Source organism: Nocardia carnea (assembly GCF_029868325.1).
Lineage (GTDB): Bacteria > Actinomycetota > Actinomycetes > Mycobacteriales > Mycobacteriaceae > Nocardia > Nocardia carnea_C.
The window spans coordinates 1-56,086 of record NZ_JARWNW010000290.1 but is presented as its reverse complement, the minus strand read 5'-3'; the positions used below and the strand labels follow the sequence as shown (position 1 = coordinate 56,086).

The following is a 56,086-nucleotide window of genomic DNA, read 5'->3' as shown; positions in this document are numbered from 1 at the left end:
CGACGACCCGCTGCTCACACCGAAGATCGCGCAGGGTTTCACCACCGAACTGATCTGCCCCGACGGCCTCGGCCCCGCGCCGATCACCGACGCGACCCTCACGAGCCGCCGCAGCTACCTGCGAGGCCTGGAGCCCAGCACCTCCGCTCCGTGGACCTGGCGGAGCATGGGCGAATACCTGGACACCCTGCAACAGGCCCGGCCCGCCGCCAATATGGTGGCCTGCGTTCCGCACAGCGCGGTCCGCGAAGCGGTGATGGGCAATGCCGACCGCCGGCCCGACGCCCGCGAGATGGCGGCGATGAAAGACCTCGTCGAGGAATCGCTGGCCGCAGGCTGCCGCGCGGTCTCGTTCGGCATGATCTACGCGCCCGGCCTGTACGCCGATACCGCGGAACTCATCGGTATCGCCGAAGCCGCCGCCCGATTCGACGTTCCGCTGGTACCGCATGTCCGCAACGAGGCCGCGGGTGTGCTCGATTCGATCGCCGAGTTCGTCCGGGTCTGCGAACACACCGGCGCACCGCTGCACGTCTCGCACGTGAAGCTCGTCGGCGTCCCCGAACTGCTCTCCGACCTCATCGACCTGCTGAGTTCGGCGCAGGACCGGATCCGGCTCACCTTCGACCAATACCCCTACGGTGCCGGTAGCACCCTGTTGAGCGCACTTCTGCCGCCGTACGCCTTCGACGGTGGTCCGGTCGTGACGCTCGAACGGGTCCGCGACCCCGCGGAACGGGAGCGGATGTGCCGGGATATGCACCGCGGGCTGCCCGGATGGGAGAACCTGTTCGGCGCCTGCGGGCCGGAGAACATCGTGGTCACCCAGGCCGGCGCGCCCCGCGAGGCGGCGGTGAGCAAAACGGTCGCCCGGATCGCCGGAGAGACCGGAACCGATCCGGCTTTCGCGGTGCTGGACCTGCTCGCCGATACCGCCTTGGACGCGGCCATGATCGACCACTACTCCGCCGAGGAGGTCGTGCGCGAAATCTTCGTCCGCTCGGGCGCGCTGGTCGGATCCGACGGCGTTTTCAACCCACATCCGCACCCGCGGCTCTACGGAACCGCACCGAAAGTGCTGGGTCGTTTCGCCTTGCGGGACAAGCTGATCACGCTGCCCGAAGCGGTGAACCGGCTGGCGGCCGGACCGGCCCGGCTCCTCGGGCTCGACGACCGGGGTGCGGTCGCCGAGGGCCGGCGCGCAGATCTGGTGCTGATCGACCCGCGGCGATACGTGGACACCGCGACCTACGCCGAGCCGCACAACACCCCGCCGGGCGTCGAACTGGTGACGGTCGGCGGTGAAACGGTCTGGCGGTCCGGCGAACACACCGGCCGGCGGCCCGGAACCGTCACCGGCGGCACCGTGCAGGGAGACGACTGAGATGCGCGGCGAGGTGGCGAACCAGCGAATCGACCGAGACAGGCTGCGGGACTTCTTGTTACGCCTTGTTGCGGCACGCAGTCCGGCGACAGCGGAACAACCCGCGGTCCGGGTGCTGTCGGAGGAACTGACCGCGCTGGGCTTCGATGTCACCACCGACGACTGGGGCAATGTGCTCGGCACGCTGCGTTTCGGTGCGGGTCCGGTGGTGCTGGTGGACTGCCACCTGGACACGGTGGAGGTGACCGACCCGGACCGGTGGTCGCACAGTCCCTGGGGTGAGGTGGCCGACGGGGTGGTCTACGGCCGCGGCACGGTCGATATGAAAGGCGCGCTGGCGGCGGCCGTGTACGGTGCGGCGGCGTTGCCGGCCGGTTTGCGCGGCACGATCGTCGTCGCGGGAACTGTCTGCGAGGAGCTGGTCGAAGGTCCCGCGCTGAGCCGGGTGCTGGAGCAGGTGCGGCCGGATGTGGTCGTGATCGGCGAACCGTCCGCGAATCGGCTGATGCTCGGCCAGCGCGGCCGGGCCGAGGTGAAGATCGAGGTGATCGGGCGGTCGAGTCATTCGGCCTACCCGGAGGCGGGGGTGAACGCCGCCGAAGTGATGGCCGATGTGATCACCGCCGTCCGCGACCTGGAGTTCCCGCAGCACCCGGACCTCGGACCGGCCATGATCGCCCTGACCAATCTCAAATCCGCACCGTATCCGAATGTTTCGGTCGTCCCCGACCGGTGCGTCGCGACCTACGACCGGCGCACGGTACTCGGCGAATCCGCGGCCGATGTGCTCGAGCCGATACGTGCGCTGGGGGAGCGGATAGCCCGGACCGCCGGGGCCCGGGTGGCTGTCGAACTCGCCCGCAGCAGTTTCACCACCTGGACCGGAGTCGATGTGTGCACCGAATCTTTCGCTCCGGCGTGGTGTGTACGGGCGACGGAATGGCCTGCTGCGCAGGTTATCCGGGAATTCGAGGCGGCCGGCTTGGCGGCTCGGCCCGGCTACTACCAGTTCTGCACCAACGGGTCGGCCAGCGCGGGCCGGCACGGAATTCCCACGCTCGGTTTCGGGCCCGGCGACCCCGGCCGGGCCCACACCACCGACGAATGCCTCGCCCTCGACGACCTGTACCTGGGTGCCCACGGCTACGCCGTGCTGCTGCAGGCCTTGCTCGCCGCGGAAATCGGACAGTCTGCGCCCGAGCAGCTCTGAATATCGAAGGAACGACACATGAACGCGACCGTTATCACCATCATGGTGGTCTATCTGGCCATCATGATCGGTATCGGCCTGTACGCCCGGACCCGGATCAAGGACAGTACCGACTATCACCTCGCCGGGCGCCGGCTGGGCGTGTTCATGATGGCCGGAACCCTGGCCGCCACCGAGATCGGCGGCGGTAGTTCGGTCGGTGTGGCCAGCAAGGCCTACGGTGATTGGGGGCTTTCGGCCGGGTGGTATGTGGTCGCGGCCGGTATCGGCATTCTGCTGGTGTCGTTCGTGGCTCCGGCAATGCGCCGGACCATGGCGGTCACCGTTCCCGAGGTGATCGGCCGGCGTTACGGACCTGCCGCACAGACGATGTCGGCGGTGCTCGGCAGTGTCGCACTGGTGGCGCTGACGGCGGTGCAGATCACCGCGACGGCGACCATCGTCTCCACCCTGGGCGGTATCAGCCTGACCTGGTCGATCGCGTTCACCGGGGTCGCGGTCATCTTCTACACCTGGATCGGCGGGATGTGGAGCGTCACGCTCACCGATTTCGTGCAGTTCTTCCTGATTGTCGGCGGATTCGCGGTGGCCATTCCGTTCGCCCTGCACAACGCGGGCGGCTGGGACAATGTCGTGGACAACCTTCCCGAGGGTCAGCTCGGATTCACCAAGATCGGGTGGCCGACCATCATCGGCCTGGTCGTGCTCTACTTCATGACCTTCTCCACCGGCCAGGAGGCCGTGCAGCGCTACTACTCCGCCCGAACACCCCGCACCGCGGTACTCGGTTCGCTGCTGTGCGGCACATTGATGTCGCTGTACGCGTTCATTCCGGCGGTGCTGGGGCTGATCGCGCTGGCGGTCTACCCCGATATCGACCCGAACAATGCGCTGGCCACGGTGTCGGTGGGATTGCTGCCCTCGCTGATCGCCGGTCTGCTGCTGAGTGCCGTGGTTTCGGCGACGCTGTCCAGCGCCAGCGGCAATATGCTCGGCTCCTCGACCATCTTCATCAAGGATCTGCTACCCAAGCTCGGCGGCAAGGTCACCGACGACAACGAGCTGACGTACAGCCGGATCGGGGTGCTTGTCGTGGGAGTGCTCGCCACGCTGATCTCGCTGTGGAGCCAGGCCATCATCCCGCTGCTGGTGTTCGCGTTCACGATGCGGTCGGCGGGCCCCTTCTCCGCCTTCATGTTCGCGCTGCTGCTGAAGAAGACCAGCCGGCTCGCCGGTGTCGTCTCCATCATCGTCGGCACCGTCTGCGGGTTCGTATGGGAACTGTCCGGTGAACCGTTCGCCGTCGCGGCCATCATCTTCGGCAGCCTGTGCGGTCTCGCGTCGTTCCTGCTGATCCATATGATCGACGCGCGCCGCGGGAAGCTGGTGCCGGACGCGTACGGACCGGAGGCCGATAAGCAGCCGGTTCCCGTGGCTCCCTAGCGGAATCGCCCCGCCGCCCGGCCGGGTGGCGGGGCGCGCCGTCAGCTTTCGCGGCGGCGCCGCAACTGGAAACGGAACGTCTCGGGCGACAGCCAGGCCTCGCTGCGGTTGACAACCGCACCCAACGAATCGCGGGTCAGTTCGCTGAGTTGCAGCAGCGGGCTGGCGTCCTCACAATCCAGCCGGTCGCGCAGTTCGCCGGTGGCCACCACCGGGATCAGGGTGCAGTCGGAGTATTCCGCCAGCCCGTCGGCCAGCAGCAGATCCAGGACCGAACCGTCGAATCGGCGCCGCATCGTATCCAGCGGTAGCACCGATTCCGGGACGTAGTCGACAATCAGCGCGACCTTACGCGCATCGATGGTTTTGGTGCGGCTCACCACGGTGATCGGCCCCGGTTCGAAAATATCGGCCAGCGGATCGTCGTCCCGGTCGATCCGGGTGAATTCCAGGTCGGCGGTGCGGATTTCCTTACCGGACTGCTGGGCGAAGGTATCGAAGGACGAAAGCCGGTCGATACCCGAGCTGATCGATTCGGGTCGCGGCAGCACGATCGAACCCGACCCGCGCACGATCCGGATATAGCCCTGGTCCTTGAGGCTCTGCAGGGCGGCGCGGATCGTCACCCGGGACGCGCCGAACAGCCGGGACAGTTCGCTTTCCGAGGGCAGCCGGGCGCCTGCCGACAGCTTCCCGGACAGGATGAACTCGTTGAGGATGGCTTCCCGGATCTCCGCGTGCAGCTGGCGCCGGGAACGGATCCGGGAGATGTCGTCGCCGAGGCCCGCCGATTCGGCGGGGGCGCTGGTGGCCATCGCGGGAGCCCTTTCACTGTGCTGCGGTCGGACGGACGTGCGGGGACGCCTGCGCAGCTTAGCAGGGCGATTTGGCTTAAGTCACTTGACAGTTGTCATACAAATTTCTATTCTGAACCCGTCATTCGCAGCCCGGGAGGAACGTGATGTCAGAACCGCGACTGGTGCGGAACCCATTGGTAGCCAAGGACACCGTGCGTCCACTCGTCGACGGTAGCCGGGATTTCCACCGGTCGATGCCCGGCTACCGCCCCACTCCGCTCGCCGCGCTCCCCGCGGCCGCCGCCCGCCTCGGCGCCGGCTCGGTGCACGCGAAGGACGAATCCGCCCGGATGGGTATGCCGTCGTTCAAAATCCTCGGCGCCTCCTGGGCCACCTACCGGACCCTGCTCGCACATCTCGGCCACCCCGCCGACAGTGGCCTCGGGCTCACCGAGCTGAAAACCGAACTCGCCGCGAAGGCGCCGGGTTTGCGGCTGGTCTCGGCCACCGACGGCAACCACGGGCGTGCCGTCGCCCGGATGGCCGCGCTGCTCGGACTCTCGGCCCATATCCTGGTGCCCGAAGATATGGTGCAGGAACGGATCGACGCCATCGCGGGCGAAGGCGCCCGAGTGGAAGTAGTGCCCGGTGGTTACGACGACGCCATCCGCCGCAGTGCCGAACTCGCCGATACCGATTCGCTCGTCGTCTCCGACACCTCATGGGAGGGATACGTCGACCCGCCGTCCTGGGTGATCGACGGATACTCCACGATGATCGGCGAAATCCTGGACGAGATCGCCGCCGGCGGCATCCCCCGGCCGACCGTGGTGGTCGCGCAGATCGGAGTGGGCGCCTTCGGTGCCGCGGTCGCGCGCGGATTCCGCGAGAGCGCGGGCACCCGGCTACTCGGCGTGGAACCCCTCGACGCCGACTGTGTCACCGCCAGTATCGAGGCCGGCGGTATCACCACCATTCCCGGCCCGCAGCGGTCGATCATGGCCGGACTCAACTGCGGCACACCGTCGGTGATCGCCTGGCCGGATGTCTCCGGCGGTTACGACATTTTCGCCACGGTCACCGACGCTGCCGCCGAAGACGCCATGCGGCTGATGTATGCCGACGGCGTCGTATCGGGTGAGAGCGGGGCCGCCGGGCTGGCCGGATTGCTCACCCACGCAGGCGAACTGGGGCTGGGACCCGACGATCACATTCTGATCTTCTCCACCGAGGGCGCCACCGATCTCGCCAACTTCAACCGTGTCACCGGCGCCGCGCTCGCCGGCGCGTGAGTGGAGGAGCACATGACTACATCCGATATCCGGGTCGACGCCGACCGGCTGTGGCGATCACTCGGCGAATTGGGTGACGTAGGAGCATATTCCGACGAGGACACCGGCCTGCGCGGTGTGCGCCGGCTGGCCCTGACAGATGCCGATCTGGCCGGGCGGGACCTGGTCACCGGCTGGATGCGCGCGGCCGGGCTCACGGTGATCATCGATCGGATCGGCAATATCTACGCCCGCCGTGACGGCCGCGACAACACCCTGCCGCCGGTGATGGTCGGATCGCATATCGACACCGTCGCCACAGCGGGCCGGTTCGACGGATGCCTCGGTGTCCTCGGCGGACTCGAGGTGGTCCGCACCCTGAACGACCACGGTATCGCCACCGAACGGCCGATCGAGGTCGCCGTGTTCACCGAGGAAGAAGGGGTGCGGTTCGGCACCGATATGCTCGGCAGCGCGGTCGCCGCCGGCCGGATCGAACTGGACGACGCACGGCAGCGGACCGATCCCGATGGTGTGAGTGTCGGCGCCGAGATCGACCGGCACGCGCTGGCCGGTGAGGTCGCGGTACCGATCCGGGCGCCGTTCGCCTACCTGGAATGTCATATCGAACAGGGACCGATACTGGCGGCGGGGGATACCCGGATCGGCGTAGTACAGGGAGTCCAGGCGATCACCTGGCTCGAACTCCAGATCACCGGGCGAGCCGCGCACGCCGGCGCCACACCGCATCATCTGCGCCGCAATGCCGGCCTTGCCGCCGCACTGATCACGGTGCGGCTCAACGAGATGGTCGAATCCGGTGAATACGGCGCGATGCTGGCCACGGTGGGGCGGCAGGTCAACTATCCGAACCTGATCAATATCGTGCCCGAGAAATCGCTGATCACCGTCGATCTGCGCAATCCCGACGGCGCGGCCATGGAACGCGCGCAAGCCGATCTCGCGGCCTATATCGCCGAAGTGGAGAAGCTCGCGGGGGTCACGATCACCTCCCGCACCACGGCCGCGACCCCGCCCGTGGTGTTCGCGGAACAGATGCGGGACCTGGTCGAAAAACATGCCGCGAACCTCGGGATGAGTAGTGCCCCGATTACTTCCGGCGCCGGACACGATGCGGGCGAGATCGCCGCACTGTGCCCCGCCGGAATGATCTTCGTTCCCGGCCTCTACGACGGAATCAGCCACAACCCGCGGGAATACTCCACCCCGGAAGCCTGCGCGGACGGTATCGATGTACTGCTGCATGCGGTGCTCGACCTCGCAGGAGTCGCCCCACGCTGAATGCCTGCGCGTCGGGCGGTCGCTGGGGCCCGTTCCCGGTCGCATGATCTCCGCCTGACCCCGGCCTGCCCTGGGGTCGGCCCCGGTCCAGCTCGGCTCGGCTCAGCCCGGTTCGGTTCGGTTCGGCCAGCTTGGATCGGTTCGGCTCGGACCCAGCCGGCCCGGCTCGGACCCGGCCAGCTCGGACCAGCCTGGCTCGGCCTGGTTCGGTTCAGCCCGCTCGGTTCGGCTCCGGAGGCCCGGGCCGACTCCGCAGTACGCCTCAGTGGCGGTTCAGTTCCCTGCGGTGCGATTCGGGCTGAATCGGCCGGGACAGGTAGTCGCCGCGGGGCTTCTGTTATTCGGTTGACCGGGACCTCCCGGGCACCGAGGATGCTGCCATGCGCGTGGGTGTCGTGGGTTTGGGGATGGGGTTGTATCTGGCCACCTGGTGCCGCCGGCTCGGGATCGAAGTGGTGGCCGCATGCGACCGCGACCCCGGCCGGCGGGCCGAAGCACAGGAGCAGCTGCCGGTCGTGCGGCTGGTCGACGAATGGCCCGCCCTGCTGGAGGAGCGGCTCGATGCGGTGGTGCTCGCCAACGATTTCGACGAGCACGCGCCCCTGGCCATCGCATTTCTCGACGCGGGCGTCCACGTGCTTTCCGAATCCGCGGCATGTGCCGACGAACAGCAGGCGCGGGCGCTGCTTGCGGCGGAGCGGCGTTCTGCGGCCACCTATTCGTTCGCCGAGAACTACGTGTTCCATCCGCACATCCAGCTGGTGCGCACCATTGTGGAAGCGGGAGAGATCGGGCGGGTGAACCTGATCGAGGCGGACTACCTGCACGGGATGGCGCCGGAGGCGGTTGCGTCGCTGATCGGCGATCCGGCGCACTGGCGTGGCCGGATCGCACCGACAGCGTATTGCACCCACACGCTCTCACCCGTCCTCGCTCTCACCGGGGCGCTGCCCACCGAGGTGGCGGCCTTCCCGGTCGACAGCGCCGATCCGCGCCCCGCCGTGGTGATGCTGGTGCGACTCGACGACGGTGGGCTCGCGATCACCCGGCACGGTTTCCTGCAGGGCGAACCGGACAGTCATTGGAGCTGGTTCTCGGCGCGCGGGAGCGAGGGGCTCGCCGAATCGGTGCGGGCGCCCGGTGAGCGCGCGTGGTCGGTGCGCGTGCGCAAGGAATCGTGGACCGATCCCGGCGGAACCGTGCGCGACGAGGAACGCGAACCCGCACAGCTGTTCCTTCCCGACGGAACGCGCGTGGAGCCGAAGGCTGAAGGTACGGTGCGAATCCTCGAAGGATTTCGTGCGAGCGTCGAAGACGGCCGGCCGCCGCTCGTTCCCGCGTTGCCCGCGGTTGCCGCATCGCTGGTCGGTATCGCCGGTGCCCGCTCGCTGCGCGAGAATTCGCGCCCGATACCGCTGCCGGATTTCGTGGTCCGCGGTGCCGACCCGGCCCCGTGACCGCGCCCGGGATCAGTCGTCGGTCTTGATCTTCTTCATGATGAGGTGGGAATCCACCCGGGCCACGGCCCGCAATCCCATGAGCTTTCCCGTCAGGAACGTTTCGAAGACTTCCTGATCGGTGACCGCCACCCGGACGAAATAATCGGGCCGGCCGAACAGCCGGTGGAATTCCACCACCTCGTCGTAGGAGGCGATGGCGGTCTCGAATTCTTCCACCGTCTGCAGATCGTTGATGCTGATCTCGACCGCGACGATCACCTCGAACCCGCGAGCCAGCGCCGCCGGGTCGACCTGTGCGCGGTAACCGCTGATCACACCGGCTTCCTCGAGCCGTTTCACCCGGCGCAGGCACGGGGGTGGTGTCAGCCCCACCCGCTTGGCCAGCTCGACGTTCGTGAGACGGCCGTCCTTGCGGAGGTGAAACAAAATATCTCTGTCCACAGAATCGAGATGCATATATGTCCCACAGCGCTTGTTTCCGGTCAGATGAGGAAACCATATTACGCCGAAAGAAACATAAAATGACCTGGTGAACAGCACTTCGGCACCGACAGCGATATCCGGCACTCCGGCTCCGGTCACGCCGCGCTCGGACCTGCGGTCGGCGCTGGTGGACACCAGCTCGGTCGGTCTCGCGTTGTTTCCGCTCGGGCTCGCGCTCGGGGTCCTGGTGGTGCACAGCCACCTGGCCTGGTGGTGGGCCCCGGTGTTCGCCGGGATCGTCTACGCCGGATCGCTCGAATTCCTGCTGATCGGGCTGGTCACCGCCGCCACACCGTTGGCGCAGGTGGCGTTGGCCGCGTTCCTGGTCAATTTCCGCCACGTCTTCTACGCGCTGTCGTTCCCGCTGCACCGGATCCGTGGCCGGTGGGGCAAAGGGTATGCGACCTTCGCTCTCACCGATGAGGCCTACGCACTCACCACCGGCCCGGCCGCCCAACAGTGGAGCGGCCGCCGCATCCTGTGGCTACAAGTCCTGTGCCAGGGGTATTGGGTGGCCGGAGCGACCGTCGGTGCCGCGGGCGCGGCGCTGATACCGGTCCAGCTCGAGGGCCTCGATTTCGCCTTGACCGCGCTGTTCGTCGTCCTGGCCGTGGACGGCTACCGCGCCGATCGGGATGTACCGGTGCCGGTGCTCGCCCTGCTCTGCGCCCTGACCGCCCGGGTTCTGCTGCCCGGGCAGATGTTGCCGGTCGCGCTGGGGCTGTTCCTGGCGGCCCTGCTCGTCCGCCGGGCATTCACCGCGAAGGAGACCGCCGATGCCTGATACCGGCTATCTGATCGCCGCCACGGCACTGTGCTCGGTGATCACCTGGTCGCTGCGCGCCCTGCCGTTCGCGGTGCTCGCCCCGCTGCGCGCCAGCCGTATCGTCGACTATCTGGGTCGCCATATGCCGGTCGGTGTCATGGTCATCTTGGCCGCGTACACCCTGCGCGATAGCGCCCCCACCCAACTGTGGATCACCGGCCCCGCCCTCGCCGTCACCCTTGCCCTGCACCTGTGGCGCCACAACGCCGTCCTCAGCATCCTGACGGGTACCGCCGTCCACGTCGCACTGACCACCGCCCTGGCCTACACCTGACGTGTTCGTCGCGGCCACCTTCGACGTTCGGGTTGCCGCAGCGGTGACCCGGCACGGTCGAGTCCTGGGAGACCTTGCCGCAGCAGGAGCCCGGGCGGCTGTGGCATCGGAGGCGATCGGATTGCAGCGGGCTCAGCGGGCTCGGGTGCGGGCCAGGTTCCAGCTGTTCCAGGTGTCGTCGTCGAGCTGATCGTCGAGCCTATCGAGGAGATCGTTGCGCATCGGGACGGGCAGGCGGTCGAGGGCGGGGACGATATCGACCGACAGGCCGGCCAGGTAGCCGATATCGAGATCCTCGCCGCGCTCCCAGCGGTCGATGTTCTCGGTGGCGACCAGGCCCTCGGGATTAAGTGCGGCCAGCGCCAGCAGGGCGGCCGTCCCCGTCGCGATGGCACTGCGCGGCAGCCACGCGGTTTCCAGGCGCAGGACGGCAATGATCACCAGCACGTAGACGATGCCCAGCCAGAGTTCGCAGGTGCCGACCAGCAGCCGCAGCACGGTGAATCCGTACGCCTGCTGGTAGGTCCACATCCGTCCGAGCGCGGAGGCGATCATCACCAGAGTGAGCCCGCTGATCGCGCACAACAGGCCGCGCAACCACAGCCGGTCCACGGCGGTGTCGCGGGCGGCCCGGTGCAGGACGGGCAGGATGACGGCGAGCGTGAGCACGGTGACCGCGGAGAGCTGCCAGAAACCGCTCCGGGCATATTCGGCGTAGGTGAGGCCCGCGGTGCGCTGCACATAGTCGTCGCCACCGAACAGGGCCACCAGTTGTGCACCGAGGAACAGCGCGAACACGGCCGTCAGGGCACCGACCGGCAGACCCCACTCCAGCCGTGCCAGTGTCCGTTTCGCGGCCTTCGGCTGACCGTCGGCCGGGAGCGGGGGGCCGGCAAGCAGGTACAGGGCGCCCAGAGTTCCGATACCTGCCCAGACGAACACCAGGACCCAGCGAGTCAGGGTATCGCCGTCCATTCGCGGCACCAGACCGTCGACCAGCGCGGCGAACGTGGCGTCGGCGCCGGCCAGCAGCGGGACGAACACCGCAAGCAGCGCCACCGTGACCGCGGCGGACACACCGAGCCGGCGATTACGCGCACCCGCGCCGCCGGGCCGTTTACCCAGCGCGTTGTACACCCAGGCGACGGCCCCGATCGAGGCCAGCGGAACAGCCAGCGCATCCCGGAATATCCCGCGTTCCGACCGCCGGCCCACCACCGCGAGCGACCCGGCCACGGCCGCGGCCGCCACACACAGAACGAACAACCACCCCGCGGCCCGGAAAGTACCGACCGCCAGCAACGCCAGGGCCGCGATCGCCCACCACAGCCGTTCCCGGTTCGGCGCCTGTGCGTGCGCCGCTCCCGCGGTCCGGCGTGCCCGGTGATGGACCACACCGACTGCGGCCGCCGCCGTTGAACCCGTGAGCAGCCAGCCGATTCCGGGGCGATCGAGCGGAACGGTCGCCGCGGCGACCAAACCCGTGACGGCCGCCGCGGGCAGCACACCCGCCGGGTACGCGATCAAGTGGCGGCGTGCTGTGACTGCCGATGGCCTCGGGTATCCCGGTGCACCCAGTGCGCTGGGCGGTTGCAGTGGTGCCCGGTTGCCGGGACCTCGGACTGTGGGATCGGATGCCGGATCCGCGGCACATCCGTTTTCGGCGGGGTGTTTCGCAATATCGGCGACCGCAACCGGTGAACCGTATGCCGGCGCGGCCGGATTTCCTGCCCCGGCCGCGTGACGTCGAGCGCTGGCCGGGGCAGCGGTACCGGCCGCTTCTTCGGCTGCGGCACCTGATGTTTCGGTTGTCCCGGTCGTCACGAGCGTGTCGGCCGAACTGGCCGAATCCGCAGACACGGTCGACCCGGCCGATCCCAACGGGTTGCTTGTTGCTGCTGCCGGTATCGGTTTCGCGTTGTCGGTCGCTGCTGTCGAGTCGTCGGGTTTCACGGGGTCGGCCGTTGCTGGGAGTTCTGTTGGTGTGGCCGGGCCGGTTGACGCCGGGGTCTCGGTCGGTCTCGCGCGGTCGGTTGTTCCCGACGAGTCGTCGGGCTTGGGCGGGGCGGTGGTTGCCGGGGTCTCGGTCGGTTTCCCGCGGTCGGTCGTTCCTGTCGAGTCGTCGGGCTTGGGCGGGGCGGTGGTTGCTGGGGGTTCTGTTGATGTCGCCGTGTCGGTTGTTCCGGTCGCGTCGGCCGGCGTCAGCAGGTCGGCCGTTGCCGCGGGATCGGTGGGTAGCGACGGATCGGTTGTCCCCGCCGGCGCGGCTGATCTCGACGGGTCGGCCGGTTCGGCGGAAGCCGTCGAACCGATGTTCTCGGTCGTCCCCGCGATCCCGGGCATCGCTGAGTTCGCGGTTGCCGGCGTGTGTTCGGGCTCGGCCGGTTCCGCCGACGTCGCCGGGCTGGTCTGTTTCGGGTCGTTGTCGTTCGGTGTGGATCTTCTGGGCATGGAGTCCCTCCTGAAGGTGTGCGTTATCGCCCCGGGGCCGATCGGCGGCCGGGCTGTGCAGATGGATCGGTCAGTGGTCGGGTGGTTCGGTGGCCGGGAGGATCACGCGGATCCGGGAGCCGGGGCCGGTCACGGCGATGGAGCCGCGATGCAGATCGATCACCCAGCGGGCGATGGCGAGTCCGAGCCCGGTGCCACCGCCGTCGGTGCGGCCGCCGCGGGTGAAACGATCGAAGATCCGCTCGCGCTGGGCGGGTGGTATGCCGGGGCCGTCGTCTTCGATGTCGATGACGAGGTCACCGCCCGCGGTGTGGGCGCGCAGCCGGACCTCACCGCCGGCCGGACCGTGCCGGGCGGCGTTGTCCAGGAGGTTCAGCAGCACCTGGTGCAGGCGGGCGCGGTCGGCGTAGACGGTCGCGGCCTCCGGTTCGGCTGCGCTGCGGAAGCGGATTCCGCGACCCGATGCCGCCGTCATGACCTCCACCTCGGCCACCACCTCCGCGAAAAGCGGTGCGATGGCGAATACGCCGCGGTCGAGCGGGACGGCACCCGCTTCGATACTCGATATATCGAGCAGTTCGGAGACCAGCCGCCCGAGCCGCTCGGTCTGGGCGAGAGCCGTTTCGAGTGTTTTCGGATCGGGTTGCGATACCCCGTCCACGAGGTTCTCCAGGACGGCGCTCAGCGCGGTGATCGGGGTACGCAATTCGTGCGAGACATTCGCGATGAGGTCGCGGCGCTGCTGGTCGGCGGCGGCCAGATCGTCGGCCATCCGGTTGAACGCCGCGGCCAGCTGGCCCACTTCGTCGCGCGAAGAGGCGCGTACCCGGCTCGTGTAATCGCCGCGCGCCATCCGCTGCGCGGCCGCGGTCATCTCCCGTAGCGGCATGGTGATGCCGTGGGCCAGGAACTGGGAGGACACCAGCGCGATCACCATCGCCGCCAGCGTGGTCATCGGTGGCAGCCAGCCGATCTGCAGGCGGAAGTAGCCGAAGGCGAGTCCGCCCGCGAACAACATCAGGACGGCCAGTTTGAGTTTGATGGAGCGGATCCGGTCCAGCGGCCGCGGCAGCACCGCCGCTACCCGGTCCGAGGCCCGCCTCACCCCGCCCAGGACCCCGCCCCGGTCCGCGGAAGGGGTGCGCGTGGGTCCGCTCATCTGCTCTCCAGGGCGTAGCCGACACCGTGGACGGTGCGGATCAGGTCGGCGCCGAGTTTGCGGCGCAACGCCTTGATATGACTGTCGACCGCGCGGGTGCCCGCGGCATCGGCCCAATCCCAGACCTCCTCGAGGAGCCGTTCGCGGGCCAGCACCGCGCGGGGGCGTTGCGCCAGCCGGGCCAGCAGATCGAATTCCAGCGGCGTCAGCTGCGCTTCGACTCCGCCACGCCAGACCCGCCGCTGATCGGCGTCGATCCGCAGATCCCCGACCACGGTGATCGCGGCGTTCTGTCCCGCGGCGCGTTCGACCCGCCGCAGCAGGGCGTGTACCCGGGCGGTGAGTACCCGCAGGGAGAACGGTTTGGTGAGGTAGTCGTCGGCGCCGACGCCGAGACCGATGAGCTGGTCGGTTTCGTCGGTGCGTGCGGTGAGCATCAGCACCGGCACCGGCCGTTCGGCCTGGATCCGCCGGCAGACTTCCAATCCGTCGAAACCGGGCAGCATGATGTCGAGTACCACGAGATCGGGTTCGAATATGCGCGCCGCGGCGACCGCGGCGGGCCCGTCGTGGGCCAACTCCACCGTGAACCCTTCGGCCCGCAACCGCGCCGCCACGGATTCGGCGATGGTGAGCTCGTCGTCCACCACCAGAATCCGCCGCGCCGTCGCTCCCCCTGCCGGTGCCTTCTGTTCCATGATCGGGGAGCCTAGCCACCCCATGTGGAGAGAACAGGCGCCAATTGTGGAGATTCTGTGTGCCCCGCAGCTCGATCGCCGCGAACCGCCGGTGTCCGTTCCCAACCTGTGGAAACGGTGGCACAGTCTTCGGCAACGCCCGTACTGATCGAGCACGCACCGGTCGACACAGCAACGGCGTGTACCGCCCCGGGAAGGGCCGGTACACGCCGTGCTTCGGTACGGGCGGTGTCTCAGAGCGCGAGCACCGCGGGGATGGTCAGGACCGCCACGTAGTAACCCATGAACAACACTCCGGCGTGGATCTTGAAGAACCGGCACAGCAGCCCGCCGACCAGGCCGACCGTGAGTGTCACGGCGAGGCCGAGTATCCCGCCCTCCCAGACACTGATCACCACGACCAGTCCGGCGAACGCGGCGATGATGGCCTCGTGGCTCACGTAGCGCACGACGATACTGGCGGCCCGGTGGGCGAAGTTCATCGCGAACGGGTAGGCGATGAGCACCGCCACCGCGACGGCGGCGAGCCCGTAGAAGAGGAATTCGGTATTGGTGAGCGCGGTCGACAGATTGTCGATATTGCCGTTGCCGTCGTCGGTGGTGAAAACCGGTGGGGCGTTGAACAGCGGCGCGGCGGGTCCGGCGGCGACCGGGCTCAACGGCAGCCCGAAAGCGATGAGCGGGATGAGCGCTTCGGCGATATAGGTCGATTCGGTGGTGCCGTTGCGCGCGGCAATCACCGAGGTGAGCCGGCGGTACCCGTGTTTGACCCTGGTGGCGACCACTTCGCCCATCAGTACCGTCATGGCGACCGGACTGAATACGAACGTCGCGCTGGACACCGTGGCGGTGGCCGCGACATAGCCGGTCTGCCCGCGGTCGAGGATCCGGAACGGATTGGGGAAGTACCCCTTCCATGTCTTGACATCGGGAGCGAGCCATACTGTCGCCGGCTCCTTGCGCGCCATCTCGGCACGTCCCTGCGGGCCCAGTGACAAGAAGAGGTCGGCGATCAGCGGTCCGACGGCGATACCGAGGAAATAACTGATATTGAGTGCGACATCGTAGGACTCGGTGAGCTGTTTGAGACCCAGGATGAGGACGACGAACGGTACGAGCGCGAGCACGCCCGCCCATTTCCCGGGCGACGCATAGGCGATACCGATCGCGGCCAGCAGGAACAACCACGGCGCGGCGGACTGGACATGGTCGGCGACCGGGGCCAGCAGCGTGGCGAACAGGACCGCGGCCGGGACGGCGATCACGGCGGCGATCACGGCCGCGGAGATCGCTTTGCGGAGTGCGATATGCGGTACGCCCAGCGCGCGCAGCATCCGCGCTTCGCGCATGAGCGGAACCGCCATCGTGTCCCCGGGTATCCCGAGCAGCGTGGTCGGCGCCGCATGCGTCATATGTTTGGCCACGGCCCCGGCGAGGAAGAACGTGAACACCGCCGCGGGGGGCGCGCCGAGCAGGATGACCAGCAAGGTCAGCGGGGCGATGGTCGCGGTTTCGTCGGTCCCCGACACCATTCCGATCAGCGAGAAGACGATCGCGCCGATCACGGCGAGGATGACGGCCAGCGCGATATCGCTGGTGAGGATCGCACTCATGACGTGACCCCGGTGTTCTCGCGTTCGGCCGCGGCGAACCGCGGGCGCAGCCCGAGGTCGTCCAGTTCACGCCGGGTGTGGTCGGGCAGATCGTCCAGCGATCCCAGGCCCTGCCGTTCTTCCTGCAACGTGGCGATGACCTCGCCGACGGCCGCGTCTTCGGACGCGTCGGTGACCACGATCCGTTTCGGCCGGAACAGCCGCCCGCAGATCACCCCGGCCACCACACAGCCGGCGATACCCACCAGCAGGGCGTAGGCGTCGGCCAGCGATTCGTTCGCCACGAACGAGGAGAATGCCCAGTCGGACAGCAGAAGCGCGGCCAGGCTCACCCCGATGCCGATGACCACGGAGAAGGCCAGATGGCGACCGACGACGGTGTCACCCCACACCTCCAGGTACTGCGGGTGTTCGCCGCCCGGGGCCGCCGGTGCGGTGGCGGGTGGGTCGGCCGGTGCCGCCGGCACTGGCGGCGCGGGTTCGGTGGGCATGGGTACTCCGTCGGCGTCGAGGGGTCGGGCTGGTCAGGAAGTCGAGGCGGCGAGTGCGCGGACCACTCGCGAAGGGCTGGGGCGGCCGAGGACGGTGGACATCCAGCGGGAGGTCGCGACCAGCGCGTCCAGGTCGATACCGGTGGCGATACCTAGTCCGTGCAGCATCCACACCAGATCCTCGGTCGCGAGGTTTCCGGTGGCTCCGGCGGCATAGGGGCAGCGGCCCAGGCCGCCGGCCGCACTGTCGAACTCGGTGACGCCGGCGGTCAGGGCGGCGTAGACGTTCGCGAGCGCCTGGCCGTAGGTGTCGTGGAAATGCATCGCCAGGGTCTCGGGGTGGGTCCCGCGTGCGGACAGGGTCTCCAGGAGGTCGTGGACGTGTCCGGGTGTGGCGACACCGATGGTGTCGCCCAGCGAGATCGAGCCCACCCCCATATCGAAGAGGTGTTCGGCGATATCGGCGACGGCACACGTGTCGACGGCGCCCTCCCACGGATCTCCGAAGCACATCGAGATGTACGCGCGGGTGGCGAGCCCGTGCGCTGCGGCGCCGGACACGACGGGGCGTGCGGATTCGAGGGCGCCGCGGACCGTGGTGTTGAGGTTCTTCTCCGCGAAGGTCTCGGTCGCGCTGACGAATACGGCGAGTTCGGTGGCGCCGGCGGCCAGTGCCCGATCGAGCCCGCGGCGGTTCGGGGCCAGGACCACCTGGCGGATATCGCCGGGCAGATCGAGGCCGGCCAGCAGGTCTTCGGCATCGGAGAGCTGCGGAATCCAGCGCGGTGACACGAAACTCGTGAGCTCGACGGCCGAAACACCGGCGGCGACGAGACGCCGGCAGAATTCGGCCTTGTCCGCCGTCGGTACCACGGTGGCCTCGGCTTGGAGGCCGTCGCGGGGACCGACTTCGTAGACCCGGACCGCGGCCGGCATACCCGGCCGCGGGTGCGCGTGCGGCATCGGCCGCCGGACTGTTGTGAGATCCGAGCTCATCTCAGCTCCGGCCCCGCAGCTCCGCGAGCACCTTCTCGGCGTGCTCGACCCGGATGTTCTTGTCCCGGATGAGTTGCGTGACGACGACGTCGAGCTCCGCGGCCTCCGCGCCGGCGGTCACCGCGACGGTCCGGGCGTGCAGGCTCATATGCCCGCGCTGGATACCTTCGGCGGCCAGGGCACGGCAGGCGGCGAGGTTCTGGGCCAGCCCCACCGCGACCACGACCTCGGCGAGCTCGCCGGCCGTCGCCACCCCGAGTATTTTGATCGCTGCCTGCGCCACCGGATGCGCCTTGGTGGCGCCGCCCACCAGGCCGACCGCCATCGGCACTTCGAGGGTTCCGGACAGATGCCCGTCGGCGGTTTTCTCGAAACGCGACAGCGCCGTGTACCGGCCGTCGGGGCCGACGGCGTGGGAGTGGCAGCCCGCCTCGACGGCGCGGGTGTCGTTACCGGTGGCCAGCACCGCGGCGGTGATGCCGTTCATAATGCCTTTGTTGTGTGTGGCGGCCCGGTACGGGTCGGCCTCGGCGAGCGCCGAGGCGTGCACGATATCGTCGACGACCTGCGGCCCGCCCAGCAGATCGCGGTCGAACACTGCGCGGGCCCGCACGATCCGCCGATCGGCCATATTGGTGAGAATGCGGAGCAGCGGCCGGCCCCCGGCGATTTCCGCGAGCCGGGGTGCGACGGCTTCGGCCATGGTGTTGACCGCATTGGCCCCCATCGCATCGCGCACATCGACCACCAGATGCGCCACGACATGGGTGCCGGTCCGGGTCGGGACCAGACGTACGTGCAGATCCCGGGCGCCGCCGCCGAACCGGACCAGCGTCGGATCCTGTTCGTTCGCGAGGTCCACGACGGCCGGACGTTGTTCCAGGATGCGTAGCCGCGCGGCCTCGGGGTCGGGGAGGTCGAGCAACTGGATCTGCGCCTGCATCACCGGACCGGTATCCGAGGTGAAGAATCCGCCCAGGTCGCGAGCCATCCGCGCGGCATTGCTCGCCGCGGCGACGACCGACGGCTCCTCCGTCGCCATAGGGACCAGGTAGTCGCGGCCGTTGACCCGGAAGTTGGTGGCGATGCCGACCGGGACACCCAGCACACCGATCACGTTCTCGATCATGTGATCGGCATGTCCGGTGTCCAGGCCGCGGGCGGGGTCGAGGACGTCCAGGTCCGCGACAGCAACCCCGGTCCGTTCGGAAACCACCGAGCGGCGCTGCTCGACGGACAAGTCCTTGAAGCCGGGAATTCTGCTGTTGACGGTCACTGCGCCCTCCATATCGCGGGGATGCGGTATCCGCGGCCCCGGGGAAAATCTGCCGGATCCGACGCTACGACCACGCTGTAACCGGCGACATGTGGCAAGAGCACATGAAATCGCTTGTTCGGTGTGTTGACCGCCCATTCGGCCGTCATTGCCGGGATACCGAACGCAACTCGTCCAGCCGAGTGGCGAGCGAGATACGGAACAGATGTTCGTCCTGGCGCCAATCCGCACCGAGCAGGGCTTTGAGGCGGTCGAGACGCTGCAGGATGGTGTTGGGGTGATAGTTCAGCGCTCGTGCGGTTTTCGTCGGGCTCGCCTCGTGCCGGACGAAAGTACGCAGGGTGGCGAGCAGATCGGTGCCGTGCCGGGCGTCGTAGTCGACGACCGGGCCGATGGTGAGATCGAGAAACGAGTGCAGGGCCTCCGGGTTCGTACCGAACAGGACCGTGTACGGGGCGTAGGCGTCGGTGGCCACGGCGCCGTTGTCGACCCCCAGCCCCGCCAGCAGGCGCACGGTCTGCTGCGCGGTACGGAACAGGCGCGGCAGCTCGTCGGGTGTGGCGGCCCGCGGCGGGGTCACGAGGAGGACCGGAGCTCCGAGCGCGCCGATGAGATGGGTGCGGAGGTCGTTCGCGAAGGCTATCGGATCGGCGGCCGATCCGATCACGGCGACGGTGGCCGCATACTCGCCCACCAACCCGCTGTCGCCGAGAAATCCGGCGGCGGCGCGTTCGGCGCGAGCCCGCCGGTCCGGCGGCACCTCGACGATATGCAGCGTTCTCAGATCGGATGAGGTCAGGCGGTGGTTACGCATCCGCTTGTCCATATCGCGCCGCCTTTCCGGCGACGAATCCAGCAGATCGGCGATGAGTTCGCCGCGCTCACGGCGGTAGGCGTCGGTGACCGCCCGCTGTTGCAGGGCCAGCAGCGCCGCGACCTGGGCCGCCCGCTCGATCGTGCGCCGCTCCACCGGGCCCAGCTCCACACTGCCGGGCGTGAGCAGCAGCGCGCCGAAATACAGTTCACCGGCGGTGACGGCGGCCACCGCCTCGACCGACCTGTTGTTCTCGACCGTGCGGCAGTGCCCGCTCGACCGGCTCACCGAGATCGCGGCCCGCACATCCGGCGACAGACTCACCGCGACGTGCTCGTTGCCGGCAGCCGCGGAGGTGGCGATCGAAAAGGATTCGGCGTCGACGATGGTCACCCGCCGGTCCAGCGCCGCGGCCAAGGTACGGGCGACCTGCGTGAAACCGCCGCCGGACAGCACGGCGTGGACGAGTTCCTGGTGCACCGCGCTCGACCGGTCCCGGGCTTCCAGATGCGCGGTCAGCTTCTCCAGGGCACCGCGGGTGCGGTCTTGCGATTCCCGGAGTTGCGCGAGGATATTCGCGGTCTGCAGCACCACCGAGGCATGGTCGGCCAGCGCCGAGAGCAGCGCGATCTCTTCGGGAGTGAACCGGTGTTCCTGCCGAGTCGCGGCGAAGAGGACGCCGAGCACGGTGCCGTCGGACAGCATCGGCACACCGAGGATCGAAACGATCCCTTCGGCGAAGACGGCATCGTCGATGGTGTGCTCGTGGGGCCCCTCCACGTACTCGCTGTAGCGGGGTACCCACTGCGCCGACCGGGTATCGGCGATCCGGCTCGCCAGCCCCGTCCCGGCGGGGACGTGCAGGTCCCGGAACTGTGGGGTCACCGCGCCCATCGTCTTTCGGACGTGCAGGTCGCGGGTGGTGGGGTCGAATTCCGACAGGTAGGTCACATCGGTGCCCATCATCTCGTGGGCGCGCGCCACCAACCTGGCCAGCAGCGCATCGATATCGCGGACCTCGGCCAGGTCGCGGGCACTGGAGAACAGTGCGGTGAGCTCCTGTTCGCGGCGGCGCAGGCGCGCGACCTCGGCGCGGTCGCGGCGTACCCGGTCCACGATGTCGCCGCTCGCGCCGGCCTCCAGGCCGAGCTCGGTCAGCGAGCCCGCCAATGCGGTGACGTCCGGTTCACCGTGGGTGACGGTGCGAAGCACCTCCTGGACGAGACGCGCGACGTCACTGCTGTTCATGGGCTACATGATTGCCCCCGCGTCGTCGAGTCGAATCGTCCCCCCGGGCGGTTCACAGCCTGGTCGTCAACAACCAGGCCATGTACGCGAGGTAGGTCGCGACGAACGCCGCGCCCTCCCACCGGTTCAGTCTCCGGCCGGTGCGGAAAACCGGGAGGCATACGAGCGCCGCGGCCACCATGAGGACCAGGTCCAGCGCCAGCACATCGTCGGGTACCGGCACCGAGCCGGGCGCCACCAGGACAGTGGGCCCGAGGATCAGCGCGATATTGAACACGCTGGAGCCGAGCAGATTGCCCAGAGCGATATCCCGGTTGCCGCGCACAGTGGAGACCAGGGTGGTGACCAGTTCCGGTGCCGAGGTGCCGACGGCCACGATGGTCAGGCCGATCACGGCGTCGGTGACCCCGAGGTTGCGAGCTATCGTCACCGCACCGTCGACGAGGAATTCGGAACCGGCCACCACCACGGCGAGCCCGACGACGAGCAGCAGTGCCTCGCGCGCCACGGAACGTTCACCGGCGGGCGGGCCGGCGGGGCTTCCCGGACCGTCGGCAGCTCGGGAATCGCCGGCCGTGCTGCTCGTCCGCTGTGCATCGCTGCGGGCGAGCACCGTCATCAGCAGCAGATACGCGGCGCCGTAGAGGCATAACCACACCCCGTCGCGGGTGGTCAGGCCGCCGTCGCGGGCAAGCACGAACAGCAGTACCGCCGCCCCGATCATGGCGGGTAGGTCGATGCGCAGCGTCCGGTTCTCGAACGTGATCGGCCGGATGAGCGCGCTGAGACCGAGGATCAGCAGGATATTGACCACATTGGTCCCGACGATATTGCCCACGGCCAGACCGGCATTCCCGTGCCGGGCGGCGTTGAGGCCGACCGCCAGCTCGGGAAGGCTGGTGCCCAGGGACACGATCGTCATGCCCACCACGAGGGGGCTGATACCGAACCGGGCCGCGATGGCCGACCCCTCGCGCACCACGAGTTCGGCGCCCACCACCAGAGCCGCCAGCCCGAGCAGCAATGCGAGCACCGGATTCACGGCGTTCCCTCCCAGCACGAGGACGGGAAATACGCTACTCGAGCCGGGGATCGATGGTGGGACGACGCACCGAGCGGGGGTATGCCGGTGGGCGACCTATCCGGTCAGCCCGGATACCCGTTCCACCACCACGAGGGGGATTTCCCGCTCGGTCTGCTGCTGATGCGCGGCCATATGCGGGAATTGCTCCGAAAGCATGTCGAAGAGCCGCTCGCGTTCGGTCCCGCCGGCGGTGTGCGTGGTACCGGTGAACAGGTCGATCCCCGCGGAGGTGGGGCGTTCGACGATGACCTGCGGGTTGGCGGCCAGATTCCGATACCACGCCGGATGCTCGGCCGCGGCCATATTGGACGCCCACAGCACTACTCGGTCGTCACCGTCGGTCAGATAGGCGAGCGGCACGATATGTTGCCGCCCGCTGCGCCTGCCGACCGTGGTCAACAGGACGAGGTCGGCTCCTTTCAGCATTCCCTCCATCGTGATCTCCCCGCCGTTGGCGCGGAAATTGTCCACTACGGACCTGTTGAACGCGGGCATATCACTCGGCAACGACATCTGCTGGATGGTAGTCCCCGCCGGTGACGAACGGCCGTATCCGACGTTCGAACGGTATGGCTCAGAAGGTAATTGCTGATCACGCCCGGTGAGTTCGTCGAGGAACGTGTCGCCGCCCGACGACCCGCCCTGCTCGGCCGGTACGCCCGCGAACCTCCGTGGTAGACCGGGGTGGTCGTAGTCGCCTTCGCGCCGGGCTTATTTGTAGAAACCCTCGCGCAGGTTGATGCCGTGCTCGACCCAGACCTTGAGTGCGGCCAGCATGCCGGTCCACCCCTCGCAGTTGCCGAAGGCGTTCTTCGCGCCGGCTTCGGTCGGGCGCCACGACGATTCGGTAATGGTTACCAGGGTCCGGGTGTCGTTGTCGATCGGCTCGAATTCGAAGGTTGTGGTGGTGGCGCCGGCCTCGTCCGTGGTTGCCTCGCCGTCCCACTGGATGACGATCGTGCGCGGCGGGTCGGCCTTCAGCACCCGCACCGGAAATGCGCCCGGGAAATCGTGGAAATCCCAGGTCACCTCCGATCCCGGGGTGAGCCGGCCGCGGGCCCCTCCGGTGGTGAAGTACTTCGACAGCTGTTCGGGATCGGCGACCGCCTCGTAGACCTCGGCGCAGGACTTGGCCACGCGGCCGGACACGGTGAAGGAGAGTTCTTTCAGCTCAGACATGTGATAAATTTACAACATGTCTGCGGTTGATGACAAGGACCCCGATGATCTGGTGTTCAAAGCACTGGGGTCGGCGACCAGGCGGGCGATGCTCGACGCGCTCAAGGCAGCGCCGCGCACCACGGGTGGATTGTGCGAGCTCTTTCCTGAACTGGACCGCACGACGGTGCTGCAGCATCTGCGGGTGCTGGAGCGGGCCGGGCTGGTGACCGGCCGCAAGGTGGGGCGCGAACGTCACCTCGCTCTGGCGCCGATGCCGATCAAGCGCATCTACGATCGGTGGATCGGTGAATACGCGCGTGCCGCAGTCGAATTGCTCGATGATCTCGACGCCGAGTAGCCGTCACCGGCGAAGGTGGACCGGTCAGCGGCGGCGGCCGGCGCAGGGGGCCGTGCGCGCGGTCTTGGCCTGGTCGACCTCGTCGTCGGTGAGGGCGCGGACCGGTAATTCCTGGCGTGCGATGCTGTCGGCGCGAATACCGTTGAGCGTGATGGCCATATAGCGGCGCCAGATGTCGGAATTGATCGGTTTGGCGAATTCGGCGAGCCCGTCGACCATATGGATCATCGCGAAGAGATCCGACGGTTCGATATCGGGTTGCAGTGCGCCCGCGGCCCGTGCGCGTTCGACGATGGCGGCGACCGCCGGTTTGATCCGGTCGCGGATGCGGTGGAAGCGTTCGGTATCGAGGTCGAGTTCGAGGATCACCTCGCTGAACCCGCGGTTGATCGCGAGGTGGCGGCAGGCGTATTCGACGAACTGGACGAGGCCGAGCCAGGGGTCGGGGTGGTGCACGCTCGCCTCGGCGGCGTCGGCGAATTCGCCGAGGTGGTGTTCGAAGACCTCGGAGATGAGTTCGGTTTTGTTGGCGAATCGGCGGTAGACGGTGCCCACTCCCACGCCCGCACGTTCGGCGACATCGTCGAGGGTGATCTCGAGTCCGCGGTCGGCGAACAGTTCGCGGGCGGCCTCGACGATGCGTTGCTGATTGCGGACGGCATCGGCGCGCAGGCGCCGGGTGCGCAAGGTCGTGGCGGGTTTCACAGCCGCAGTCTATCAACGGCGGGATTAAGTGGAGGCGTGATCTCCGTTATTGTGTTAGCGTTCAGATAAGCGGAGACGCATCCTCCATTTAATCACTCTTTCTAGGGGCGAGATGACTACCACGTTCGAACGCGGGCCATCCGCGCAGGAAAAACCGTCCGGCAGGCGCGGATCGCACGCGCTGCGATGGTGGGTTCTCGCCGTTCTCGGCGTCGCCCAGCTCATGGTCGTGCTCGACGCGACCGTGGTGAACATCGCGCTGCCCGAGGCCCAGCGTGACCTCGGCTTCGACGATGCAAGCCGTCAATGGGTGATCACCGGCTACGCCCTGGCCTTCGGCAGCCTGCTACTGCTCGGCGGCCGGCTCAGCGACCTGTTCGGCCGGCGCAACACCTTCGTCATCGGGCTGATCGGGTTCTCGGTGGCCTCCGCCGTCGGCGGTGCGGCCGCCAACTTCGAGATGCTGGTCGCGGCACGCGTCGGCCAGGGTGTTTTCGGCGCACTGCTCGCGCCGGCGGCGCTGTCACTGCTCACCGTCACCTTCACCGAACCGTCCGAACGGGCGAAGGCCTTCGGTATCTTCGGCGCCGTCGCCGGAACCGGCGGAGCCATCGGGCTGCTGCTCGGTGGTGCGCTCACCGAATGGGCGTCGTGGCGGTGGGTGATGTTCGTGAACCTGATCTTCGCCGCGGTCGCACTGGTCGGCGCGGTACTGCTGCTGGCCCGGCACGCCGCCGGCACCCGGCCCAAACTCGATATCCCCGGCACGGTCGTCGTCACCGCGGCCCTGTTCGCGATCGTCTACGGCTTCTCCCACGCCGAGAGCGAAGGCTGGACCGATTCGGTGACGCTTGCGTTCCTCGTCGGCGGCGCGGCCCTGCTCGCACTGTTCGTCTGGCTCGAAATGCGGGTGGCGCATCCACTGCTGCCGCTGCGTATCGTGCTCGACCGCACTCGAGGCGGCGCCTATCTCGCGGTATTCGTCATGGGTATCGGCATGTTCGCGATCTTCCTGTTCCTGACCTACTACATGCAGCTCACGCTGGGGTATTCACCGATCATGACCGGTGTGGCATTCCTGCCGATGGTCGCCGGAATGATCGCCTCGTCCACCACGACACCGTCGCTGCTGCTGCCGAAGATCGGCCCGAAGGTGGCCGTCAGCGGTGGGTTCGCGATCGCCGCACTCGGAATGGCGTGGCTGACGCAGATCGGCCTCGATACCGGTTACGCCACCCATATCCTACCCAGCCTGGTGCTGCTCGGCCTCGGCCTCGGCGCCGCCATGTCGACGGCGTTCCAGAGCGCCACGGCCGGGGTGCAGCATGACGACGCCGGTGTCGCCTCCGCGATGATCAATACCAGCCAGCAGGTCGGTGGGTCGATCGGTACGGCGCTGCTGAGCACCATCGCGGCCTCGGCGGCCGGTGACTACCTCGCCGGGCGGACACCGAGCCAGATCACCGTCGCCCAGTCGGCCATCGAAAGCTACACCACCAGCTTCGCTTGGGCGGCAGGTGTTTTCGTGATCGGCGCGGTCGTGCTGGCAATGCTGCTACCGTCCACCCTGCCCGCTCCGGCCGAGGGGGAACCGGTGCTCGCGCACTGATCTGCGGTGCCTACGTGCCCGTCTTCGCGAGTTGCGGAGACGGGCACGATCCGTTTCGGCGACTGCCCGAATCGGTGAACGTGTGACCGCGACGCCGGTCCGCGCATCCGGCCGCCCCGTCCCGAATTCGAGAATGGTGGCGCCGGGAGGTGGAATGTGTTCGGCCGGTTCAGGATTCCGGCGGAAGAATCGGTGAGCTGAACACATCCTCGAGCGGTGTGGGCCCGGTGTAGCGGCGGCAATTGCATTTCACCCATTCACGCAGACCGTGGGTGCCGCGGCGGGAGGACTCGGCATGACAGGTCCCGTCGGCGCGGTCGTGCAGGGCCAGATCATGGCCGCAACCACAGCGGGCGGTGAGTGTGCGGGCCGATCCCGCCCGGCGCCGTGATCCGAACCGGCCGCCGGCCCAGCCGACTGCGAGAAGGCCGGCGCCGACGGCAAGGCTGAGAGGATCGAGCATGGACCCAGTATATGTATACGCATAGCTCGGCGGATCGGTTCGGCGGATCACCGCTGCGGCAGCATCGAACACTTCGAGGCGCCCGACGGCTCACCTGGGGCACACCGCAGCGTTTCCGCGGCACGGTCGGGAGACGACACCGCGGTCCGTGCCCGGTATGCGGAGGAGCGCGACCCCGGGCCGCGCCGGCGATGTTTCGCACCGGGGCCCCGGGTAACCGGGTCGTATGAAGCCGAGGCAAGTAACGCGGCGCCCATTCTGCGGAGGTATGCGGAGGCGGGTCGCATGCGCTGGGGGTGCCGGAAGACCGGACCGATGAAGGTCGTCGTCACGGGCGCCAGCGGCAGCGTGGGAACCGCGCTGCTGCGTTCACCCGGCATCGAGCACTGGGAGCTGACCGGTATCGCCCGACGCCGGCCGCCTGACCGGGAACCGTATACCGGGGTGCGGTGGATCGACTGCGATATCGGCGACCTCTCGGCCGTACCCGTGCTCACCGATGCGTTCGCCGGGGCGCGCGCCGTGGTCCATCTGGCCTGGGCGATCCAACCGCATCGCACCGACCCGCCGATGAACCGCACCAACGCGATCGGTACCGAACATGTGTTGCACGCGGCGGCAGCGGCCGGGGTCATGCAGGTGGTGTGCGCGTCCTCGGTGGCCGCGTACACCCCGGCGGAGCGTTGGACCCGGGTCGACGAAAGCCATCCGCGGACCGGCCTGGCCCGCAGCGCCTACAGCGTCGGAAAAGCCGCCCTGGAAACGCGACTCGACGAATTCGAACAGCAGCAGCCCGGCATCCGGGTCGCGCGGATCCGGCCGTGTGGCATCGTGCAGGGCGATTCGGCCGCCGAACTGGGGGATTGGCTGCTCAGCCCATGGCTGCCGCGGTCGGTGATCGGCCGCCGGATGCTACCGGTACCGCTGTGGAAGGACCTGCGGCTGCAACTGGTACACGCCACCGACGTGGCCTCGGCGATCCGGGCGATCCTCCGGGACCGCGCCGCGGGCGCCTACAACCTCGCCGCCGAACCCGTCCTCCCCGCCCCGGCCCTGGCCGCACTGTTCGGTGGGTTCCGCGCGCCGGTACCGCGGGCGATACTGACCACCGGAGCCGGCTGGAGCCGGCGAATGGGTCTGCAACCACTGCATCCGGCCTGGCTCGAACTGGCCGACCGCGCCTGCCTGGCCGACGCCCGCCGGGCCGCCCGCGAACTGGGCTGGCAGCCGGAAACCGACGCGGTCACGGCCTGTCGAGAGCTGGCGAGCAGAATGCGGACCGGCCCGCCCGGCCCCAGTGCCCCACTCGACCCTCGCCGCCCGAATTTCCGGCCCGGGCGACCGACCCACCAGGACCAGCGTCCGCAGCGCTCCAGCACTACCGGGGCCGGATAAATCATCCGCCGGTCCTCGTCGGCCCTCGCAGGTGCGAGTGCAGGGGGCCGACCGCGGCGCACGAGGTATTCAGTCGAAACCGGCGGATGAAGTCAACCGGGGCCGGTGGGGGAGCGACCGGCGGCCAGGGCCGCGAGACGCTGGAGCGATTCGCGATTGCGGGGGATCAGTGCCAGATCCTGGACCGCGCCGGGGAGCAGCCGTCCGGGCCCCTGCGAGACGCGTTCGGCCATCCTGACCTCGGTACTGTCGGGTCCGAGCGCGACGAGGTCGAGTGAGATATGGGCCGCTCCGGCCGGCCACAGCCGGGCCTCCAGCTCGAGATGATGCGGCGGATCCACCGCGCTCACCGTGGTGGTGTCGCTGCGCGCCAGCGGCCACCCGCCGACGCTGTGGTGGATCCGGGTGCCGACCGCCGGCCATCCGGTATCGACCTTCCGGATATGCGTGGCGCCGACAACCCACAGCGCATACAGCCAGCCGTCGGCAAGGACGGCGAACACGTCCTCGATCGGGATCGGGATACGCACACTCGGTTCGGCGGGCATCGCAGCTCCGATCGTCGGGAGAACCTGCTGCCGTGCGGACACTTCGCCGTACGGCAGTTACGTCGCCCGGCGAAGTACCCGGCCGCCGGCCCGCGAAACGCGCCGGGATCGAGGCGCGAGATCGGCCGGAGTTCCCGTCGGCGACCATCGGGCAGTCGTGCTGGACCGCGATCCGGTCGGCGAGCTGATCGGCCGGCCGGGCGTAGTTGGGCCCGATAAGCCGCACTCCCTCGAGCGTGCTGTTGTCGCTCGAGGGAGTGGCAGTCTGCCCGAGGAGTTCGGGCTGGGTGGATCAGCCGGCCGGGCGGGTGGCCCGGCGGGGACGGCGCGAGCCACGGGCCCGTGTCGGATCGGCGTCGTTCGTGGTGCTTGTATATGTGGCCCGGTTCGTGCCGGCTGCTTGCTTGCGTGCGGGTGCTGCGGGAGCCTCGTGGCCGGACGCGACTCGCTTGCCGGCGCGTCCCGCGGACGCTCCGCGCCGGCTGCTGGAACCGCGTGCTCCGGCGTGTTCGGCCGCACCGGAGCGGTCGCTGTGGCCGGAGCGTTTACCCGGTGCGTCCGGGCGGGTCCGCCGTCCGGTGCCGGCGGCCGCGCCGGTCGTATCCGCGCGGCCGTTCGCCGATGTGCGTGCACCGCGCGCGCCACGCCGACCGTTGCGGGCAGGTTTGTTCTCGGGGCGCGAGCGGTCGGCCTGAGGCGGCTCCGTGGGGAGTTGCAGCGCGGCGGCCGCACCGTCGGAGAGTTCGGCGAGGATCGGCGAATCGACGGTCACCGCGCGCGGTTTCACCGTGATCCCGGCCTTGCGCAGCAGCGCCGCGACATCCTTGCGTTGTTCGGGCAGTACCAGCGTGACCACGGTGCCCTCGGTGCCGGCGCGCGCGGTGCGCCCGGACCGGTGCAGGTAGGCCTTGTGTTCGGCGGGCGGGTCGACGTGGACCACCAGTTCGAGTTCGTCGACGTGGATACCGCGGGCCGCGATATCGGTCGCGACCATCACCCGGGCCGTGCCGGCGGCGAATGCGGCGAGGTTGCGGTCGCGGGCGGGCTGCGACAGGTTTCCGTGCAGGTCGACAGCGGGAATACCGGCGCGGGACAGTTCGCCGGCCAGTCGCCGGGCGTGGTGTTTGGTGCGCATGAACAGGATGCGGCGACCGCTACCGTTGGCCAGCATCCGGACGATGTGCTTCTTCGCCGCGGCGCCCTCGAGTTCGAAAACGTGATGCTCCATTTTGGGCGGCGGGTCACCGGCTTCGTCGACCGAATGGGTGACGGGTGCGCGCATGAACCGGTCGACCAGTTTCCCGACGCCGTTGTCCAGGGTGGCCGAGAACAACAGGCGCTGACCACCGGCGGGGGTGGCCGCGAGGATGCGCGTGACGCCGGGCAGGAAGCCGAGATCGGCCATATGGTCGGCCTCGTCGAGCACGGTGATCTGCACCGCGTCCAGCGCGACCGCCCGCTGTTTCATCAGATCCTCGAGCCGGCCCGGGCAGGCGACGACGATATCGACACCTTGTTTGAAGGCCTTGATCTGGCGATTCACCGGGACACCACCGAATACGGTGGTCACCCGCAGTCCGCGCAGCTGCGCCAGCGGGGTGATGGTGGCGGCGATCTGGGTGGCGAGTTCCCGGGTGGGAGCCAGGATCAGCCCGGCCGGGCGGCCGGGTACCCGCTTGGTGCCGGCGAGCCGGTCGACCATCGGGATCGCGAAAGCCAGAGTTTTACCACTACCGGTCTTACCGCGGCCCAATACATCGCGGCCGGCGAGACTGTCGGGCAGGGTGGCGGCCTGGATGGGGAACGCTGTGGTGATTCCCGCGGCCGCGAGTTCGTCGACGATTCCGGTGGATACGCCGAGATCGGCGAAAGTCTGCGTGACAGCAGTGTGGACAGGCATGAATATAGTGCGCCTTTCGGCATCGGAGGTGATACCGCGACGTCCGATCGGACCGATGTCCGTGCCTACACGAGGTGGCGGGGTCGCGGGTCCGACGCGAAAAGCAAGTATCCCGCGACGGCTGTACATGCATTACTCATCGGCGCAGGTACAGCAGTCACCCTACAGCACGGGTGAGTGGTTTCCGGTATTCGTGAATCGGCGCACAGTCGGCCGGCTTTGCCGGTTCGCCGGCCGGTAACCCGGAATGGTCTGGTCCTGTATGCGTGAATTATCAAAGTACGCCGAATCTTTCGCGTTTCCGGCCTACCGAACCAGGTGGGCGGTATTACGCTGAGTGCGTCGTCACCACCGACCCGAGCGCTCCGATTCCCTACGCCTGGCGAGCGTGGTATATCTCTGCTGCGGCGCCCATCCGGGTTCCGGCGAGTTGATCGAAGAAGAGTGTGCGCGTGTCCAATCCCACCGATCCCACCCGCGGGCAAACACAGAGTCCCCCCTCGCCGGCGCCAACGGCGCCGGGCGCCCGCGCCGGTGACCCTGTCCAACGAGTGATGCTTGTCTCAGGGCTCGGTGTGACGCTGGCGATCGTGGGTTTGGTCGTGACGCTCATGGTCGGTCCGGGTTCCGGGGAAGCCGATTCCGATTCCGCGCTCCCCGCCACCACCACGACGGAAAGTTCGGCTGCTGTGCCGGCGCCGGTGCCGCCCGCCACGACCACCGGTGCCGCCCAGCAGTTCCTCGCCGAACTCGCCCCGGTCGGCACCACCGCCTACACCGGGTCGATCACCGTCAACGGTGTTGCTTATCCGCACGCGATCTACCAGCAGTTCAGTGGCTGCAGCACCGAGGTCAGCCACACCTACGACCTCAACCGGGAATGGTCGCGGTTCTCTTCGGTGATCGGCGTGGCCGACGGGGGTAATACGGAATCGGCCCTGCAGTTCTCGGTGGTCGCCGACGGCAAATCGGTTTTCACATCCGGAAATATCGGTGTGGGCGTACCGCCGAAGGTGGAAATCCCGGTGGCCGGTGTGGAGAATCTGACGATCACCTTCACCCTTCTCGACGGTGCTTCGTCGAGTTGCACCCAACTCGGCAACGGGGTGTGGGGCGATCCGACCCTCACGAAATAGGTTCGGCGAATAATTTATCCGGGACCGCTCGTTCACTCCGGGACGACTACCTCATCGGTCGATTTATCGGTACGTAGACCACGCCAGCTGGGGTGACGCAGCCCTTCTCCGGTGTATTCGCGGTATTCGACATCGCCCACGAGAACCGGCTCCACCCAGTGCGGGGTCCCCGGCCTGCCCCGTGTCGAAGTCAGCGGGAACAGGGGTCCGGTGCGGGCGAGTTCGTCCAGCCGGGCCCGCAGCGAACGGCGGTCGGCGAAGGTGAAACCGGTGCCGACGTTGCCGATGTGGACCAGGTTGCCCGCCGGATCGTGGGCACCGAGGATCAGCGATCCGAACGATCCGGAGACCGACCCGCTGCCCGAGGTCCAGCCCGCGACGACGGCCTCGGTGGTCCGGCGGAACGGGGTCTTGATCCAATCCGGGGAGCGCCGGCCGGGCCGGTACACGGAATCGGTCCGTTTGGACACGATGCCCTCGAGATGGTTCTCCTGGGCCGCGGCCATCATCTGTTCCGCGTCGACATCTACCCAGTACGGCGGAGTCAGAACCGGTGCGGTGGCGAATCCGAGTCGTTCGAGCCGCTCGCGGCGCCGCAGATACGGCTCTCCCGTGACGGTTTCGCCGTCGTCGACGAGCACATCGAAGAGGAACAGCTGAACCGGCACTTCCCGCACGAGTGCACCGCCCGGTCGCGCGACGTGCATCCGGCGTTGCAGCAGCGCGAACGACGGTGCACCGGCCGGTGTCTGCGCGATGATCTCACCGTCGAGAACCAGCTCACGGTTGCCGGCACCGGCAGTCAGGGCGGCCGTTAGTTCCGGGTACGAGCCGGTGATCTCGCGGCGGTTGCGGCTGTAGAGCCGGCAGGACCGGTCGCGGCAGATCACGATCGCACGCACGCCGTCCCATTTCATTTCCACCGCCCATTCCGGGGTATCCGGCGCCTGGCCCGCCACGGCCAGCATCGGTGCCGGGACCGCCGACCCGGTCAGGATCCGCCCCTCACCTCGTGTGTCCCGGTGTTTTCCGGCGGTGGGCGCCGATCCTTCTGCGATGCGTCGCGCCGGTGGTTCCACAGGCCGGTCCGGATGCCATGAGTCCTCGCTTCGTGAGGCGGGTACTGCCTGGTCAGCCGCAGAATACGGAGCTGTCCGAACCATCCGGAGCAGACACGCGGAAGGCGGAACCATCCGCAATGTGTGGATCGGAGATGCCCCGCGGACCTCCCTTGATCAACGTTCGCGCTGAGCGGAGCCGGTTGTACCGATTACGGCGTAATCTTGTAATCAAGTAATCGTACAAGCGAGAAGGTGATCCCATGAGGCACGGACACCGGGGGCGTGGATTCGGCCGGCCGGGCGGATGGCAGCAGGCGGATCTGCCCGAAACCGGCGATATCGCGGATTGGTTCGCGGGCCGCTTGCCCGCCGAGTGGTTCACCGGCCCACCGGTGATCGAGATCGACCGCGACGAGATCGTGGTGATCGGCGAACTACCGCTACCACAACCGGACGAGGCGGCGGGCGAGGAATCCGGCCGCCCTATTCCGGAGGCGACCAAGGAGGGTGCGGTTGCCCGGTTCCGCGAGTCCACCCGGTCGGCGCGGATGCAGATCGCGGACGAGGCGCAGCAGCGTTATCGGCGCAGTGTCGCGTGGGGCGTATCGATCGACGGACAGCGAAGCCTGTTCACCCACTTGGCGGTTCCGGTGATGACCCGGCTGCGGCAACCGGAGCGCAAAGTGCTCGACACGCTGGTCGACGCCGGGGTTGCGCGGTCCAGGGCCGACGCTTTGGCGTGGGCGGTGCGGCTGGTGGGCGAGCACACCGAGCCGTGGCTCGAGGAGTTGCGCACGGCGATGCGGAAGGTCGACGATCTGCGCTCGGAAGGTCCGCAAGGGCTCTGATCTATTGCACTGCGGTCTGGCGGGGTCGGGCCGGTGGCGTGGGAGACCGATATGGCCCGGCGGCTTCACTACAACCGCTGTCGTCGATGTGTCGACTCCGCAGGCGTCGCGGTGCGGAACAGCCCGCGCCCAGCACGGTGCGGGATAGGCGACCTCCCGCACCGTGCTGCGAATAGTTCAGCTGGGGCTGTAGGTCATGCAGCGCGCCGCGTGATCTCCGCGGCCCGGGCCGACCCTGATCTCACCGGCGGTGCATTCCAGGTCGGTGTTGTGCGCGCAGTCCGCGCGCTGGCAGGCCCCGACCATGCTGGTGACCGTATCCAGTCCACCTTTGACCGCCAACGGGATGAACGTCGCGCAATCGGCGCTGCCGTTCTCGCCGGAGACATTGATGGCGTAGGCGTGGCAGCCGTCGTGATTGTTGTAGGAACAGTCGTTCACTGTGCATTCGCTGACGTGCGGCATTTCCATGGTTGTCATGCGCTTCGTCCTCCTGGGCTGTGGGAGTCATGCTCATGCGGATACCAGAATAGACCGCCGTCACAGCCCTGAATACCCGTCGGATCGGTCCGGGAGTTCGCCGATCTCCGAGCCCGGGATTTCGATTTTGCGATCGAGTAGCTAGCGCGACGTGGGTGTGGGATCGGTGCGCCAGTTCCGGATCTCGTGCGCCCAGGCCTGCAGCCCCGCCTGGAACCCCGACCGCTGTTCGGCGGTGAGGGTGGACATGGCCGCCAGCAGCGGCTCCGCGCGCCGGGCGACGAAATCTTCGACATGCGCGCGGCGGGGCGGCAGCAGGGATACCAGCGTGCGCCGCCGGTTTGCCGGGTCCGGTCGGCGTTGTACCCATTCGGCGCGGTCGAGATCGCCCACCAATTCGCTGACCGTGGACAGTGCCAGCCCCATCCGCCCGGCCAATTCGCCGACGCTGATCGCTTCCTCGGCCACCAGCTGGACGCATACCGCGCCGTGGCGGGGGGTGAGCCGGTGTGCGGTGAAGGATTCGAGGTATTCGGCCGGCATATCCGTGCGCGCCTTGTCGAAGAAGTTCGCGACCAGCGGCAGGAATCCGATCAGCTCGGTGATCTCCTGTGCGGTCGGCTGCCTCGGAGTGTGGCTCTTGTCCGGCATGGAGCCATCTTATATGTTTGTATTCACAAACAGTTCGGATATGCGAAGTAAGCGAGGCTGCCATGTCGGCGTACAGCGATGCGGTCAACGATGCGCTCGAACGGCTCGACGATCTCGGGTACGAGCGCAACCTGGGCGGCGGCGATCTGGCCAATCACGGCCCGATGGCTGCCGAAGCGCTCGCGGTACTCGGCCACACCGCCGCGATCCCGGACTGGGTCGCGATCTATCGGGCCGCCGCGCCGCATCACGATCCGCCCGTGCCTTACCAGCGGCTCACTGACGAGGAATCCGATTGGCGCGCCGCGCTCGGCGATATCGGCCGGGCCGGTGATTTCGAGGAACTGTTCCTGCGACAGATATCGGATGAGGGCTGGCGTGCGGTGCTGGTGCGCTGGTGGCCGCGTTTGCTGCCCGGTCCGATGACCGGCCTCACGCACGGCCTGATCCGGACGGCGCATGCCGTGCGCGGGCTGTCGTCCACCGATCAACCGACTCGGCTGCAGTCGAACGAACTCGCCCGAGCGCTCGGCTACTGGGCCGCCCGGTTCATCGATGCGCCCGGACCGGGTCGTCTCCGGGGAGAATTCGGCCTCGCCGCCTCGATCGCCGCGGTACCCAGGCTGCCGGAGCCGGAGACTCCGCAGCAGGCGATGGCGCGCCTGCGCACACCGCGCACCATGCCGGGTTACGAGGAATCACTGTCCGCGCTGGCTCCCGAGCGCGCCGACCGGCTGCTGTCCCGGATGACCGCTCATTTCGCCGGCGTCTGTGGCGCACATGCGGTGGCGCAGTTCCCGGTTCCGCTCGTCCACGGCGTCACCGCCCCCGCTGCGGCCCGGCTGGTGTTGCCGAATCTGCCTGAAGAACTGTACGAACCCACACTCGCCGCCGTGTGGCAGGCGCAGGTGACGTTGCTGATGGCGGCGACCACCGACCGGTCCGGTGAGGCCGAGGCGCCGGTACACGCGCAGCAGGCCGATACCCCGCCGTGGGACGAGCTGATCGCCCGCGCGGTCGACCACGGGGACGAGCACGTCATCAAGTTCACCGAGGCCTGCCTGCGCGAGAACGCCCTGAGTCCGGATCCCCGGTACGCCTGGGCTGTAGATCGTTCTCAGCAGCTGGTCGAGCGCCCTGATGGGCCGAACGGTTCGGCGGTGGTCGTGCGGTTCGGTGCCGCACCGCAACAATGAGCGGCCGGAGTTCCGGGCACGGCCGTCGTCGACCGGCGACCCTGTCGTTCAGGCCCGCCGGGGTGGGCAGGTTGCGCTCGACCGCCCTCCGTCGAGCCGTGGTCGCGTGGTGGCAAAATCACGTGAACGCTATTTACTAAAGGGTGTTCACAAATGGGGGTGTGGTGTGGTTCACTTCAGGGGACAGTGTTCTGCAAGGAGGCATAGTGACCGCACCGTCCCTGTCCCACGACTTCGATTTCACCGATCCCGACCTGCTCGCCGCTCGGCTGCCGATCGAGGAATGGGCCGAACTGCGCCGCGCCGCGCCCGTCTGGTGGGTCGACCAGCCCAACGGCGTCAGCGGTTTCGACGACGGCGGGTACTGGGTGGTCAGCAAGCTCGACCACATCAAGGAGATCTCCAAGAACTCCGAGGTCTACTCCACCAACGCCAATACCGCGGTGATCCGCTTCAACGGCGAGATCACCCGCGACGAGATCGATATCCAGCGCGCCATGCTGGTCAACACCGATCCGCCGGAACACGACAAACTGCGCCGCATCATCGCCCGCGGTTTCACCCCGCGCGCCGTGCAGAGCCTGCGTGACGCGCTCACCGAGCGCGCCGAGCGCATCGTGCACGAGGCCAAGAAAACCGGCGGCGGCGATTTCGTCGAGCAGGTCGCGTGCGAACTGCCGCTGCAGGCCATCGCCGAACTCCTCGGTGTGCCGCAGGACGATCGCGGCAAACTGTTCGAGTGGTCCAACCAGATGATGGGCTACGACGATCCCCAGTACGCCGACAGCTACAAGATGGCCAACGCGCAGGTCATGGGTTACGCCTGGAACCTCGCCGAGGAGCGTCGCGGCTGCCCCGCCGACGACATCATCACCCAGCTGCTCAGCGCCGATATCGACGGCGAGGCACTGAGCTCGGAAGAGTTCGCCTGGTTCGTCATCCTGCTGGCCGTCGCCGGTAACGAGACAACCCGCAATGCCACCACCCACGGTATGAAGGCCTTCGTCGACAACCCGGACCAGTGGGAGCTGTACCGCGCCGAGCGTCCGCGCACCGCCCCCGACGAGATCGTCCGCTGGGCCACCCCGGTCATCGCCTTCCAGCGGACCGCCCTGCAGGACACCGAAATCGGCGGCCAGGCCATCGCCAAGGGCCAGCGCGTGGGTCTGTTCTATTCCTCGGCCAACTTCGACGAAGACCACTTCGAGAAGCCGTTCGAATTCGACGTCACCCGTAACCCGAATCCGCACGTCGGCTTCGGCGGTACGGGCACCCACTACTGCGTCGGCGCGAACCTCGCCCGCCTGCAGCTCGACCTCATCTTCAACGCGATCGCCGATGTGATGCCGAACCTGCGTCAGGTCTCCGAACCCGTTCGGCTACGGTCGGGTTGGTTGAACGGCATCAAGAATTGGCAGGTCGCCTACGAATGACACCACCCGCGCGGCGGGGCCGGATGCCCGCGGTCAGTGACGCGGACATCCGGCGCGTGGCCGCGGAGTTGCTGGTTTCGCATGGCGCGGAGGCATTGACCCTCCGCGCCATTGCGCGTGAACTCGGCATCACCGCCCCCGCCCTCTACCGCTACTACCCGTCTCGCGAAGAGCTCCTCGCTGCCCTGCGCCGCGATATCTGCAAACGCCTGGCCGACGATCTGGCCGCGCAGGTAGCCGAACTGCCCGACGACGGAGTGGTCCGGCTGTTCGCCATCTGCCGCGCGTTCCGGCGCTGGGCCCTGGCCCACCGCAACGAGTTCACGCTGGTATTCGCCTCGCCGTCCGACGGCAACCCGGGCACGGTACGCCGATTCGACGAATCGTTCGGCCTGGTCTTCCTGGAAGCCGCCGGCAAGGTTCTGGGGGCCTACGATCTGGCGCCGCCACCGGTCGAATCGATTCCGGAAGCGCTGCGGACCGATCTCATCGCGTTCCAGACCGAACTCTTCGCGCTGCTGGCGGGGTCGGAACAGAAGTTCCCCGCCGAAAAATTCGACCTCGGGGTCGCGTACCTGATGATGATCGTCTGGGTCCGCCTGTACGGTCACGTGACGCTCGAGGTGTTCGGAAATTACCCGATGCCGGTGAGTGACCCGGACGTGCTGTTCGACGCGGTACTCACCGACCTCGCCGCCGGGATCGGGCTCGCCGCGGGAGATACCGCGTAGTTCCGGCCTCGATCCGGTGACCGTTCCGTCGACTCCTCTCCACGCCCGGTCCTTCACGCCGCGTTGTGTCACCCGCGACTATGTCGTCTGGGAGCTGCGGATTCCCTCGATTATGTAGCGCAGCTCTCTGTGCTGGTTCAATAACTTGAATCATTCCAGATTATGGGTACCGTGGAGGCGTGCCACCGACGCGATGTCGTGGCTCGGCCCGGAGCGGCCGTTTCATGGACACCATCGAGCAGTTCACCCAGGAGGGCATTACATGACCACCGACCCCACCGCAGGCCACACCTCCTCGAAACCGTCGACCACCGAATCCGGCGCACCGCGGGAAAGCGACGCCCATTCGCTCAGCGTGGGAGCGAACGGTCCGCTGCTGCTGCACGATGTCGCGCTCGTCGAGAAGCTCGCCCGGTTCGACCGTGAGCGGATCCCGGAGCGGAGCCCGCACGCGAAGGGTTCCGGCGCGTTCGGCGAGCTCGAGATCACCGAGGACGTTTCGCGCTACACCAAGGCGAAGCTGTTCCAGCCGGGCACCAAGACACCTATGCTGGCCCGCTTCTCCACCGTGGCCGGCGAGCTGGGTTCCCCCGATACCTGGCGCGATGTCCGCGGTTTCGCGCTCAAGTTCTACACCCAGGACGGCAACTTCGACATCGTCGGCAACAACACCCCGACCTTCTTCGTCCGCGACCCGATGAAGTTCCCGGATTTCATCCACTCGCAGAAGCGCACCCCCGATTCGGGTCTGCGCGACAACAATATGCAATGGGACTTCTGGACCCTCTCCCCGGAGAGCGCCCACCAGGTCGCCTACCTCATGGGCGACCGCGGCCTCCCGCGCACATGGCGCCATATGAACGGCTACTCCTCGCACACCTATATGTGGGTCAATGAGGCCGGAGAGAAGTTCTGGGTCAAATACCACTTCCTGACCGATCAGGGCCTGGAGTTCCTCACCAACGACGAAGCCGATGAACTGGCCGGCAAGGACGGGGATTTCCATCGGCGTGATCTGTTCGAGTCGATCAAGAACGGCGACTACCCTTCATGGCGGGTCGAGGTGCAGATCATGCCCTACGAGGACGCGAAAACCTACCGCTTCAACCCTTTCGATCTCACCAAAACCTGGTCGAAGAAGGACTACCCGCGTATCCCGGTCGGCCGCTTCACCCTGAACCAGAACGCGGTCAACCACTTCGCGCAGATCGAGCAGGCGGCGTTCAGCCCCGCCAACACGGTTCCGGGCACCGGCGTCTCCCCGGACAAGATGCTGCTGGGCCGCATCTTCTCCTACCCCGACGCGCAGCGGCACCGGCTGGGCACCAACTACAACCAGCTCCCGGTGAACCGCCCGGTCACGCCCACCAACTCCTACGACAAGGAGGGCGCGATGCAGTTCTTCCACTCCGGTGACGCACCGGTATACGCGCCGAACTCCTACGGCCGCGCCTACCAGGACGAGCAGGGGCCGGTGGACAACGGCTGGGAGTCCGACGGCGAACTGGTCCGGTCGGCCTACTCGCTGCACGCGCAGGACGACGACTTCGGCCAGGCCCACACGCTCGTGCGCGACGTGTTCTCCGAAGAGGAACGGCAACGTCTCGTCCAGACCGTGACAGGAGCACTTCTCGGCGGGGTCGTGGAACCGGTTCTCTCACGTGCCTTCCAGTACTGGAAGAACATCGACCAGGAGGTCGGGGAGAGCATCGAAAAGGAGTACTACAGCCAAGCCGGCAAGTAATGTAGCCGACCGAACGCAGCGGCCGGGCCTTCCCGAAGGTCCGGCCGCTGCGCTGTGTCATGGGCGGCAAGAAAGTAGCGGTTGCGTGCCGGTTATCGAGGAAGCCCTCGGGAGCGGGAACCCGCAGAACTTCCCCGGGAGCGGCGGAAGGTGAAACGGGCGGTGGCGAGGTAGAACGGGGCGGGCACAACTGGGCGTCGGCGGCGGAGCTGCTGGAAGATCGCGCGGTACCAGGAAATGGGGGAGTGGGTACCGGTGGCGAAGATGTGCATGGTGTCGTCGCCGTCGAGAACACAGGCGGGGCCGCAGATTCCGGCCGCGTACCAGGGCTCTGCGGCGGTGTCGGTGTCGAGGAGTCGTTCGAAGGGTTGCCAGGAAGCGCGGTCGCCGGGGACCCCCGTGGTGTCGGCCAGCCAGAGGCCTTGGCTCGGGAACGGGTCCGTGCCGTGGAGGTTGGTTCCGCGGGCCGCGATCATGCGGGAACCGGCATCGCCGACGATGACCGTATTGTTGAAGAAACCCTCGACCGTAGTGGCGAACCTTTCCGGTGTCGTCCAGGTCTGCCCGTCCTCGCTTGTGGTGTACCGCATCTCGTAGTCCGGCAGTTCCCCGCGGCCGACCTCACCGACGCACGCCAGATACCACATCCGCCACTGCCCGCCGGCCCACAGCACGTACGGTTCCATGGCGCTGGGCCGCGTATCGTCCCCGTACAAAACCGGTTCCGAGTGCCGTACCCACTGTCCACCGGGGCTTCGCTCCAGGTAGCCGATCGCGTACCGGCTCCGCTTTCCGCTCATGGCGCGGCTGAGCTGTCCGGCGTAGTAGATCCGCTCCACGGTGCGGTCGTTCGCCGGGCCGCGCACATAGGTGGGGGAATGCATCCCCGGGCTGTCCCACGCGCCGTGTTCCGGTGCGCCCAGCGCGACCGCATGATCGTCGTCGTCGGTCACGAATTGCCAACGGTCATCGGTGATATCGGCCCCCTCGGGAAGCCGTGCTTCGTACAGCCGGACCCGGAACCGGCTGTTCATCGCGCCCACGAACATGCACCATCTGCCGTCGAGATGATGGATATCCGGGTCGCTCACCCCCAGCAGTCCGTGCCCGGGCCGCGGGCTGTCGAGCATATCGAACAGCTTGCGGGTTTCCACCAGTGACCAACCGGCCGATTCCACAGTCTCGTCCCCGTTCGGTTGCTGCACACACCCATCCTGCCAGCTGTTTCTTACACCGGTGTCATCGAACGGATACACGGTCGGCGGCCATCTGTGCGAGCATGCGAATCGAGACAAATTGTTAACGTAGATTCGCAAGGAGTATCCGTTTTGGGTGATTTCCTCGATACCGTCAACGGTTACGTATGGAGCGACGCACTCGTCTATCTGTGCTTGGCGGCCGGCATCTATTTCTCGGTGCGGTCGCGCTTCCTGCAGTTACGCCAGGTACCCGAGATGATCCGGTTGATGATGAAGGGACAGAGATCATCGGCGGGGGTTTCGTCGTTCCAAGCGTTGGCGATATCGCTGTCCGGGCGGATCGGCACCGGAAATATCGCCGGTGTCGCGACCGCGATCGCGTTCGGCGGTCCCGGTGCGATGTTCTGGATGTGGGCAATGGCCTTCCTCGGCGCATCGACCTCGTTCGTGGAATGCACCCTCGGCCAGATCTACAAAACCCGTGACCCGCTCACCGGCGAATACCGCGGTGGACCCGCGTACTACCTGAGCAAGGCGATGGCACATACCAAAGCCGCCCCTGCGTTCCGGGTCTACGGGTTCGTCTTCGCGGCGGTCACCGTGCTGTCCACCGGTGTCCTGCTGCCCAGCGTGCAGTCCAACTCCATGGCGTCGGCGATGCAGCTGGCGTGGGGGCTATCGGATTGGGTCGTAGCGATCGGTACGGCGGCGGTGCTGGGGGTGATCATCATCGGCGGCGTCAAACGGATCGCGGCCTTCGCGTCGGTGGTGGTGCCGTTCATGGCCGTCTGCTACATGTTGGTCGCCCTGATCATCGTCGTGGTCAACGCCTCCGAGATCCCCTCGGTGATCTCCACGATCTTCGCGAGCGCCTTCGGTGCGGACGCAGCCTTCGGCGCGATCATCGGTGCGGCGGTGATGTGGGGCGTCAAACGCGGTATCTACTCCAACGAGGCGGGGCAAGGCAACGGACCCCACGCCGCAGCTGCCGCCGAGGTATCCCACCCCGCCAAACAAGGCTTCGTCCAGGCGTTCGCCGTCTACTTCGACACGCTGTTCGTCTGTAGCGCAACGGGTTTCCTGATCCTGTCCACCGGCGCCTACCGCGTGTTCGAAGGCGAGACCGCCGACGGAGCCGTTATCGCCGACGGCGGTGTCCTGCCCTCGGACGTCGTCGTCGGCCCCAGCTTCGTCCAGCACGGCTTCGACACACTCTGGAGCGGCGCCGGCTCCACCTTCGTCGCCCTCTCACTGGCGTTCTTCTGCCTGACCACGATCATCGCCTACTACTACATCGCGGAAACCAATCTCCGATTCCTGCTGAACAAGTACGGCACCGCGATGGTTCCGTTCCTGCGCTGGTCGGCCGGTTCGGTGGCGACGGTCGTATTGCAGGCCCTGATCCTGGCCTCGGTGGTGGTCGGCTGCGTATCGACCGCGGCGGAAGCCTGGGCGCTGGGCGATATCGGGGTCGGGTTGATGGCCTGGCTCAATATCGTGGGCATTCTGATTTTGCAGCAGCCGGCGTACAAGGCCTTGCGGGACTACGAGAAACAGCAGCGGGCCGGGGTGGACCCGGTATTCGATCCGAGGGCGCTGGGGATCGCCGGCGCCACATTCTGGGAGACCTACGAACCGTTGAGCGACAAGGAGAAGGCGCCGACCAAGGTATGAGCTGCCCGGGAACCGTCGATCGGGCCGCTTCTCAGCGGGCTGGCCGCTGATTTCCCCGGACACTCTGGCTTTGGTGCGTTGATCACGTGCTGCTCTCGCGCGACTCCATCGCCGAGTTGATCAACGCGCGGGCGGCGTCGCCGTAGACGGCGTGGCCGTGCAGCCCGCTCCACAGCCGTTCGTACAGCTCCAGCTCACTCGGCGCAGTAATCGTGAGTTCGGCGCTTGCAGTTTCGATGAGCGCTTGTCGGCGATCGAACAGATGAAAACTGCCGGAGAGGTAGACGAACCCAGCGCGCAGCGGGATCACACCGAAACAGAGGCGGGGATTCCCGAACGCCACCTTGAACAGATGCCGCAGTTGCCCGGCGGTCACCTCGTCGTTGCCGAGAGTGGTGTGCAGTGCTGCCTCGTGAACCAGAACCACCACTCTTGTGGCGCCACTGCGCAGAATGTCCTGGCGAGCCATTCGCGCCTCGACGGCGGTGTCCAGGTCATCGACGGTACCTAGGAAGCCTATGCACTGGGCGAGCACCGCGCGGGCGTATGGCTCGGACTGGAGTAGGCCGGGCACGATGGTGGGGTTATAGATGCGAAGTTGCCGGGTCTCGGCTTCGAGTTCTTGTCCGCGCTGCTGGCGGCGGGTGTGGCCGGTCGCGGTGATCCGCCGCCACTCGGCCCACTGTGCCCGGACGTTGCGCAGCGTTGCGACCAGATCGGGGAGCGCGAGGGTCGCGCCACAGACCCGGCACCACACTGCCAGATCGGATTCGCTCGGCATCTGCTTGCCGTGTTCGATGCGGGATGTCTTGGACCAGTGCCAGCCGGCGGCCGTGGAAAGCTGCCGCCCGTCGAGCCCGGCATCTCTGCGCAGCTCCCGGAGCCGGGCACCGAGAGCCGCTTTCGCCCGTGCTGCCCCGTTCACTGCCCGCGGTACTCCTCGAAGGGGGTCGCCGCGGCCCACACTCGATCACGTACCGCGACCGCGTGCGCGACGATCACGGGTTCGTCGGTCAGCGCGGCCCCGACCCAGAACCCACGCGCATCCAGCAGTGAGAACGCCACCGACCGCTCATCGAACAGCCAGAAGTCTTCGGTGGCAGAGTCGGATGGATCGGCATCATGCCGCGCCAGATAGCGGATATCCTCCCCGGCTTCGACGTTGTGGCGGCTCAACGCGAGCAGGTAACGGGTGTACAGCGTGTGCGGCTCGGTGACAATCCGCGCACGACGCACCGCTACCCCGCGGGCCACCGTCGCGGCAACGTGGTTCGTCCAGCCCGAGAACCATTCCCCGCCAGGGTCGATGGTCTCGTCGGCGCGGAACGCGGTGAGTGACTCGGATTCCGACTCGCTTGCGTAGTCGTCGCGGGTTTCGAGGTGAAAGGCGGAGCGTTCGGCGACGGCGAATATCGGCCGTAGCTCGTCAGCGCCGTGCAGCAGGCGCATCCGGGCGCACCTCCTGACCGATAGGCACCAGCACCGCCGTCTCGTGCGCTGGAATCTGCATGATGGCCAATGTTTCCGGGTCGGTGATCGGTTCCCCCGAGAGCAGGAACGTTCCGTGCCCGGTGTCGCGTACACCCGATATGCAGGTACCGGGTTCGGTGAACCACAGCAATTTGTGCGGAATCTCGATCGTGTCCGGTTCGTCGGTCCGCCACCCTTGTGCCGCATAGCGTGGCGGCTCGGTTTCGGTGACGTAGAGCCGGGGAGAACCGTCCCCGCCGGATTCACCGCCGATGAATCGAACCTTCATGGTGCGGCCCTCTCGTGATTCGAGTGTGGACTGAAGTGTGTATCCCCCGGTCGATTTTCACTGTGATCGCTTCATCTGGCAATAGGTTGCGCACTCACGCACACTTTTCTGGGGACTGTGAACTGCCCACGCTTAGCGTGCTTTCCATGCCCCGATGCGGGGTGTCGAGTCCTCCGCATCGGGTGCAAGCCAGCCGAAACCGAAGGGGAGACGATGCGGCCGACCGCATTCGGATGGGTAGATGACGACGTGAGCACCGCGCCCGAGTGGGACCGGGCACAGGTCCGGCGATTGGCCGACCGACTGGGCTACCGAATCATCTGGCCCGATGTACGTTCGGTGCTCCCCGTCGCCGACCAGGTCCGGAACTCTGGGGTCGACGTGGTCATATTGCCCGCGCCGGACCATCTCGGAGCAATGGAATTGAACCGGGTGATGAATGTGGCCGACGTGGAGACGGTGATACCCCGGCTGTCGTTCGCGCGGTGGTACGCGGCCGGGGTTGCGAGATGACGGTACTCGGTCTGGTTGTGGCGGTCGGACTGCCGGTCGCGGTGATCGTCTGGGCGCTGTTCTGGCCGGCGAATCGCCGGTAATGCAGCCACTCGAATGGTGCTGCCGGGGATGCGGCGGCTGCGATACGGGACACGAATGTGCAGCGGTAGCGTTGTACGCAATGGCCGGCCGGGCCGACCGGATCCTGACCTGGCTGCGGCCAGTGCTCGGACGTCGGCTCGCCTGCGGTAATCCGTAGGTGGTGCGGGTCCGGGGACAGGTCCGCGCAACCGATCGACCGCGGTTTCGCAGTGAAGGAGTGACGCCGATGGCCGTTGGAACGGAAGGGGAACGTGTTGGACGGTGGGGCCGAGCTGTCGAGCTGAACCCGATGCTCGCCACCGTCACGCCTTTCACCAGCGACGATCGACTGGATACGGGCGCGCTGAGCGACTATCTGAGCTTCCTGGACGAGTCCGGGGCACGGACGATTCTGGTGAATGGCACGACTGGGGAGTTTCCCGCGCTCACGGTCGCCGAGCGGAAGTCGGTCCTCGAATTCACCCGATCCCACTGGCGCGGGCAGCTCATCGCCCATATCGGCACCTCGGCTGTCGGCGATGCGATCGAATTGCTCGACCACGCGCACGACCATGCGGACGCGGTCGCGGCCATCGCTCCCTACTACTTCGCCGAACCACCCGAAGCCGGTATCCGCCAATACTTCGGCATCCTGCTCGAGCGAACGAAGCTGCCGCTGCTGGTGTACAACTTCCCTCGCCATACCCAAGCGCTCATCACGCCGATGCTCCTCGGCATACTCGCTGCGGAGTATCCGATGTTGGTCGGGGTGAAAGACTCTGGGACCGATCGCGGGATCACCAGGGGCTATGCCGATACGGGGCTCTCGGTGTTCGTCGGGTCCGATGGCGCCGCCGCGCACATCGCAGAGCACGGTGCACTCGGGATCGTCTCGGGCGGTGGTAGTCCGGTGCCCGAGTTGCCGGTACGGATCGCACAAGCGCTTCGAGCCGGCGACCACGACGAGGCGGTCCGGTGGCAGGCGATCTTCGACGACTGCCGTGCGCTTCGTCGGCGTTCCGGTCTCACGGATCCTGCGTTTGTGAAGGCCGCGCTTACCGAGCGCATCCCGGGGTTTCCGGTGGACGTGCGGCCACCACTGGTGGCGGCGGACAGCGTGCAGAGGAAATCCGGACCCACCTGCGGGTGAAGATCCTGCCGCGGATCAACGCGAGCTGACCATGACTCGACTCAGCGTCAGCGGTAGTTACCCGACTTTGACGCTGTGTGGCCCCACGCTTACGGTGATATCGACACGGCCGCCCAGTGCCCGCGCATATCCGCGGAGCGTGTCCAGCCCCATCGCCGACAGGTCACCGTTTTCGATCTGCGACACCCGAGACTGCGAGACTCCGATCGCGGCAGCAACTTCGGCCTGGGATTTTCCCACCGACTTGCGCAGTTCCTTCAGGTGATGGCCTGCGACGTAGGCATCGAGTCGAGCGGAGGCTGCGGCCCGGACCTCTGGGTTGTCCATCTCCGGCTGAAGGCGGCGGGCCTCTGCCTTGACCTCACGCCAGCCGCGTCCGTGATTCATCGTTTGTCGTCCCTTTCGTGCAGTCGCCGACCGGTCCGGACGGCGAGTAAACTAGACTAAACTAAGTCTGGGCCATTACCCTTGCTGTATGACAGCCGTGAACATCCATGAGGCCAAGACGCACCTATCCAGGTTGCTGGAGCGGGTGTCGCGTGGTGAACGGATAGTGATTTCGAAGGCCGGCCAGCCGATCGCCGACCTCGTTCCACACCGTGCGGCCCCGGTGACTTTCGGCGGCTTGCGGGGACAGATCGAGTACGACGACAGCGCCTTCGAGGTAGATCCTGATATCCAGCAGATGTTCTACGGGGAAGACTCGGATGCTGCTGCTGGATAGTCAGACCACTCTGTGGCTACTCGACGACAATCCACGTCTCGGATCCGGCGCCCGGCGCATGATCACGTCGGCGCCGGAAGTCTATGTGTCGGCGGCGACAGTCTGGGAGTTGACGATCAAATGCATGCTGGGGAAGTTGAAGATCCCGGCGAACTTCACCGAGATCATCGGTGATCAAGGGCTGAGCATTCTGGACGTGACCGGACAGCATGCCGAGCAGTTGCGGGCTTTCCCGGAATTGACAAGGCACGACCCGTTCGATCGGCTGATCACCGCCCAGGCGTGGTGCGAGAATTTGCAGCTGCTCACCGCCGACCGGGTTCTGCTGGAGCTCGGGCGGGAGTTCATCATCGACTCCACAGGTTGAGGTGGTTGCGGAGTCCCGCTCAGCAGCGATAGTCGCCGTTTTGTGGTTGCGGGAGACGGTTAATCGCCTGCCGTCCCACTGCACGACACCGCAGCGAAGGGACCGGTGGAGGTCTGCTCGGCGATTACCTCGTCGCCCTCCAAGATCCGGCAGGTGATGGTCGATGCGCCTTCATCTGCCTGAGCGGTCAGGGTGACGGACTTGATGAAACCGGTGACCGTGACCTCCTTGGTCCAGGGCAGCGGTTGCTGATTCGCCTGCTCGGTGTTGACGCCGTCGCCGCCACTGCTGTACGAGATGTTGCTCGCCTGCGGGCCATCGCTGGTGACCTCATAGGTCACGGCGATCTCCTCCGAGGTTTCCTTATCGATCTCATTGCCGATACCGCCCATGAGAGCGACGCATCCTCCGCACACCAGGAGGATTACCAGCAGGATGCCGCCGACGAGTATCCACGGCCATTTGGGCTTTTTCTTCGGCGGCTGTGAAGGGTAGGCCCCGTAGGGCGGTGGCGCGCCGCCCTGTGGGTACTGGCCTTGCCCCGGGTATTGGCCCTGGTCACCAGGTCGCTGCCGGCGCGAGGGATCGTCGCCGGGGTATTCGGGAGGATACGGCGGGTGGTTCGACATGGTTTCTCCCATCCGCTGAGGAGCGACGCCGTAAGCATGGGTTCAGCTACCAATGACCAGCGGCCTACCCCGTTTCTGGTCAGCAAACCGGATTTCTCACCGCAAACTCACTGCCATCGATGAGGCCCGTCCGGGCTGGGCGGCCGCCGCCTACGTGCAGCGCACTGCCCGACGCGACTCCGCGTGGCGTCCACGGACGCGGTGACGTCTTGCTTACGGTGACCCGGAGGAAGCCGGGCGACGGTCTGTTCGCGACTTGGGAGGCGAGGTGCCGATGCGTGGTTCGAGGGCGGCAGTAACGCGGCTGCTCATGACCGTAGCGGTGGCTGTCGGTGGGGTTTCGTGTGGCAGGGAGGCTGCTGAAGCGCCCGTTCTCCGTGGCAGCGCGGATACCGTGAAAGTCGCCTACGGTGAGCACCCCGACAATTACGGGATCCTGCATCTGCCGGAGGGGGAGGGGCCGTATCCGGTGGTGGTGATGGTGCACGGGGGTGGGTGGCTCGAGGATCATGATCTCGGCTACTTCGAGCCGTTGGCGGCGTCGCTGGCCGAGTCGGGGGTCGCGGTGTGGAATATCGAGTATCGGCGGGTGACCGGGGAAGGTGGCTGGCCGGCGACACTGGCCGATGCCGATGATGCCACCGAATCCGTGGCGACCGTCGTACAGCAGGCGGCAGGTGGGCGGCTCGATCTGGGGCGGGTGCATCTGGCGGGGCATTCGGCCGGTGGGCATTTGGCGGCGTGGATCGCGGGGCGGCATACGCTCGGGCCGGGGGCGCCGGGCGCGCAGCCGCGAGTGCGTCCGCGGAGTGCGACCATCATGGCAGGGGTGTTCGACCTTGCACTCGCGGTGCGCAAGGGGCACGACGAATTCGTCGGTGGCTTGCTCGGCGGGGCGCCTTCGGAACAGCCCGCGCGGTATGCGGTGGGGTCGCCGATCAAGCATCTGCCGGTGGGAATTCCGGTGGTCGCGGTGCACGGGACGGCCGATACGGTGGTGGATCCGGTGCAGTCCCGGTCTTATGTGCGGGCCGCGCAGGGGGCTGGTGATCCGGCGCGGTTGGCGATGCTGGACGGGGCTGGGCATGCGGATTTCGGGGATATCGATTCCGCTGCCTGGGCTACAGCCCGCGGGATCATTCTCGAGCACGTGACAGGAGCGCACGCGCACCGGTAGGCGACAGATGATTTTCGCTGCGTGGGCCGGTCATAGCCACTGACCGGCCCACGCGAAAGGACCGGCTGGACGGGCGCGGAGGAACTGGGCGCCGACCACCCCGAACTGATCGCGGTCCGGCTGTCGTTCCGTGGTAGCGGCCGGCCCCTCGACTGCGAGCCCGCCGGGTGGCGGATTTCGCGGTGCCGCTGTCCGCGCGGGGTTAAAATGGGTGGCCGTATCACCTGTGTGGCGCCGGATTTCTCGGCGCTCAGCTGCTCGAATTCGTGCGAAACCGATCGAGACCGGACAGGGAAACCATGACCACATTCCGCGCTGTGCGCGTTGCGTTGTTCGCTGTGATCGTTGCCTTGACCGCGGCGCTGGGGGGTGCGATTCCCGCGGCCGCGCAGTCGTTGCCGACCGTGGTGCTGGTGCACGGCGCCTTCGCGGATTCCACCGGCTGGGAGGGGGTGGCCCAGCGTCTGCGCGGTCAGGGGTATCAGGTGCTGACGCCGGAGAACCCGCTGCGCGGGCCCGCGCATGATGCGGCGGCCATCCAGTCGGTTCTCGACACCGTCGAGGGACCGATCGTCCTGGCCGGGCATTCGTACGGGGGGTTCGTTATCAGCAATGTGCACGACCCCGATGTCGTGTCGATGGTTTATGTGGCGGCGTTCGCGCCGGCACAGGGGGAGATCGCGCAGCTGGCGCTGGACCCGATCCGGTTCCCGGGCAGTCAGCTGCTTCCGCCGACGTTGCAGGTGGAACTGGTCGACGACCCGCAGGGACCGATGGGCCGGAACCTGGACGGTTATATCGCGCCGGACCGGTTCCATGAGGTGTTCGCCCAGGATGTCGACGATGCCACCGCCGCCCAGATGATCGCGCACCAGAAGTCGATTGCCGTCGCCGCGAATCTGGAGCCCTCCGGTCCGCCGTCGTGGGCGGGGGTGCCGAGCTGGTATCTGGTGTCGGCTCAGGATCGGGTGATCCCGCCGTCGTCCCAGCGGTTCATGGCGGGCCGGATGGGGGCGCAGATGAGCGAACTCGATGCTTCGCACGCCTCGCTGGTCTCCCGACCGGACCAGGTTGCTGCGGCGATCACCACGGCGGCCGGGTGAACGAGGCGTGCCAGGGCGTGTGCACCCCGGCTGGTTGATGCGCATCGGTCGAAACTCGGCCGCTGGTCGCGGCTGTTGATGTGGCGCGGTGGACTCTGTGCCCGGATCGGGGATGGGGGCGAGTTCAGAGCAGATCGTCGAGGACCGTGGAGGCGAGGCCGAGAGCGGTGGTCATGCCGATACCGGAGGTCACCGAGACGACGCGGACTCCGGGGGCGGGGGTGGCGACGAGGAAATCGGTTTTCGGGGAGTCGGCGTAGATTCCGCGCCAGCGGCGGCGGACGGTGAGCCGGTCGACGCCGAACAGGCGGGCGCCTTCGCGGAGTAGCAGTTCGGTGACCGACTCCTCGTCGAAGGGGAGGTGGGTGCGGCTGTAGTGGTGGGTGTCGCCGAGGGCGATGGCGCCGTCGGGGCGCTGGGTGAACATCAGGTTCATCACCACCTCGAGGGTTTCCGGGGCGCGTGCGGTGATTTCGCGGCGGACCTCGGTGGCCGAAGCGGTGGCGGCGAGGCCGCCGTAGCGGAGCATCGAGTAGCCGGTGAGGACGGCGGGGTCGATGCGGACATCGCCGGGGGGATCGACCTCCAGCATGTGCAGTTTGCAGCGGCGGACGTCGTATTCTTCGGCGAGGGTGGGGAACAGGCGGTCGACGTCGTGGCCCGAGGCGTGCACGATCGCTGTCGCGGGGAGGTCGCCGCGGGCGGTGTGGACGATCCCGGGGGAGACGGCGCCGGCGTGGGTGTTCCAGAAGAAATCGACACCGTTGGCCGCGAGCCAGGTCGCGAGCGCCGGGACCGCGGCCCGGGGGTCGACGCGCAGGTCCAGCGGTAGCTGCGCGCCGCCGACGATATCGCTGCCGGGGTGGGCGGCGGGAAACGATTTCTCGACGGCGGTGCGGTCGAGCAGACGGACCTGTTCGCGGCCGCGTTCGGCGGCGAACTCCTCGAGCACACCCATCTCGGCGGCGCTGCGGGCGACGACCAGCGTGCCGGCGCGGACGATATCGAAACCCGCCTTCTCCGAGAGCCGCAGCCATTTCTCGCGCGCCACCATGGCGTAGTCGAGGACAGTGCCGGTCTGCGGGGTGGCGCAGAGGTGGCCGAAGTTGCGGATCGACGCGCCTACCGCGCGGGCATCGCGTTCGACGACCGCGACCCGCAGCCCCCGCTCGACCGCATCGACGGCATGCGCGAGGCCGACGATGCCGGCGCCGACGACCGCGAGGTCGACCGGGTGGGTCGGGAGCGTGGGGGATGCGGGTGGCGAAGCAACTGTCATGCCGGGAATGTTCGCAAGGCAACCGTCGCGGCTCAAGGTCTGCGCGCAACTTGTCTATATAAGTTCACCGACAGTTTCTCCAGGACACTGCGGTATACGCGCAAAATCTGTGCCGGTGATCGTATGCTTGTGTGGTCAAGTTGATCGGTGCTCCGAAAGGATGACGTGGCCATACCGTTGCACGCCCGGGTCTCCGCCGAACTCCGGGAACGGATCCACCGCGGTGCGCTACCGCCCGGCGTCTCGCTGCCTTCGGAGGCGCGGTTGTGTGCGGAGTTCGGCGCGTCCCGGGGCACCGTGCGCACCGCCCTGGCGACCCTCCGGCACGAAGGCCTGATCATCGGAGGTCAGGGCCGGCCGCCCGTGGTGCGTGATACCGCGCTCGGGCAGCCGTTCGAAAGTCTGCTCTCGTTCACCGCTTGGGCGGAGCGGATCGGCAGAACACCGGGGCAGCGCACGGTGGAGGTCGCGCGCCGCGGGGCGGGGGCGGTAGCGGCGGCCGAGCTCGGGATCGGCGAAGGAACGCCGGTAGTCGAAGTTCTGCGGGTTCGTTCGCTCGACGGCGAACCGGTCATGCTGGAACGCGCCACCTTCGTGGAACCCGTGGGCCGGCTGCTGTTCGATTTCGACCCCGACGCCTCGTCGATCTACGCCCACCTTGCCCGGCAGGGCGTCGAACTGCATTCGGCCCGGCACACCATCGACGCGCTGGCCGCCGACACCCACGACGCGACGCTGCTGGATATCGCCCCGGGAGCCCCACTGCTGCGGGAACGGCGCCGCACCTCGACGACGGCCGGGGAACCGGTCGAATACGGCGACGATCGCTACCGCCCGGACAAGGTCACCTTCACCATCGACAACGCCCGCCCCGGAGCTGTGGGGACTGCCCCCGATCTGCGGGTCCTCAAACAAGCGCAATGAGTCGCATCGTCGCGCTGGTCACATAACTACCTGGTTCTTACGGTTCGGTGCGCGGGAATATCGGTAGGCGGCAGAAAGTCCGGCAGCGTTTGCCGCGTCCGGGCCCTCGACGCACACTTGCCCCCGGTAGACCGAAACGCCCAGGGAGGCAACATGTCCGAGCAACTCATCCAACTCCCGACACCCGGTGAGTCCATCCTCGACACTCATGAGCGCATCCTGCGCGCCGGGGAGATCGTGCCGATCGAACTGCCCGGCGGGGTGCCCGCGTGGATCGCGGTGAGCCATCGCGCGGTGAGTGAAGTGCTCGACGACAAGGTTTTCGGTAAACATCCCGCGCACTGCCCGGCGCTGCGCGACGGCACCATACCCGCCGACTGGCCGCTGCGGGCGCTCACCGACGCCGAACATATGCTCAACCAGGACGGCGCCGAGCACCGCCGGTTGCGGCAGACGATCAACAAGGCGTTCACTCCGGCGCGGATCGCGGCCCTGGAACCGCGGATCCAGCGGATCGCCGACGAACTGGTCGACAGTTTCCCGGCCGGGGACGAGGTCGACCTGATCGCGAATTACACCACCCCGCTGCCGGTCCGGGTGATCTGCGAGCTGTTCGGGGTGCCGGTCGATGAGCAACCGCAGCTGAAGAACTGGACGCTGACCATCGTTTCGGCCACCAGCAGCGGCGAGGAAGCGCAGGCGGCGATGGCGGCGATGGGCGGGTATTTCGCCGAGTTGCTGCAGCGCAAACGTGCCGAACCGGGCGACGATCTCACCTCGGCGCTGCTCGCGGCCAACGAGGAGAACGAGCTCTCCGACGAAGAGCTCATCAGCATGCTGTGGCTGGTGATCGTTGCCGGGCACGAGACCACGGTGCATCTGCTCGGTAACGCGGTGGTGGCCCTGCGGGAGTTCCCGGAGCAGCTCGCCCGCGCGCAGGCGGAGAACCGCTGGGCCGATGTGGTGGAGGAGGCGCTGCGCTACCGGTCCTCGGTGGTCGGCGCGCTCATGCGGTATCCGCGCACCGATGTGACCGTCGCCGGGGTGCCGATCGCGGCGGGCACCCCGACGCTGTGGCACGGTGGCGTCGGCCGCGACCCGCTGCGCTACCCCGACGCCGACGTGTTCGATATCGACCACGAGCACAAGGACCAGCTCGCCTTCGGTCGCGGCCCGCATTTCTGCCTGGGCGCGCCCCTGGCCCGGCTGGAGAGCCGGATCGCGCTGGCCACGCTGTTCACCCGGTACCCCGAACTCACCTTGGCGGTGGACACGAAGGATATCGAGTACACGGTGCAGATCAGCACTGTCGGCCCGGTCGCGCTGCCGGTGCGGCTGGGGCCCGCGGCGTAAAAGGCATGGTTCACGCCCGCTGCGCGGCGATTTCGGCGCGGCGGCGCTGCCGGAACTCCCGCGGTGGCTGACCGAAGCGTTCCTTGAACGCGGCGGAGAACCAGGCGGGCGTGAAACCGCATCGGGTGGCGAGGTCGGCGATGGACATGGTGGCGCGCGGATCTTCCAGGGTCTCCCGGGCGATCCGCAGCGCTTCCTCACGGCGCAGATCGCGGAAGGTGGTGCCGGATTCGTGCAGCACCTCCCGCACCTGGCGTTCCGACCAGCCGAGCGCATGCGCGACAGCCGGTAGACGCACATCACCGCGACCGATATTCGCGCGCAGATAACCCCGGATGCTCTCGGCGATCGCCGCACGGTGGGCGCGCTGCGGTTCGGTATCCCCGGCCGCCAGCATGCACAGAAGTTCGGTGATCCGATCGCAGACCGCGGTGAATTCGCGTGCCGACAGCCGGGACTGCTCGGCGTGGGTGCTGCGGATCATGGCGTCGGCGACCCGGCCCAGCCCGCGGGTCAGATCGAGGACGAGGTTCATATGGGCGCGCGGGCGCAGGCGATGGTCGAATTCGGTGCGCGGAACCTGTAACGCATAGGCTGCGGAATCGGGAATGTCGAGGTGGCAGGGTAATTCGAGTCCGGCCACGGTCGCGCGGCCGGGTGCGATATGGGTGATGTCGTCACGGAACCGGATCCCGAACGGGCCACGGTCGGGGATCACCACCCAGTAGAAATCGTCGCCGGGTTCTCTGCGGATATGGCCGGCGCTCCGGTGGCAGTGGCGCCGGCCGCGCTGATCCCAGCGCAGTAGCGTATAGGTCGGCGATTCCTGGGTGGTGAGCCCGGCCCGCCATTCGGGTTCGTCACCGAATTCGTGTGCCATCGGGACGAAACCGTCGGCCAGACCGGCGAACGATTCGGGACCGCACGCGGTCACGCTGCTCCAGCGCATGAGTGGCCCTCCCATCGATCAGGATCGGCCGCCGTCCATTACCCGCCGATACGATCAGCGCAATCACCCTACTGGTCGCCGCTGTCTCCGGCCTGTCGTGCCCGCGGCCGGTTCACGACAGGGCCACCACCACCTCGCGGTACCGGGCCGCGTCCTCCGGGCGCTCGTCCTCCAGCGACCAGGCGATCTCTTCCACGGCACGGAGATACGCCCAGGCGCGGGCCCGTTCGCGATCCACATCGAGACCGTCGGCGGTGGCCGCGAGGACGCGGCGCGCGAGGGCGGGGGCGGGGGCTGTTTCGACCTGCTTCATGATGAGGAAACCGGCGTCGAAGGCCGCCTCACCCAGGAATGCCTTCGGATCGATCAGCAGCCACGGCTCCCGTTCGGCGGCCACGATATTGCCGAGGTGGGTATCGCGGTTGACGATCAGCAGTGGACCCTCCGGTACGGTCAGCCAGGCACGGAGGTCGCGGGCGCGGGCGGTGACGGTATCCGGAAGATAGCGGGTCATTTCGGGGGTGAAAAGCTGCTGCTCCCAGTCGGCAACGATATCGGCCACCAGTGGTAGCGCGGGATAGCCGGCCGGAATATCGGTGGGCGGTCGGCGCAGCCGCCGGTACAGGGCGCAGGCGGTCTGGATCTTGCCCGCGTTCTCCGGTCTCCCCTCCAAGGGGATCCGCGGCTGCGCGATCAGTGGTGTTCCGGGACGTGCCCATTCGAGCAGCAGGGCACCGCTATCCGGGTCGAAATCGTAGAGCCGTGCGGCGCCGTCACCCCGGTAGCAGTACATTCCGGTGGCCTCACCGGCGTTTTCCTCATCCGGTACCGCGATCTTGAGGACCGCCACGGAGCCGTCGCCGCGCCGCACCGGCGCCACGAAGGAATGCGTACCGCCGGCGAACGGCCGCCCGATCACCTCGAGGTCCCATACCCGGCACTGCCGGTCCACCACGGCGGGCAGCGCCGCGAGCCAGCGGTCGCCTCGTTCCTCGAAGATGGTGCGAATAGTGTCCACCACATCGGGCGGGAGGCCGAGCGTCATCGATTCAGCTTGCGGCCCGGCGGCCGTTTCGACAACTGGATTTACGGGTCTCGAACCGCTCCGGGACACGCTGCGACTCCCGTAAGCTGCCATGGCCGGGCTCCCGACCCCGGCTCGACAGCGAGAGGACGGCTCGTCGATGCCTTCGCCCATCTTCCATCCCGACCTGCGCCGGGCCGGGTTGCTGCCGCGTTCGGTCGTGCATCCGCGCACGATCGGGATCATCCGGCGTCTCACCGATCGGGCGGGGGGGGGCCCGCCCCCCCGGGGGGGGGGGGCCAGCGGGGGGGGGCGGGGGGGCGGGCGGGGGGTGGGGCGCCCCCCCCGCCCTCCGGGGTTAAACTGGCGCGGCGCGGCGCGGGTATGGTAGCCCCCCACCCCCCCGGTAAACCCCCCCCCCCCCCCACCACCCCGCGGCGGCGGGCCGCCGCCCGGCAGAACCGGTCACCCATCGCGGCATTACCGATCACATAGCCACC

Annotated in this window: 55 protein-coding genes (1 of these 55 cut by a window edge); 26 read left to right on the top strand and 29 right to left on the bottom strand. The window is 67.6% G+C overall.

Annotated elements, in window-relative coordinates; genetic code table 11:
- The 3 genes in view from QH196_RS28045 to QH196_RS28035 are tightly spaced (at most 18 nt apart) and all read left to right on the top strand, a layout consistent with a single transcriptional unit that may run on beyond the window.
- Window positions 1-1,384: the 3' portion of an N-acyl-D-amino-acid deacylase family protein gene (locus QH196_RS28045; protein ID WP_280418848.1), read on the top strand. The gene continues 206 nt to the left of window position 1, outside the view; only the last 1,384 of its 1,590 coding nucleotides appear in the window; the start codon falls outside the window, past its left edge; it ends in the stop codon at window positions 1,382-1,384.
- A 1-nt stretch (window position 1,385) separates the two neighbouring features.
- Window positions 1,386-2,594 carry a YgeY family selenium metabolism-linked hydrolase gene (locus QH196_RS28040; protein ID WP_280418847.1) on the top strand — a complete coding sequence of 403 codons (1,209 nt, stop codon included), beginning with the start codon at window positions 1,386-1,388 and terminating at the stop codon, window positions 2,592-2,594.
- Between the two features lie 18 nt (window positions 2,595-2,612).
- Window positions 2,613-4,037 carry a sodium:solute symporter family protein gene (locus QH196_RS28035; RefSeq protein ID WP_280418846.1) on the top strand — a complete coding sequence of 475 codons (1,425 nt, stop codon included), beginning with the start codon at window positions 2,613-2,615 and terminating at the stop codon, window positions 4,035-4,037.
- 41 nt (window positions 4,038-4,078) lie between these two features.
- Here QH196_RS28035 and QH196_RS28030 read toward each other — a convergent pair whose 3' ends face one another.
- Window positions 4,079-4,852, bottom strand: coding sequence for a GntR family transcriptional regulator (locus QH196_RS28030; RefSeq protein WP_280418845.1), 774 nt, complete (start codon window positions 4,850-4,852; stop codon window positions 4,079-4,081).
- Between the two features lie 146 nt (window positions 4,853-4,998).
- Between QH196_RS28030 and QH196_RS28025 the strand changes: the two genes are divergently transcribed.
- The 3 genes from QH196_RS28025 to QH196_RS28015 all read left to right on the top strand — a co-directional run bounded on the left by QH196_RS28025 (window position 4,999) and on the right by QH196_RS28015 (window position 8,864).
- Window positions 4,999-6,126: a diaminopropionate ammonia-lyase gene (locus QH196_RS28025; protein WP_280418844.1), complete on the top strand. Its 1,128-nt coding sequence runs from the start codon at window positions 4,999-5,001 to the stop codon at window positions 6,124-6,126.
- Window positions 6,127-6,138: 12 nt separating this feature from the next.
- Window positions 6,139-7,407 (top strand): hydantoinase/carbamoylase family amidase, encoded by a 1,269-nt coding sequence (locus QH196_RS28020; protein ID WP_280418843.1) that lies wholly within the window; start codon window positions 6,139-6,141, stop codon window positions 7,405-7,407.
- 380 nt (window positions 7,408-7,787) lie between these two features.
- Complete coding sequence (locus QH196_RS28015) at window positions 7,788-8,864, top strand: Gfo/Idh/MocA family protein (RefSeq protein WP_280418842.1); 1,077 nt, start codon at window positions 7,788-7,790, stop codon at window positions 8,862-8,864.
- A 12-nt stretch (window positions 8,865-8,876) separates the two neighbouring features.
- Here QH196_RS28015 and QH196_RS28010 read toward each other — a convergent pair whose 3' ends face one another.
- Window positions 8,877-9,323 (bottom strand): Lrp/AsnC family transcriptional regulator, encoded by a 447-nt coding sequence (locus tag QH196_RS28010; RefSeq protein ID WP_280418841.1) that lies wholly within the window; start codon window positions 9,321-9,323, stop codon window positions 8,877-8,879.
- Between the two features lie 73 nt (window positions 9,324-9,396).
- On the opposite strand from QH196_RS28010, the gene QH196_RS28005 reads away from it, so the two are divergent.
- Both QH196_RS28005 and QH196_RS28000 read left to right on the top strand, forming a co-directional pair.
- On the top strand, window positions 9,397-10,134 hold the full coding sequence (locus QH196_RS28005) for an AzlC family ABC transporter permease (RefSeq protein WP_280418840.1): 738 nt from the start codon (window positions 9,397-9,399) through the stop codon (window positions 10,132-10,134).
- On the top strand, window positions 10,127-10,450 hold the full coding sequence (locus QH196_RS28000; protein ID WP_280418839.1) for a branched-chain amino acid transporter permease: 324 nt from the start codon (window positions 10,127-10,129) through the stop codon (window positions 10,448-10,450). The genes QH196_RS28005 and QH196_RS28000 overlap by 8 nt, the downstream gene beginning before the upstream one ends.
- A 132-nt stretch (window positions 10,451-10,582) precedes the next feature.
- Here the strand turns inward: QH196_RS28000 and QH196_RS27995 are convergent, their stop codons facing one another.
- The 11 genes from QH196_RS27995 to QH196_RS27945 form a co-directional block, all read right to left on the bottom strand.
- A complete protein-coding gene (locus QH196_RS27995) occupies window positions 10,583-11,977 on the bottom strand; it encodes a DUF4153 domain-containing protein (RefSeq protein WP_280418838.1) in 1,395 nt (464 codons plus the stop codon).
- Between the two features lie 994 nt (window positions 11,978-12,971).
- Complete coding sequence (locus QH196_RS27990; protein WP_432279568.1) at window positions 12,972-13,919, bottom strand: HAMP domain-containing sensor histidine kinase; 948 nt, start codon at window positions 13,917-13,919, stop codon at window positions 12,972-12,974.
- Between the two features lie 137 nt (window positions 13,920-14,056).
- The gene (locus tag QH196_RS27985) at window positions 14,057-14,758 is read right to left on the bottom strand and encodes a response regulator transcription factor (RefSeq protein ID WP_280418836.1); all 702 of its coding nucleotides are present in this window, start codon (window positions 14,756-14,758) and stop codon (window positions 14,057-14,059) included.
- A 233-nt stretch (window positions 14,759-14,991) separates the two neighbouring features.
- A complete protein-coding gene (locus QH196_RS27980) occupies window positions 14,992-16,371 on the bottom strand; it encodes a tripartite tricarboxylate transporter permease (RefSeq protein ID WP_280418835.1) in 1,380 nt (459 codons plus the stop codon).
- Window positions 16,368-16,862 carry a hypothetical protein gene (locus tag QH196_RS27975; RefSeq protein WP_280418834.1) on the bottom strand — a complete coding sequence of 165 codons (495 nt, stop codon included), beginning with the start codon at window positions 16,860-16,862 and terminating at the stop codon, window positions 16,368-16,370. The genes QH196_RS27980 and QH196_RS27975 overlap by 4 nt, the downstream gene beginning before the upstream one ends.
- A 33-nt stretch (window positions 16,863-16,895) precedes the next feature.
- Window positions 16,896-17,858 (bottom strand): hydroxymethylglutaryl-CoA lyase, encoded by a 963-nt coding sequence (locus QH196_RS27970; protein ID WP_280418833.1) that lies wholly within the window; start codon window positions 17,856-17,858, stop codon window positions 16,896-16,898.
- Between the two features lies 1 nt (window position 17,859).
- Window positions 17,860-19,134 (bottom strand): hydroxymethylglutaryl-CoA reductase, degradative, encoded by a 1,275-nt coding sequence (locus QH196_RS27965; RefSeq protein WP_280418832.1) that lies wholly within the window; start codon window positions 19,132-19,134, stop codon window positions 17,860-17,862.
- 145 nt (window positions 19,135-19,279) lie between these two features.
- Window positions 19,280-21,196 (bottom strand): helix-turn-helix domain-containing protein, encoded by a 1,917-nt coding sequence (locus QH196_RS27960; protein WP_280418831.1) that lies wholly within the window; start codon window positions 21,194-21,196, stop codon window positions 19,280-19,282.
- A 52-nt stretch (window positions 21,197-21,248) separates the two neighbouring features.
- Window positions 21,249-22,238, bottom strand: a complete 990-nt coding sequence (locus QH196_RS27955) for a calcium/sodium antiporter (protein ID WP_280418830.1) — start codon at window positions 22,236-22,238, stop codon at window positions 21,249-21,251.
- A gap of 96 nt (window positions 22,239-22,334) precedes the next feature.
- Window positions 22,335-22,793, bottom strand: a complete 459-nt coding sequence (locus tag QH196_RS27950; RefSeq protein WP_280418829.1) for a nitroreductase/quinone reductase family protein — start codon at window positions 22,791-22,793, stop codon at window positions 22,335-22,337.
- Between the two features lie 198 nt (window positions 22,794-22,991).
- Window positions 22,992-23,459, bottom strand: coding sequence for an SRPBCC domain-containing protein (locus QH196_RS27945; protein ID WP_280418828.1), 468 nt, complete (start codon window positions 23,457-23,459; stop codon window positions 22,992-22,994).
- A 16-nt stretch (window positions 23,460-23,475) separates the two neighbouring features.
- On the opposite strand from QH196_RS27945, the gene QH196_RS27940 reads away from it, so the two are divergent.
- The gene (locus tag QH196_RS27940) at window positions 23,476-23,799 is read left to right on the top strand and encodes an ArsR/SmtB family transcription factor (RefSeq protein WP_280418827.1); all 324 of its coding nucleotides are present in this window, start codon (window positions 23,476-23,478) and stop codon (window positions 23,797-23,799) included.
- A gap of 24 nt (window positions 23,800-23,823) precedes the next feature.
- Here QH196_RS27940 and QH196_RS27935 read toward each other — a convergent pair whose 3' ends face one another.
- Complete coding sequence (locus QH196_RS27935) at window positions 23,824-24,504, bottom strand: TetR/AcrR family transcriptional regulator (RefSeq protein ID WP_280418826.1); 681 nt, start codon at window positions 24,502-24,504, stop codon at window positions 23,824-23,826.
- Window positions 24,505-24,616: 112 nt separating this feature from the next.
- On the opposite strand from QH196_RS27935, the gene QH196_RS27930 reads away from it, so the two are divergent.
- Complete coding sequence (locus QH196_RS27930) at window positions 24,617-26,113, top strand: MFS transporter (RefSeq protein ID WP_280418825.1); 1,497 nt, start codon at window positions 24,617-24,619, stop codon at window positions 26,111-26,113.
- Window positions 26,114-26,282: 169 nt separating this feature from the next.
- On the opposite strand, the gene QH196_RS27925 is transcribed toward QH196_RS27930, so the two are convergent.
- Window positions 26,283-26,576: a hypothetical protein gene (locus QH196_RS27925; RefSeq protein WP_280418824.1), complete on the bottom strand. Its 294-nt coding sequence runs from the start codon at window positions 26,574-26,576 to the stop codon at window positions 26,283-26,285.
- Between the two features lie 315 nt (window positions 26,577-26,891).
- Here QH196_RS27925 and QH196_RS27920 point away from each other — a divergent pair, with 315 nt between their 5' ends.
- A complete protein-coding gene (locus QH196_RS27920; RefSeq protein ID WP_280418823.1) occupies window positions 26,892-27,971 on the top strand; it encodes an NAD-dependent epimerase/dehydratase family protein in 1,080 nt (359 codons plus the stop codon).
- A gap of 92 nt (window positions 27,972-28,063) precedes the next feature.
- Here the strand turns inward: QH196_RS27920 and QH196_RS27915 are convergent, their stop codons facing one another.
- Both QH196_RS27915 and QH196_RS27910 read right to left on the bottom strand, forming a co-directional pair.
- On the bottom strand, window positions 28,064-28,519 hold the full coding sequence (locus QH196_RS27915) for an SRPBCC family protein (protein WP_280418822.1): 456 nt from the start codon (window positions 28,517-28,519) through the stop codon (window positions 28,064-28,066).
- Between the two features lie 292 nt (window positions 28,520-28,811).
- A complete protein-coding gene (locus tag QH196_RS27910; protein ID WP_280418821.1) occupies window positions 28,812-30,419 on the bottom strand; it encodes a DEAD/DEAH box helicase in 1,608 nt (535 codons plus the stop codon).
- A gap of 554 nt (window positions 30,420-30,973) precedes the next feature.
- Between QH196_RS27910 and QH196_RS27905 the strand changes: the two genes are divergently transcribed.
- A complete protein-coding gene (locus tag QH196_RS27905; RefSeq protein WP_280418820.1) occupies window positions 30,974-31,555 on the top strand; it encodes an NPCBM/NEW2 domain-containing protein in 582 nt (193 codons plus the stop codon).
- A 32-nt stretch (window positions 31,556-31,587) separates the two neighbouring features.
- On the opposite strand, the gene ligD is transcribed toward QH196_RS27905, so the two are convergent.
- Complete coding sequence (gene ligD, locus QH196_RS27900; protein WP_280418819.1) at window positions 31,588-32,523, bottom strand: non-homologous end-joining DNA ligase; 936 nt, start codon at window positions 32,521-32,523, stop codon at window positions 31,588-31,590.
- 353 nt (window positions 32,524-32,876) lie between these two features.
- Between ligD and QH196_RS27895 the strand changes: the two genes are divergently transcribed.
- Window positions 32,877-33,464: a hypothetical protein gene (locus tag QH196_RS27895; RefSeq protein WP_280418818.1), complete on the top strand. Its 588-nt coding sequence runs from the start codon at window positions 32,877-32,879 to the stop codon at window positions 33,462-33,464.
- Between the two features lie 177 nt (window positions 33,465-33,641).
- On the opposite strand, the gene QH196_RS27890 is transcribed toward QH196_RS27895, so the two are convergent.
- On the bottom strand, window positions 33,642-33,944 hold the full coding sequence (locus QH196_RS27890) for a DUF1540 domain-containing protein (RefSeq protein ID WP_280418817.1): 303 nt from the start codon (window positions 33,942-33,944) through the stop codon (window positions 33,642-33,644).
- A gap of 141 nt (window positions 33,945-34,085) precedes the next feature.
- Window positions 34,086-34,595 carry a MarR family winged helix-turn-helix transcriptional regulator gene (locus tag QH196_RS27885; RefSeq protein ID WP_280418816.1) on the bottom strand — a complete coding sequence of 170 codons (510 nt, stop codon included), beginning with the start codon at window positions 34,593-34,595 and terminating at the stop codon, window positions 34,086-34,088.
- A gap of 62 nt (window positions 34,596-34,657) precedes the next feature.
- Between QH196_RS27885 and QH196_RS27880 the strand changes: the two genes are divergently transcribed.
- The 4 genes from QH196_RS27880 to QH196_RS27865 all read left to right on the top strand — a co-directional run bounded on the left by QH196_RS27880 (window position 34,658) and on the right by QH196_RS27865 (window position 39,699).
- Window positions 34,658-35,791 carry a questin oxidase family protein gene (locus QH196_RS27880; protein ID WP_280418815.1) on the top strand — a complete coding sequence of 378 codons (1,134 nt, stop codon included), beginning with the start codon at window positions 34,658-34,660 and terminating at the stop codon, window positions 35,789-35,791.
- 206 nt (window positions 35,792-35,997) lie between these two features.
- Window positions 35,998-37,224: a cytochrome P450 gene (locus QH196_RS27875; RefSeq protein WP_280418814.1), complete on the top strand. Its 1,227-nt coding sequence runs from the start codon at window positions 35,998-36,000 to the stop codon at window positions 37,222-37,224.
- Window positions 37,221-37,955: a TetR/AcrR family transcriptional regulator gene (locus QH196_RS27870; RefSeq protein ID WP_280418813.1), complete on the top strand. Its 735-nt coding sequence runs from the start codon at window positions 37,221-37,223 to the stop codon at window positions 37,953-37,955. The genes QH196_RS27875 and QH196_RS27870 overlap by 4 nt, the downstream gene beginning before the upstream one ends.
- Window positions 37,956-38,217: 262 nt before the next feature.
- The gene (locus QH196_RS27865) at window positions 38,218-39,699 is read left to right on the top strand and encodes a catalase (RefSeq protein WP_280418812.1); all 1,482 of its coding nucleotides are present in this window, start codon (window positions 38,218-38,220) and stop codon (window positions 39,697-39,699) included.
- A 92-nt stretch (window positions 39,700-39,791) separates the two neighbouring features.
- On the opposite strand, the gene QH196_RS27860 is transcribed toward QH196_RS27865, so the two are convergent.
- Complete coding sequence (locus QH196_RS27860; RefSeq protein ID WP_280418811.1) at window positions 39,792-40,904, bottom strand: hypothetical protein; 1,113 nt, start codon at window positions 40,902-40,904, stop codon at window positions 39,792-39,794.
- A gap of 123 nt (window positions 40,905-41,027) precedes the next feature.
- Here QH196_RS27860 and QH196_RS27855 point away from each other — a divergent pair, with 123 nt between their 5' ends.
- Window positions 41,028-42,572, top strand: a complete 1,545-nt coding sequence (locus tag QH196_RS27855) for an alanine/glycine:cation symporter family protein (RefSeq protein WP_280418810.1) — start codon at window positions 41,028-41,030, stop codon at window positions 42,570-42,572.
- Window positions 42,573-42,654: 82 nt separating this feature from the next.
- On the opposite strand, the gene QH196_RS27850 is transcribed toward QH196_RS27855, so the two are convergent.
- Genes QH196_RS27850 through QH196_RS27840 form a run of 3 tightly spaced genes read right to left on the bottom strand, consistent with a single transcriptional unit; the run spans window position 42,655 to window position 44,331 of the window.
- Entirely contained in the window at window positions 42,655-43,497 is an 843-nt protein-coding gene (locus QH196_RS27850) for a helix-turn-helix domain-containing protein (protein ID WP_280418809.1), read from the bottom strand.
- Window positions 43,494-44,021 carry a DUF6879 family protein gene (locus tag QH196_RS27845; RefSeq protein WP_280418808.1) on the bottom strand — a complete coding sequence of 176 codons (528 nt, stop codon included), beginning with the start codon at window positions 44,019-44,021 and terminating at the stop codon, window positions 43,494-43,496. Before QH196_RS27845 ends, QH196_RS27850 begins: the two co-directional genes overlap by 4 nt.
- On the bottom strand, window positions 43,999-44,331 hold the full coding sequence (locus QH196_RS27840) for a hypothetical protein (protein ID WP_280418807.1): 333 nt from the start codon (window positions 44,329-44,331) through the stop codon (window positions 43,999-44,001). The genes QH196_RS27845 and QH196_RS27840 overlap by 23 nt, the downstream gene beginning before the upstream one ends.
- Window positions 44,332-44,580: 249 nt before the next feature.
- Here QH196_RS27840 and QH196_RS27835 point away from each other — a divergent pair, with 249 nt between their 5' ends.
- Together QH196_RS27835 and QH196_RS27830 are read left to right on the top strand one after the other, a co-directional pair.
- Window positions 44,581-44,844, top strand: a complete 264-nt coding sequence (locus tag QH196_RS27835) for a hypothetical protein (RefSeq protein ID WP_348538110.1) — start codon at window positions 44,581-44,583, stop codon at window positions 44,842-44,844.
- A gap of 310 nt (window positions 44,845-45,154) precedes the next feature.
- A complete protein-coding gene (locus QH196_RS27830) occupies window positions 45,155-46,057 on the top strand; it encodes a dihydrodipicolinate synthase family protein (protein WP_280418805.1) in 903 nt (300 codons plus the stop codon).
- Between the two features lie 57 nt (window positions 46,058-46,114).
- Here QH196_RS27830 and QH196_RS27825 read toward each other — a convergent pair whose 3' ends face one another.
- Window positions 46,115-46,444: a helix-turn-helix domain-containing protein gene (locus QH196_RS27825; RefSeq protein WP_280418804.1), complete on the bottom strand. Its 330-nt coding sequence runs from the start codon at window positions 46,442-46,444 to the stop codon at window positions 46,115-46,117.
- Window positions 46,445-46,532: 88 nt separating this feature from the next.
- Here QH196_RS27825 and QH196_RS27820 point away from each other — a divergent pair, with 88 nt between their 5' ends.
- Entirely contained in the window at window positions 46,533-46,781 is a 249-nt protein-coding gene (locus tag QH196_RS27820; RefSeq protein ID WP_280418803.1) for a type II toxin-antitoxin system Phd/YefM family antitoxin, read from the top strand.
- Entirely contained in the window at window positions 46,765-47,148 is a 384-nt protein-coding gene (locus QH196_RS27815) for a type II toxin-antitoxin system VapC family toxin (protein ID WP_280418802.1), read from the top strand. Before QH196_RS27820 ends, QH196_RS27815 begins: the two co-directional genes overlap by 17 nt.
- 59 nt (window positions 47,149-47,207) lie before the next feature.
- On the opposite strand, the gene QH196_RS27810 is transcribed toward QH196_RS27815, so the two are convergent.
- A complete protein-coding gene (locus QH196_RS27810; protein ID WP_280418801.1) occupies window positions 47,208-47,777 on the bottom strand; it encodes an MmpS family transport accessory protein in 570 nt (189 codons plus the stop codon).
- 394 nt (window positions 47,778-48,171) lie between these two features.
- Here QH196_RS27810 and QH196_RS27805 point away from each other — a divergent pair, with 394 nt between their 5' ends.
- Window positions 48,172-48,954, top strand: coding sequence for an alpha/beta hydrolase family protein (locus tag QH196_RS27805; RefSeq protein WP_280418800.1), 783 nt, complete (start codon window positions 48,172-48,174; stop codon window positions 48,952-48,954).
- Between the two features lie 299 nt (window positions 48,955-49,253).
- A complete protein-coding gene (locus tag QH196_RS27800; RefSeq protein WP_280418799.1) occupies window positions 49,254-50,057 on the top strand; it encodes an alpha/beta fold hydrolase in 804 nt (267 codons plus the stop codon).
- Between the two features lie 124 nt (window positions 50,058-50,181).
- On the opposite strand, the gene QH196_RS27795 is transcribed toward QH196_RS27800, so the two are convergent.
- Window positions 50,182-51,336, bottom strand: a complete 1,155-nt coding sequence (locus QH196_RS27795) for a TIGR03364 family FAD-dependent oxidoreductase (protein ID WP_280418798.1) — start codon at window positions 51,334-51,336, stop codon at window positions 50,182-50,184.
- Window positions 51,337-51,483: 147 nt separating this feature from the next.
- Between QH196_RS27795 and QH196_RS27790 the strand changes: the two genes are divergently transcribed.
- Both QH196_RS27790 and QH196_RS27785 read left to right on the top strand, forming a co-directional pair.
- The gene (locus QH196_RS27790) at window positions 51,484-52,260 is read left to right on the top strand and encodes a GntR family transcriptional regulator (protein WP_280418797.1); all 777 of its coding nucleotides are present in this window, start codon (window positions 51,484-51,486) and stop codon (window positions 52,258-52,260) included.
- Window positions 52,261-52,413: 153 nt separating this feature from the next.
- Entirely contained in the window at window positions 52,414-53,613 is a 1,200-nt protein-coding gene (locus QH196_RS27785) for a cytochrome P450 family protein (RefSeq protein WP_280418796.1), read from the top strand.
- Window positions 53,614-53,623: 10 nt separating this feature from the next.
- On the opposite strand, the gene QH196_RS27780 is transcribed toward QH196_RS27785, so the two are convergent.
- Complete coding sequence (locus tag QH196_RS27780; RefSeq protein ID WP_280418795.1) at window positions 53,624-54,562, bottom strand: helix-turn-helix transcriptional regulator; 939 nt, start codon at window positions 54,560-54,562, stop codon at window positions 53,624-53,626.
- Between the two features lie 112 nt (window positions 54,563-54,674).
- On the bottom strand, window positions 54,675-55,607 hold the full coding sequence (locus QH196_RS27775) for an aminoglycoside phosphotransferase family protein (RefSeq protein ID WP_280418794.1): 933 nt from the start codon (window positions 55,605-55,607) through the stop codon (window positions 54,675-54,677).
- Between the last annotated feature and the right edge of the window lie 479 nt (window positions 55,608-56,086).

Excerpts from the sequence above, each read along its gene's own strand:
- QH196_RS28040 (WP_280418847.1), top strand. The coding sequence starts at position 1,386 with ATGCGCGGCGAGGTGGCGAACCAGCGAATCGACCGAGACAGGCTGCGG.
- QH196_RS28035 (WP_280418846.1), top strand. The coding sequence starts at position 2,613 with ATGAACGCGACCGTTATCACCATCATGGTGGTCTATCTGGCCATCATG.
- QH196_RS28030 (WP_280418845.1), bottom strand. The coding sequence starts at position 4,852 with ATGGCCACCAGCGCCCCCGCCGAATCGGCGGGCCTCGGCGACGACATC.
- QH196_RS28025 (WP_280418844.1), top strand. The coding sequence starts at position 4,999 with ATGTCAGAACCGCGACTGGTGCGGAACCCATTGGTAGCCAAGGACACC.
- QH196_RS28020 (WP_280418843.1), top strand. The coding sequence starts at position 6,139 with ATGACTACATCCGATATCCGGGTCGACGCCGACCGGCTGTGGCGATCA.
- QH196_RS28015 (WP_280418842.1), top strand. The coding sequence starts at position 7,788 with ATGCGCGTGGGTGTCGTGGGTTTGGGGATGGGGTTGTATCTGGCCACC.
- QH196_RS28010 (WP_280418841.1), bottom strand. The coding sequence starts at position 9,323 with ATGCATCTCGATTCTGTGGACAGAGATATTTTGTTTCACCTCCGCAAG.
- QH196_RS28000 (WP_280418839.1), top strand. The coding sequence starts at position 10,127 with ATGCCTGATACCGGCTATCTGATCGCCGCCACGGCACTGTGCTCGGTG.
- QH196_RS27990 (WP_432279568.1), bottom strand. The coding sequence starts at position 13,919 with ATGTTGTTCGCGGGCGGACTCGCCTTCGGCTACTTCCGCCTGCAGATC.
- QH196_RS27985 (WP_280418836.1), bottom strand. The coding sequence starts at position 14,758 with ATGGAACAGAAGGCACCGGCAGGGGGAGCGACGGCGCGGCGGATTCTG.
- QH196_RS27980 (WP_280418835.1), bottom strand. The coding sequence starts at position 16,371 with ATGAGTGCGATCCTCACCAGCGATATCGCGCTGGCCGTCATCCTCGCC.
- QH196_RS27975 (WP_280418834.1), bottom strand. The coding sequence starts at position 16,862 with ATGCCCACCGAACCCGCGCCGCCAGTGCCGGCGGCACCGGCCGACCCA.
- QH196_RS27970 (WP_280418833.1), bottom strand. The coding sequence starts at position 17,858 with ATGAGCTCGGATCTCACAACAGTCCGGCGGCCGATGCCGCACGCGCAC.
- QH196_RS27960 (WP_280418831.1), bottom strand. The coding sequence starts at position 21,196 with ATGAACAGCAGTGACGTCGCGCGTCTCGTCCAGGAGGTGCTTCGCACC.
- QH196_RS27950 (WP_280418829.1), bottom strand. The coding sequence starts at position 22,793 with ATGTCGTTGCCGAGTGATATGCCCGCGTTCAACAGGTCCGTAGTGGAC.
- QH196_RS27945 (WP_280418828.1), bottom strand. The coding sequence starts at position 23,459 with ATGTCTGAGCTGAAAGAACTCTCCTTCACCGTGTCCGGCCGCGTGGCC.
- QH196_RS27940 (WP_280418827.1), top strand. The coding sequence starts at position 23,476 with ATGTCTGCGGTTGATGACAAGGACCCCGATGATCTGGTGTTCAAAGCA.
- QH196_RS27930 (WP_280418825.1), top strand. The coding sequence starts at position 24,617 with ATGACTACCACGTTCGAACGCGGGCCATCCGCGCAGGAAAAACCGTCC.
- QH196_RS27925 (WP_280418824.1), bottom strand. The coding sequence starts at position 26,576 with ATGCTCGATCCTCTCAGCCTTGCCGTCGGCGCCGGCCTTCTCGCAGTC.
- QH196_RS27920 (WP_280418823.1), top strand. The coding sequence starts at position 26,892 with ATGAAGGTCGTCGTCACGGGCGCCAGCGGCAGCGTGGGAACCGCGCTG.
- QH196_RS27915 (WP_280418822.1), bottom strand. The coding sequence starts at position 28,519 with ATGCCCGCCGAACCGAGTGTGCGTATCCCGATCCCGATCGAGGACGTG.
- QH196_RS27910 (WP_280418821.1), bottom strand. The coding sequence starts at position 30,419 with ATGCCTGTCCACACTGCTGTCACGCAGACTTTCGCCGATCTCGGCGTA.
- QH196_RS27905 (WP_280418820.1), top strand. The coding sequence starts at position 30,974 with ATGCTTGTCTCAGGGCTCGGTGTGACGCTGGCGATCGTGGGTTTGGTC.
- ligD (WP_280418819.1), bottom strand. The coding sequence starts at position 32,523 with ATGCTGGCCGTGGCGGGCCAGGCGCCGGATACCCCGGAATGGGCGGTG.
- QH196_RS27895 (WP_280418818.1), top strand. The coding sequence starts at position 32,877 with ATGAGGCACGGACACCGGGGGCGTGGATTCGGCCGGCCGGGCGGATGG.
- QH196_RS27890 (WP_280418817.1), bottom strand. The coding sequence starts at position 33,944 with ATGACAACCATGGAAATGCCGCACGTCAGCGAATGCACAGTGAACGAC.
- QH196_RS27885 (WP_280418816.1), bottom strand. The coding sequence starts at position 34,595 with ATGCCGGACAAGAGCCACACTCCGAGGCAGCCGACCGCACAGGAGATC.
- QH196_RS27880 (WP_280418815.1), top strand. The coding sequence starts at position 34,658 with ATGTCGGCGTACAGCGATGCGGTCAACGATGCGCTCGAACGGCTCGAC.
- QH196_RS27870 (WP_280418813.1), top strand. The coding sequence starts at position 37,221 with ATGACACCACCCGCGCGGCGGGGCCGGATGCCCGCGGTCAGTGACGCG.
- QH196_RS27865 (WP_280418812.1), top strand. The coding sequence starts at position 38,218 with ATGACCACCGACCCCACCGCAGGCCACACCTCCTCGAAACCGTCGACC.
- QH196_RS27845 (WP_280418808.1), bottom strand. The coding sequence starts at position 44,021 with ATGCGCCTGCTGCACGGCGCTGACGAGCTACGGCCGATATTCGCCGTC.
- QH196_RS27840 (WP_280418807.1), bottom strand. The coding sequence starts at position 44,331 with ATGAAGGTTCGATTCATCGGCGGTGAATCCGGCGGGGACGGTTCTCCC.
- QH196_RS27830 (WP_280418805.1), top strand. The coding sequence starts at position 45,155 with ATGGCCGTTGGAACGGAAGGGGAACGTGTTGGACGGTGGGGCCGAGCT.
- QH196_RS27825 (WP_280418804.1), bottom strand. The coding sequence starts at position 46,444 with ATGAATCACGGACGCGGCTGGCGTGAGGTCAAGGCAGAGGCCCGCCGC.
- QH196_RS27820 (WP_280418803.1), top strand. The coding sequence starts at position 46,533 with ATGACAGCCGTGAACATCCATGAGGCCAAGACGCACCTATCCAGGTTG.
- QH196_RS27815 (WP_280418802.1), top strand. The coding sequence starts at position 46,765 with ATGCTGCTGCTGGATAGTCAGACCACTCTGTGGCTACTCGACGACAAT.
- QH196_RS27810 (WP_280418801.1), bottom strand. The coding sequence starts at position 47,777 with ATGTCGAACCACCCGCCGTATCCTCCCGAATACCCCGGCGACGATCCC.
- QH196_RS27800 (WP_280418799.1), top strand. The coding sequence starts at position 49,254 with ATGACCACATTCCGCGCTGTGCGCGTTGCGTTGTTCGCTGTGATCGTT.
- QH196_RS27795 (WP_280418798.1), bottom strand. The coding sequence starts at position 51,336 with ATGACAGTTGCTTCGCCACCCGCATCCCCCACGCTCCCGACCCACCCG.
- QH196_RS27785 (WP_280418796.1), top strand. The coding sequence starts at position 52,414 with ATGTCCGAGCAACTCATCCAACTCCCGACACCCGGTGAGTCCATCCTC.
- QH196_RS27780 (WP_280418795.1), bottom strand. The coding sequence starts at position 54,562 with ATGCGCTGGAGCAGCGTGACCGCGTGCGGTCCCGAATCGTTCGCCGGT.
- QH196_RS27775 (WP_280418794.1), bottom strand. The coding sequence starts at position 55,607 with ATGACGCTCGGCCTCCCGCCCGATGTGGTGGACACTATTCGCACCATC.